The organism is Pseudomonas sp. AP42 (assembly GCF_001728935.1).
In the GTDB taxonomy this organism is placed as follows: domain Bacteria; phylum Pseudomonadota; class Gammaproteobacteria; order Pseudomonadales; family Pseudomonadaceae; genus Aquipseudomonas; species Aquipseudomonas lactis.
In genome coordinates, this window is record NZ_LYSO01000033.1 from 1 (window position 1) to 54,327 (window position 54,327).

54 protein-coding genes and 1 pseudogene are annotated in these 54,327 nt (G+C 60.8%); 20 read left to right on the forward strand and 35 right to left on the reverse strand.

All coding sequences use genetic code 11. The features are described from left to right. Positions 1 to 170: 170 nt before the first annotated feature. The 6 genes from A7K61_RS14180 to A7K61_RS14205 all read right to left on the reverse strand — a co-directional run bounded on the left by A7K61_RS14180 (position 171) and on the right by A7K61_RS14205 (position 7,444). Positions 171 to 1,139 (reverse strand): CDP-6-deoxy-delta-3,4-glucoseen reductase, encoded by a 969-nt coding sequence (locus A7K61_RS14180; protein ID WP_047712043.1) that lies wholly within the window; start codon positions 1,137 to 1,139, stop codon positions 171 to 173. Continuing rightward, positions 1,139 to 2,605, reverse strand: a complete 1,467-nt coding sequence (gene ubiD, locus A7K61_RS14185) for a 4-hydroxy-3-polyprenylbenzoate decarboxylase (RefSeq protein ID WP_003195329.1) — start codon at positions 2,603 to 2,605, stop codon at positions 1,139 to 1,141. The genes A7K61_RS14180 and ubiD overlap by 1 nt, the downstream gene beginning before the upstream one ends. Before the next feature lie 59 nt (positions 2,606 to 2,664). Then, positions 2,665 to 4,647, reverse strand: coding sequence for an acyltransferase family protein (locus A7K61_RS14190; protein WP_069557805.1), 1,983 nt, complete (start codon positions 4,645 to 4,647; stop codon positions 2,665 to 2,667). A gap of 157 nt (positions 4,648 to 4,804) precedes the next feature. Then, positions 4,805 to 6,064, reverse strand: a complete 1,260-nt coding sequence (gene rho / locus A7K61_RS14195) for a transcription termination factor Rho (protein WP_003176825.1) — start codon at positions 6,062 to 6,064, stop codon at positions 4,805 to 4,807. A 234-nt stretch (positions 6,065 to 6,298) separates the two neighbouring features. Further along, on the reverse strand, positions 6,299 to 6,628 hold the full coding sequence (gene trxA, locus A7K61_RS14200; protein WP_044269751.1) for a thioredoxin TrxA: 330 nt from the start codon (positions 6,626 to 6,628) through the stop codon (positions 6,299 to 6,301). A 120-nt stretch (positions 6,629 to 6,748) separates the two neighbouring features. Further along, positions 6,749 to 7,444, reverse strand: coding sequence for a FadR/GntR family transcriptional regulator (locus tag A7K61_RS14205; RefSeq protein WP_047712045.1), 696 nt, complete (start codon positions 7,442 to 7,444; stop codon positions 6,749 to 6,751). A 256-nt stretch (positions 7,445 to 7,700) separates the two neighbouring features. Between A7K61_RS14205 and A7K61_RS14210 the strand changes: the two genes are divergently transcribed. Genes A7K61_RS14210 through A7K61_RS14225 form a run of 4 tightly spaced genes read left to right on the forward strand, consistent with a single transcriptional unit; the run spans position 7,701 to position 10,540 of the window. Then, positions 7,701 to 8,486 carry a transporter substrate-binding domain-containing protein gene (locus A7K61_RS14210; protein ID WP_069557806.1) on the forward strand — a complete coding sequence of 262 codons (786 nt, stop codon included), beginning with the start codon at positions 7,701 to 7,703 and terminating at the stop codon, positions 8,484 to 8,486. Between the two features lie 14 nt (positions 8,487 to 8,500). Continuing rightward, positions 8,501 to 9,169, forward strand: a complete 669-nt coding sequence (locus tag A7K61_RS14215) for an amino acid ABC transporter permease (RefSeq protein ID WP_017736949.1) — start codon at positions 8,501 to 8,503, stop codon at positions 9,167 to 9,169. Continuing rightward, positions 9,166 to 9,816 (forward strand): amino acid ABC transporter permease, encoded by a 651-nt coding sequence (locus tag A7K61_RS14220; RefSeq protein WP_032894590.1) that lies wholly within the window; start codon positions 9,166 to 9,168, stop codon positions 9,814 to 9,816. The genes A7K61_RS14215 and A7K61_RS14220 overlap by 4 nt, the downstream gene beginning before the upstream one ends. Continuing rightward, positions 9,803 to 10,540 (forward strand): amino acid ABC transporter ATP-binding protein, encoded by a 738-nt coding sequence (locus tag A7K61_RS14225; protein WP_032894589.1) that lies wholly within the window; start codon positions 9,803 to 9,805, stop codon positions 10,538 to 10,540. Before A7K61_RS14220 ends, A7K61_RS14225 begins: the two co-directional genes overlap by 14 nt. Here A7K61_RS14225 and A7K61_RS14230 read toward each other — a convergent pair. The 4 genes from A7K61_RS14230 to A7K61_RS14245 all read right to left on the reverse strand — a co-directional run bounded on the left by A7K61_RS14230 (position 10,512) and on the right by A7K61_RS14245 (position 15,012). Beyond that, positions 10,512 to 11,021: a hypothetical protein gene (locus A7K61_RS14230; protein WP_069557807.1), complete on the reverse strand. Its 510-nt coding sequence runs from the start codon at positions 11,019 to 11,021 to the stop codon at positions 10,512 to 10,514. The two genes, A7K61_RS14225 and A7K61_RS14230, sit on opposite strands and share 29 nt — an antisense overlap. Before the next feature lie 31 nt (positions 11,022 to 11,052). Then, positions 11,053 to 13,551, reverse strand: coding sequence for a fimbria/pilus outer membrane usher protein (locus A7K61_RS14235; protein WP_256557845.1), 2,499 nt, complete (start codon positions 13,549 to 13,551; stop codon positions 11,053 to 11,055). A gap of 7 nt (positions 13,552 to 13,558) precedes the next feature. Beyond that, complete coding sequence (locus A7K61_RS14240; protein WP_044269865.1) at positions 13,559 to 14,188, reverse strand: fimbria/pilus chaperone family protein; 630 nt, start codon at positions 14,186 to 14,188, stop codon at positions 13,559 to 13,561. A gap of 176 nt (positions 14,189 to 14,364) precedes the next feature. Beyond that, positions 14,365 to 15,012, reverse strand: a complete 648-nt coding sequence (locus A7K61_RS14245) for a DUF1120 domain-containing protein (protein ID WP_069557808.1) — start codon at positions 15,010 to 15,012, stop codon at positions 14,365 to 14,367. A 479-nt stretch (positions 15,013 to 15,491) separates the two neighbouring features. Between A7K61_RS14245 and ppx the strand changes: the two genes are divergently transcribed. After that, positions 15,492 to 16,994, forward strand: coding sequence for an exopolyphosphatase (gene ppx / locus A7K61_RS14250; protein WP_044269760.1), 1,503 nt, complete (start codon positions 15,492 to 15,494; stop codon positions 16,992 to 16,994). A gap of 128 nt (positions 16,995 to 17,122) precedes the next feature. On the opposite strand, the gene ppk1 is transcribed toward ppx, so the two are convergent. After that, positions 17,123 to 19,345, reverse strand: coding sequence for a polyphosphate kinase 1 (ppk1, locus tag A7K61_RS14255; protein WP_032894587.1), 2,223 nt, complete (start codon positions 19,343 to 19,345; stop codon positions 17,123 to 17,125). An 18-nt stretch (positions 19,346 to 19,363) separates the two neighbouring features. Continuing rightward, positions 19,364 to 20,377 carry a porphobilinogen synthase gene (hemB, locus tag A7K61_RS14260; RefSeq protein WP_032894586.1) on the reverse strand — a complete coding sequence of 338 codons (1,014 nt, stop codon included), beginning with the start codon at positions 20,375 to 20,377 and terminating at the stop codon, positions 19,364 to 19,366. Between the two features lie 208 nt (positions 20,378 to 20,585). Here hemB and A7K61_RS14265 point away from each other — a divergent pair, with 208 nt between their 5' ends. Beyond that, complete coding sequence (locus A7K61_RS14265) at positions 20,586 to 21,221, forward strand: DedA family protein (protein ID WP_047712047.1); 636 nt, start codon at positions 20,586 to 20,588, stop codon at positions 21,219 to 21,221. On the opposite strand, the gene A7K61_RS14270 is transcribed toward A7K61_RS14265, so the two are convergent. Continuing rightward, entirely contained in the window at positions 21,202 to 22,437 is a 1,236-nt protein-coding gene (locus tag A7K61_RS14270; protein WP_047712048.1) for a sterol desaturase family protein, read from the reverse strand. The genes A7K61_RS14265 and A7K61_RS14270 overlap by 20 nt on opposite strands. A 115-nt stretch (positions 22,438 to 22,552) precedes the next feature. Between A7K61_RS14270 and elbB the strand changes: the two genes are divergently transcribed. After that, positions 22,553 to 23,218 carry an isoprenoid biosynthesis glyoxalase ElbB gene (elbB, locus tag A7K61_RS14275; protein ID WP_044269766.1) on the forward strand — a complete coding sequence of 222 codons (666 nt, stop codon included), beginning with the start codon at positions 22,553 to 22,555 and terminating at the stop codon, positions 23,216 to 23,218. A gap of 11 nt (positions 23,219 to 23,229) precedes the next feature. On the opposite strand, the pseudogene A7K61_RS33735 reads toward elbB, so the two are convergent. The 6 genes and pseudogenes from A7K61_RS33735 to abc-f all read right to left on the reverse strand — a co-directional run. After that, positions 23,230 to 23,316 (reverse strand): annotated as a pseudogene (locus A7K61_RS33735) (outer membrane lipoprotein carrier protein LolA); the annotation flags it as partial. An 8-nt stretch (positions 23,317 to 23,324) separates the two neighbouring features. Continuing rightward, complete coding sequence (locus A7K61_RS14280) at positions 23,325 to 23,780, reverse strand: YaiI/YqxD family protein (protein ID WP_032894581.1); 456 nt, start codon at positions 23,778 to 23,780, stop codon at positions 23,325 to 23,327. A 1-nt stretch (position 23,781) separates the two neighbouring features. After that, complete coding sequence (locus A7K61_RS14285) at positions 23,782 to 25,677, reverse strand: FTR1 family protein (RefSeq protein ID WP_069557809.1); 1,896 nt, start codon at positions 25,675 to 25,677, stop codon at positions 23,782 to 23,784. Between the two features lie 201 nt (positions 25,678 to 25,878). Then, positions 25,879 to 26,511, reverse strand: a complete 633-nt coding sequence (locus tag A7K61_RS14290; protein ID WP_003195369.1) for a LysE family transporter — start codon at positions 26,509 to 26,511, stop codon at positions 25,879 to 25,881. 169 nt (positions 26,512 to 26,680) lie between these two features. After that, positions 26,681 to 27,247: a mechanosensitive ion channel family protein gene (locus A7K61_RS14295; protein WP_003195372.1), complete on the reverse strand. Its 567-nt coding sequence runs from the start codon at positions 27,245 to 27,247 to the stop codon at positions 26,681 to 26,683. Continuing rightward, complete coding sequence (gene abc-f, locus A7K61_RS14300; RefSeq protein WP_047712050.1) at positions 27,247 to 29,157, reverse strand: ribosomal protection-like ABC-F family protein; 1,911 nt, start codon at positions 29,155 to 29,157, stop codon at positions 27,247 to 27,249. The genes A7K61_RS14295 and abc-f overlap by 1 nt, the downstream gene beginning before the upstream one ends. Positions 29,158 to 29,207: 50 nt before the next feature. On the opposite strand from abc-f, the gene A7K61_RS14305 reads away from it, so the two are divergent. Then, positions 29,208 to 29,672, forward strand: a complete 465-nt coding sequence (locus tag A7K61_RS14305; protein WP_047712051.1) for a TIGR02444 family protein — start codon at positions 29,208 to 29,210, stop codon at positions 29,670 to 29,672. On the opposite strand, the gene A7K61_RS31375 is transcribed toward A7K61_RS14305, so the two are convergent. After that, on the reverse strand, positions 29,669 to 30,874 hold the full coding sequence (locus tag A7K61_RS31375) for an AlgP family protein (protein WP_083263096.1): 1,206 nt from the start codon (positions 30,872 to 30,874) through the stop codon (positions 29,669 to 29,671). The two genes, A7K61_RS14305 and A7K61_RS31375, sit on opposite strands and share 4 nt — an antisense overlap. A gap of 192 nt (positions 30,875 to 31,066) precedes the next feature. Between A7K61_RS31375 and A7K61_RS14320 the strand changes: the two genes are divergently transcribed. Next, on the forward strand, positions 31,067 to 31,744 hold the full coding sequence (locus A7K61_RS14320; RefSeq protein WP_069557811.1) for an FKBP-type peptidyl-prolyl cis-trans isomerase: 678 nt from the start codon (positions 31,067 to 31,069) through the stop codon (positions 31,742 to 31,744). Between the two features lie 52 nt (positions 31,745 to 31,796). On the opposite strand, the gene A7K61_RS14325 is transcribed toward A7K61_RS14320, so the two are convergent. The 7 genes from A7K61_RS14325 to A7K61_RS14355 form a co-directional block, all read right to left on the reverse strand. After that, the gene (locus A7K61_RS14325) at positions 31,797 to 32,255 is read right to left on the reverse strand and encodes an Rsd/AlgQ family anti-sigma factor (protein WP_044269777.1); all 459 of its coding nucleotides are present in this window, start codon (positions 32,253 to 32,255) and stop codon (positions 31,797 to 31,799) included. A 209-nt stretch (positions 32,256 to 32,464) separates the two neighbouring features. Continuing rightward, entirely contained in the window at positions 32,465 to 32,986 is a 522-nt protein-coding gene (locus A7K61_RS14330) for a disulfide bond formation protein B (RefSeq protein ID WP_044269779.1), read from the reverse strand. 236 nt (positions 32,987 to 33,222) lie between these two features. Further along, positions 33,223 to 34,464, reverse strand: coding sequence for a heme biosynthesis protein HemY (locus A7K61_RS14335; RefSeq protein ID WP_069557812.1), 1,242 nt, complete (start codon positions 34,462 to 34,464; stop codon positions 33,223 to 33,225). Positions 34,465 to 34,469: 5 nt separating this feature from the next. After that, a complete protein-coding gene (locus tag A7K61_RS33740) occupies positions 34,470 to 35,585 on the reverse strand; it encodes a uroporphyrinogen-III C-methyltransferase (protein WP_034134043.1) in 1,116 nt (371 codons plus the stop codon). 18 nt (positions 35,586 to 35,603) lie between these two features. Continuing rightward, entirely contained in the window at positions 35,604 to 36,362 is a 759-nt protein-coding gene (locus tag A7K61_RS33745; RefSeq protein ID WP_069557813.1) for a uroporphyrinogen-III synthase, read from the reverse strand. Continuing rightward, the gene (gene hemC / locus A7K61_RS14350) at positions 36,359 to 37,300 is read right to left on the reverse strand and encodes a hydroxymethylbilane synthase (protein WP_044269783.1); all 942 of its coding nucleotides are present in this window, start codon (positions 37,298 to 37,300) and stop codon (positions 36,359 to 36,361) included. The genes A7K61_RS33745 and hemC overlap by 4 nt, the downstream gene beginning before the upstream one ends. A gap of 139 nt (positions 37,301 to 37,439) precedes the next feature. Continuing rightward, on the reverse strand, positions 37,440 to 38,186 hold the full coding sequence (locus A7K61_RS14355) for a LytTR family DNA-binding domain-containing protein (protein WP_047712056.1): 747 nt from the start codon (positions 38,184 to 38,186) through the stop codon (positions 37,440 to 37,442). A 501-nt stretch (positions 38,187 to 38,687) separates the two neighbouring features. Here A7K61_RS14355 and argH point away from each other — a divergent pair. Beyond that, the gene (gene argH / locus A7K61_RS14360) at positions 38,688 to 40,082 is read left to right on the forward strand and encodes an argininosuccinate lyase (protein WP_020302866.1); all 1,395 of its coding nucleotides are present in this window, start codon (positions 38,688 to 38,690) and stop codon (positions 40,080 to 40,082) included. A gap of 100 nt (positions 40,083 to 40,182) precedes the next feature. Here the strand turns inward: argH and A7K61_RS14365 are convergent, their stop codons facing one another. Then, positions 40,183 to 40,842: a glutathione S-transferase family protein gene (locus A7K61_RS14365; protein ID WP_069557814.1), complete on the reverse strand. Its 660-nt coding sequence runs from the start codon at positions 40,840 to 40,842 to the stop codon at positions 40,183 to 40,185. 125 nt (positions 40,843 to 40,967) lie between these two features. Here A7K61_RS14365 and A7K61_RS14370 point away from each other — a divergent pair, with 125 nt between their 5' ends. The 3 genes from A7K61_RS14370 to A7K61_RS14380 all read left to right on the forward strand — a co-directional run bounded on the left by A7K61_RS14370 (position 40,968) and on the right by A7K61_RS14380 (position 44,612). Next, a complete protein-coding gene (locus tag A7K61_RS14370; protein ID WP_034134047.1) occupies positions 40,968 to 41,252 on the forward strand; it encodes a hypothetical protein in 285 nt (94 codons plus the stop codon). Between the two features lie 95 nt (positions 41,253 to 41,347). After that, complete coding sequence (locus tag A7K61_RS14375; protein ID WP_003195403.1) at positions 41,348 to 41,602, forward strand: TIGR02647 family protein; 255 nt, start codon at positions 41,348 to 41,350, stop codon at positions 41,600 to 41,602. 169 nt (positions 41,603 to 41,771) lie between these two features. After that, positions 41,772 to 44,612 carry a class I adenylate cyclase gene (locus A7K61_RS14380; RefSeq protein ID WP_069557815.1) on the forward strand — a complete coding sequence of 947 codons (2,841 nt, stop codon included), beginning with the start codon at positions 41,772 to 41,774 and terminating at the stop codon, positions 44,610 to 44,612. Here the strand turns inward: A7K61_RS14380 and rnk are convergent. The 3 genes from rnk to cyaY form a co-directional block, all read right to left on the reverse strand. Continuing rightward, positions 44,609 to 45,022 (reverse strand): nucleoside diphosphate kinase regulator, encoded by a 414-nt coding sequence (gene rnk / locus A7K61_RS14385; protein ID WP_047712059.1) that lies wholly within the window; start codon positions 45,020 to 45,022, stop codon positions 44,609 to 44,611. The genes A7K61_RS14380 and rnk overlap by 4 nt on opposite strands. Positions 45,023 to 45,153: 131 nt before the next feature. Further along, positions 45,154 to 45,372 carry a DUF1289 domain-containing protein gene (locus A7K61_RS14390; protein WP_044269871.1) on the reverse strand — a complete coding sequence of 73 codons (219 nt, stop codon included), beginning with the start codon at positions 45,370 to 45,372 and terminating at the stop codon, positions 45,154 to 45,156. Between the two features lie 2 nt (positions 45,373 to 45,374). Then, entirely contained in the window at positions 45,375 to 45,707 is a 333-nt protein-coding gene (gene cyaY / locus A7K61_RS14395; RefSeq protein ID WP_032894564.1) for an iron donor protein CyaY, read from the reverse strand. Positions 45,708 to 45,945: 238 nt separating this feature from the next. On the opposite strand from cyaY, the gene A7K61_RS31390 reads away from it, so the two are divergent. The 6 genes from A7K61_RS31390 to A7K61_RS14420 are packed head-to-tail and all read left to right on the forward strand — an operon-like array spanning position 45,946 to position 50,533. Beyond that, positions 45,946 to 46,113 (forward strand): lipoprotein, encoded by a 168-nt coding sequence (locus A7K61_RS31390; protein ID WP_003195417.1) that lies wholly within the window; start codon positions 45,946 to 45,948, stop codon positions 46,111 to 46,113. 14 nt (positions 46,114 to 46,127) lie between these two features. Next, entirely contained in the window at positions 46,128 to 47,375 is a 1,248-nt protein-coding gene (gene lysA / locus A7K61_RS14400) for a diaminopimelate decarboxylase (protein ID WP_044269794.1), read from the forward strand. Positions 47,376 to 47,378: 3 nt separating this feature from the next. Further along, positions 47,379 to 48,209, forward strand: a complete 831-nt coding sequence (gene dapF / locus A7K61_RS14405; protein ID WP_003195419.1) for a diaminopimelate epimerase — start codon at positions 47,379 to 47,381, stop codon at positions 48,207 to 48,209. 13 nt (positions 48,210 to 48,222) lie between these two features. After that, complete coding sequence (locus A7K61_RS14410) at positions 48,223 to 48,939, forward strand: DUF484 family protein (RefSeq protein WP_069557816.1); 717 nt, start codon at positions 48,223 to 48,225, stop codon at positions 48,937 to 48,939. A gap of 2 nt (positions 48,940 to 48,941) precedes the next feature. After that, the gene (xerC, locus tag A7K61_RS14415; protein WP_069557817.1) at positions 48,942 to 49,841 is read left to right on the forward strand and encodes a tyrosine recombinase XerC; all 900 of its coding nucleotides are present in this window, start codon (positions 48,942 to 48,944) and stop codon (positions 49,839 to 49,841) included. Next, positions 49,838 to 50,533 carry an HAD family hydrolase gene (locus A7K61_RS14420; protein WP_069557818.1) on the forward strand — a complete coding sequence of 232 codons (696 nt, stop codon included), beginning with the start codon at positions 49,838 to 49,840 and terminating at the stop codon, positions 50,531 to 50,533. The genes xerC and A7K61_RS14420 overlap by 4 nt, the downstream gene beginning before the upstream one ends. A gap of 196 nt (positions 50,534 to 50,729) precedes the next feature. On the opposite strand, the gene sutA is transcribed toward A7K61_RS14420, so the two are convergent. The 4 genes from sutA to glnK form a co-directional block, all read right to left on the reverse strand. Then, a complete protein-coding gene (sutA, locus tag A7K61_RS14425; RefSeq protein ID WP_047712064.1) occupies positions 50,730 to 51,065 on the reverse strand; it encodes a transcriptional regulator SutA in 336 nt (111 codons plus the stop codon). A gap of 102 nt (positions 51,066 to 51,167) precedes the next feature. Continuing rightward, on the reverse strand, positions 51,168 to 51,593 hold the full coding sequence (locus A7K61_RS14430; protein WP_032894557.1) for a secondary thiamine-phosphate synthase enzyme YjbQ: 426 nt from the start codon (positions 51,591 to 51,593) through the stop codon (positions 51,168 to 51,170). A 209-nt stretch (positions 51,594 to 51,802) separates the two neighbouring features. Continuing rightward, entirely contained in the window at positions 51,803 to 53,140 is a 1,338-nt protein-coding gene (locus A7K61_RS14435; RefSeq protein WP_020302863.1) for an ammonium transporter, read from the reverse strand. A 34-nt stretch (positions 53,141 to 53,174) separates the two neighbouring features. Beyond that, entirely contained in the window at positions 53,175 to 53,513 is a 339-nt protein-coding gene (gene glnK / locus A7K61_RS14440) for a P-II family nitrogen regulator (RefSeq protein ID WP_002555808.1), read from the reverse strand. A gap of 423 nt (positions 53,514 to 53,936) precedes the next feature. Between glnK and A7K61_RS14445 the strand changes: the two genes are divergently transcribed. Further along, a complete protein-coding gene (locus A7K61_RS14445; RefSeq protein ID WP_003195432.1) occupies positions 53,937 to 54,200 on the forward strand; it encodes an accessory factor UbiK family protein in 264 nt (87 codons plus the stop codon). Positions 54,201 to 54,327 lie beyond the last annotated feature (127 nt).

The following is a 54,327-nucleotide window of genomic DNA, read 5'->3' on the forward strand; positions in this document are numbered from 1 at the left end:
GGCGGAACCCTAAGCGGCCGTTACCGCAGCAATAGATATGCACACAATCCAACCCTGTTGACTGCCAGGCCGCCTTCGCGAGCAAGCCCGCTCCCACAGTTGGATCGAGGGGTGTCAGGTAGATAGGCTTCGGCTAGCAAGCCGCCATCGCAGGCAAGCCAGCTCCCACATTAGGGCCTTGGGGCGTAGGCGAAGACGTCGGCGCGCATCCGGTGCGCATCCATGCCGGCGTTGACCAGTGCGTCCAGGGTGCCGTAGATCATCGCCGGCGAACCGCTGGCGTAGACGTGCACGCTATTGAGGTCGGCAATGTCTTCGCACACCGCCTCATGCAGCAAACCACAGCGCCCTTCCCAACCACACAGGTCGCTGACCACTTTGTGCAGGAACAGGTTGGGTAAATGCAGCCATTGATCCCAGTGCTCGATTTCGTAGAAATCTTCCGGCAGGCGCACGCCCCAGTACAGATGCACCGGGTGCTTGAAGCCTGAAGCGCGGCAATGCTCGATCAGGCTGTGCATCTGCGCCATGCCGGTGCCGGCGGCCATCAGTACCAGGGGACCGTCTGGCAGTTCAGCCAGGTGAGTGTCACCAAACGGCAGCTCGACGCGGGCCATCTGGTTACGCTGCAACTGCTCGATGAGACTGCGCGCACTGGCTTCCCGTGCCAGTACATGCAACTCCAACTCACGCCCGGCATGGGGCGCCGAGGCCAGGGAGAACGCCGATTTCTCGCCGCTGTCCCGCTCGATCATCAGGTATTGCCCGGCGTGGTAACGCACCGCCTTGCCTGCCGGGGCGCGCAGCCGCACACGCCACACATCGCCACCCACTTGCACACACTCGGTCAATTGGCACGACAATTTGCGCAACGGCAACTCTCCCGGCGCCAGAACGCCATCCCACAACACCACGCAGTCCTCCAGCGGCTCGGCGATACAGGTGTAGAACTCACCATGATCGCGCACCTCCCCGGCTTGCTGTACGCGGCCCTCCACCAGCAACGCCGCGCAGACATGGCACACGCCATTGCGACAGGCTTGGGGGCACTCATAGCCCAGGCGGCGTGCGCCCTCGAGGATTCGCTCGCCAGGGGCCAGTTCCAGCACAGCACCGGAAGGTTGCAGGGTTACACGCATCAATCTATTCCCAATTCTTTCCAGATCGCATCGACCCGCGCCGTGACGGCTTCATCCTTGACGATCACCCGGCCCCACTCACGCGTGGTTTCGCCCGGCCATTTATGCGTGGCATCCAGGCCCATCTTTGAGCCCAGGCCCGATACCGGCGACGCGAAGTCGAGGTAGTCGATGGGCGTGTTGTCGATCATCACCGTGTCGCGCTTGGGGTCCATGCGCGTGGTGATAGCCCAGATCACGTCGTTCCAGTCCCGGGCATTGATGTCGTCGTCGGTGACAATAACGAACTTGGTGTACATGAACTGTCGCAAAAACGACCACACACCGAGCATTACCCGCTTGGCATGCCCCGGATACGACTTCTTCATGGTCACGATGGCCATGCGGTACGAACAGCCCTCGGGCGGCAGGTAGAAGTCGGTGATCTCCGGGAATTGCTTTTGCAGGATCGGCACGAACACTTCGTTGAGCGCCACGCCGAGGATGGCCGGCTCATCGGGCGGACGGCCCGTGTAGGTACTGTGATAGATCGGCTTGACCCGATGGGTGATGCGCTCGACGGTGAACACCGGGAAGCTGTCGACTTCGTTGTAGTACCCGGTGTGGTCGCCATACGGGCCTTCATCGGCCATTTCACCTGGGTGAATCACGCCTTCAAGAATGATCTCGGCGGTGGCCGGCACTTGCAGGTCATTACCGCGGCACTTCACCAGCTCCGTGCGATTACCGCGCAACAAGCCGGCGAAGGCGTACTCGGAGAGGCTGTCAGGTACGGGTGTCACTGCGCCGAGGATGGTCGCAGGGTCAGCACCCAGGGCTACGGAAACCGGGAACGGCTTGCCGGGATGCTTCTCGCACCACTCGCGGAAGTCGAGGGCGCCGCCGCGGTGGCTCAGCCAGCGCATGATCACTTTGTTACGGCCAATGACTTGCTGACGGTAGATACCGAGGTTCTGGCGGTCCTTGTTCGGGCCCTTGGTGACGGTCAGGCCCCAGGTGATCAGCGGGCCGACGTCGCCGGGCCAGCAGGTTTGCACCGGGAGCATGGCCAGGTCGACATCATCGCCTTCAATGACCACTTCCTGGCACACCGCGTCCTTGACCACCTTGGGGGCCATGGCGATGATTTTGCGGAAGATCGGCAGCTTGGACCAAGCGTCCTTCAAGCCCTTGGGCGGCTCGGGCTCCTTGAGAAAGGCCAGCAGCTTGCCGATCTCGCGCAGTTCGCTGACGGACTCGGCGCCCATGCCAAAGGCCACGCGCTCGGGAGTGCCGAACAGGTTGCCCAGCACCGGGATATCAAAGCCGGTCGGGTTTTCGAACAACAGCGCCGGGCCCTTGTTGCGCAAGGTACGGTCGCAAATCTCAGTCATTTCCAGCACCGGAGAAATCGGCATCTGGATACGTTTCAACTCTCCGCGCTGCTCAAGTTGCTGCACGAAATCCCGAAGATCCTTGAATTTCATTAACCATGCCACCCGTAAAATAGGCGTACATCCTACCTGCTCTGAGGGCGGCTGGCAGCTTAATTGGCCGTCAAACCGCGTGATTGCAAAGAACTGAACAACGGCTCCAGGAAGGCTTCGATGTGTCGCGCGCCGACGTCTGAAAGGTGATTATCGTCGGTATACAGCGCGCGGCCATTGAGTTCGACCCGGCACAACCCATCGGCGCCGCACAGCAATGGCGCGGGGTCCAGCACCGCGACACCCCTGTCAGCAGCCGCCAACTCATCAAACAATTGCGTGATAAAGGCCTGGCGTTTCACATGCTCAGCCAATGCGAGCCCTTCACCGTCCACGGGGCGGTTCATCATGGCCAGACGGCTGAGACGGTAAGGCACGATGATTTCCTGCAGCGGCACTTCCTTGACCAGCCAGACCTTGTGCCCGGCAGCGCGCAGGCCCTGGATGCGCTCGCGCAAGCCCTGGGCAAAGCGTTGTTCGGCGACGGCACGCACATACTGGCCGGTGCCAGGGTCTTTGAGCGCATGCTCCTTGTCACCGGACATTTGCCCATACACATACAGGCTCCAGCGGGCGGCCAACACCACATCGCTGAATGCCTGCTCGGCCATGGCCTTCTCGACGCGACGGTTGAAATGCGCGCAGCGGGCAATATTTTCCAGGCCATCGAGGGGAATACAGCCGGCAAAACTGGCTTCGACCAGGCTGATATCGTGGCGATCAGCGCCCTCTTTGAGTGCCGGTATCAGCGCGGTGGCGTGGCTGTCACCCCATACCAACGCTGAAACCGACTGGCCTTTGGGGCCGAAATGGCAGAACAAGCGTTCATCGGGCGTATCTTTGTCGGCCATGCACGCCAACAGGTCCGGGCTCCACTTCTTGGCCTGGGCAAAGCGCAACGCCTGTTCGGACAAGCGCGAAGGCACGCCGTCGAATTCACGGATCGCCAGGCCAGTGAAACCCAGCCCCAGAATGCCGACCATCGCCGAAGCCAGAATCGCCTTACGCGAGACCAGCAAACGTTTTTCCCGGAACGGTGTTTCCACGAACCGCCAGGACAGGTAGCCCAGCACCAGCGAAAGCAGCATCAGCCCCGCCAGTTCCAGCGCGCTCAAGCCATCCACGGCGGCATAGTTGGCGTACACGAATACCGGCCAGTGCCACAGGTACCATGAATAAGAGATCAGCCCGATGCCCACCATGATCCGCGTGCCCAACAGGCGAGCGACCCAGGTCGGTTGCTGGCCGTTGGCCCAGATCAACCCGACCACCCCCAGCACAGGCAACAACGCGGTCGCACCTGGGAACGGGGTTTTCGCGTCGTAACCTAATACGGCGATGAGGATCAATGCCAGGGAAGCCAGGCTGACGCCTTGGGCCAAGGCCGGCGAGGCGCGCCATTCACGCTTGGGCTGCACCGCCAGCATCGCACCGGCCAGTAGCTCCCAGGCCCGCAGATGCAACAGGAAGAAAGCTTTCTGCGGCTCATGCTGAACCGCCCAGACGCTCATGCCAAACGACACCAGCAGCACCGCGAACAATGCCAGGCGCCAGTGCTTCAAACGGCTGGAAAGCAAAGCCAGCAGCAACGGGAAGAAAATATAGAACTGCTCTTCTACCGCCAATGACCAGGTATGCAGCAACGGCTTGATGTCCGATGAGGCATCAAAGTATCCGTGCTGACGCGAGAACAACAGGTTCGAGGTAAAAGTCACCTGATAGTGCGCAGACCGCCCCAACTCTTCATAGTCCTTGGGCGCCAACAGAAACCAACCCACTGCCAGTGTCGCCGCAATCATCACAAACAGTGCCGGCAAGATACGCCGGGCGCGGCGAGCCCAGAAGTCGATGAAGCTGAAGCGTCCAGCTTGACGCTCACGCCAGATAATTGACGTGATTAGAAAGCCGGAAATGACGAAAAACACATCAACGCCAACAAAACCGCCAGTAATGCCTGGAACGCCAAAGTGAAACAACACGACTGCGAGGACAGCGATGGCACGCAGGCCGTCGATGTCTCTGCGGTAAGCAAGAGTGGTCATATGAATGTGGTCAGTCTGTGACGAAAGGAATGAGCGTAGTCACGCGTCAATTTTTGTTACTTAACTGATACTTATGCCATAAAAACCACACAAACTCGACGCAAAAAAAATGGCGCCCCCTGGGGGGCGCCATTTTTTTGGACCAGAAACGCAGTATTTACTTACGTTTCATCGACAGGAAGAACTCGTCGTTGGTCTTGGTGGTTTTCAGCTTGTCGATCAGAAACTCGATGGCAGCGACTTCGTCCATCGGGTGCAGCAGCTTGCGCAGGATCCACATACGCTGCAGTTCGTCGTCTGCGGTCAGCAACTCTTCGCGGCGGGTGCCGGAACGGTTGATGTTGATCGCAGGGAACACACGCTTTTCAGCGATGCGACGATCCAAAGGCAGTTCCATGTTGCCGGTACCCTTGAACTCTTCGTAGATCACTTCGTCCATCTTCGAGCCGGTTTCAACCAGCGCGGTGGCGATAATGGTCAGCGAGCCGCCTTCTTCGATGTTGCGCGCAGCGCCGAAGAAACGCTTCGGTTTCTCCAGGGCATGAGCATCGACACCACCGGTCAGCACCTTGCCGGAGCTCGGGATCACGGTGTTGTAGGCACGGGCCAGACGGGTGATGGAGTCGAGCAGGATCACCACGTCTTTCTTGTGCTCGACCAGGCGCTTGGCCTTTTCGATCACCATTTCGGCAACCTGCACGTGACGGGTTGGCGGCTCATCGAACGTCGAGGCAACCACTTCGCCGCGCACGGTGCGCTGCATTTCGGTCACTTCTTCCGGACGCTCATCGATCAACAGCACGATCAGATGAACTTCAGGGTTGTTACGCGCAATGTTCGCGGCGATGTTCTGCAGCATGATGGTCTTGCCGGCTTTGGGCGGTGCGACGATCAGGCCACGCTGGCCTTTGCCGATTGGAGCGCAGAGGTCGATCACACGGCCGGTCAAGTCTTCGGTGGAGCCGTTACCGGCTTCCATCTTCATGCGCACGGTCGGGAACAGCGGAGTCAGGTTCTCGAAGAGAATCTTGTTTTTCGCGTTCTCGGGGCGATCGAAGTTGATCGTGTCGACCTTGAGCAGGGCGAAGTAACGCTCGCCTTCCTTCGGAGGACGGATCTTGCCAACGATGGTGTCACCGGTGCGCAAGTTGAAGCGACGGATCTGGCTCGGCGAGACGTAGATATCGTCTGGGCCGGCGAGATAGGACGCGTCTGCAGAGCGGAGGAAGCCGAAGCCGTCCTGGAGAATCTCCAGCACGCCATCACCGGAGATTTCCTCGCCGCTTTTCGCGTGCTTCTTGAGCAGGGAGAAAATCACGTCCTGCTTGCGCGAACGGGCCATATTTTCTATGCCCATTTCTTCGGCCAGTTGGAGCAGGTCGGTAATCGGCTTTTGCTTGAGTTCAGTCAGATTCATATAGGAATGACGTAATCATTTATGGAGGGGGGAAATTAAGCTTTTGGCTTAATGAGGCCGCGCCGCAGAGAAGGCGACAGGATCGCGTACTAATCGAAAAGGAATGCGTCGGCGACGGCTTGCAGGGGGCAGTGGAGAAACCACTGCGGGGCCGAATGTACCACCTGGATTTCGGAGCGTCTAGCCCTGTTTTACGAAAAAGCCCCGCAATTTGCGGGGCTTTTTTGACGACGCTTAGAGGCTTGCGTCGAGGAAAGCTTGCAGTTGGGACTTCGACAGCGCGCCCACTTTGGTCGCTTCGACATTGCCATTCTTGAACAGCATCAGAGTCGGGATACCACGCACGCCATGCTTGGCCGGGGTTTCCTGGTTCTCGTCGATGTTCAGCTTGGCAATGGTCAGTTTGCCTGCGTAAGTGGTTGCAATGTCGTCCAGGACCGGAGCGATCATTTTGCAAGGGCCGCACCATTCAGCCCAGTAGTCAACCAGCACCGGGCCGTCAGCCTTGAGGACTTCGGCTTCAAAGGACGCGTCGGTGACGTGCTTGATAAGATCGCTGCTCATGGATGTCTCCGGATTGTAAGCAAAAAAAACGTTGCCCATCATAGCTGCCCTTCCCCTGTTCAGGAAGCCGCGTCTGATTGAGTCTTGCTATGAACTTGAATGAGTGTGGGTATGACCCCGTCACGGCGTAGCGGGCGTCACGAACGCAATGCCCGTGCGCAACGCTGCATTACGTATATGTTCCTGCATGGTTTTCTGCGCCGCCGTACTGCTGCGGCGGGCCAGGGCGCGCAGGATTCTGCGATGTTCCTGCCAGGTCTCCATGGCCCGCTCCGGCCGGATGAACGGTAGCTTCTGACTTTCCAGAAACACCTCGGCACTGGCGCTGAGGATGCTCACCATGGCCTGGTTACCGCTGGCCAGCAGAATGCGCTGGTGAAACTCGAAGTCCAGGCGGGCAGCCGCTTCGAAGTCGCCCGCCTTGAGCACTTTGCGCATGGCTTGAACATTGTCTTGCAGGCTGTCCAGTGCATCGAGGGTTAGTGTCACCGCTGCCAAGCCCGCCGCAAACCCCTCCAAGGCGTAGCGCAACTGGAAGATATCCGGCGGCGTGGCCTGCGCCGCAAAGGGCCAGGCGAACCCCGGCGCCTCTTGCATGTCCTGCACGAACACGCCCTTGCCCGGCTGCACGCTGACCACGCCCAAGGCGCTGAGGGACGACAGCGCCTCGCGCAACGACGCCCGGCTCACCCCCAATTGCAGCGCCAGGTCGCGCTGGGACGGCAACGCGTCGCCCGGCCCGAAGCCTTGCTCCTTGATCAGTTTGCGGATGGCCTGCAAGGCCGCTTCCGGTACGGCTTGGGCAATGGAATTCATAAAAAAGCTCTGGGTTCCAGATAGCGGTGTGACCCGTTGTAAAACTATTCAGGGCCGGCTGCAAGCCACGCCCCAAAGGGGCTCGCCGCTTTTTGTCGACGCTCGAAAAGGGTGCGAAAAACCTGACCACTGTTCAGACCAGTAAGACCTGTGCACCTCAACAAACATCAGCCTTGCAGACGATCCGAACGGTGCTGGCATGGGCTGTGCACTGGGCAAACTCAGAAAATTCCTTCGCCATTTTCGGAGAGTTGCCATGACCAAGCGCTACAGCGCCCTGCTCACTGCCCTGTTTGCCAGCCTGATGCTGAGCCAGGCACCCGCCCAGGCGAATGGTCTGGATGACATCGTCGCCCGTGGCACCCTGAAGGTTGCCGTGCCCCAGGACTTCCCACCCTTTGGTTCGGTGGGCCCGGACATGAAGCCACGCGGTCTGGACATCGACACCGCCAAGCTGCTGGCCGACCAACTCAAGGTCAAGCTGGAACTGACGCCGGTAAACAGTACCAACCGCATCCCGTTCCTCACCACTGGCAAGGTCGACCTGGTGATTTCCAGCCTGGGCAAGAACCCCGAGCGCGCCAAGGTCATCGACTTCTCCAACGCCTACGCACCGTTCTACCTTGCCGTGTTTGGGCCGCCTGATGCTGCCATCGTCAGCCTCGACGACCTCAAGGGCAAGACCATCAGCGTAACCCGTGGCGCCATCGAGGATATCGAGCTGACCGCGGTGGCCCCTAAGGAAGCCACCATCAAGCGCTTTGAAGACAACAACTCCACCATCGCTGCCTACCTGGCCGGCCAGGTAGACCTGATCGCCAGCGGCAACGTGGTCATGGTGGCCATCAGCGAACGCAACCCCAAACGCGTACCGGCACTGAAGGTGAAACTCAAGGACTCGCCGGTGTACGTGGGCGTGAACAAGAACGAGCCGGCGCTGTTGGAAAAGGTCAACCAGATCCTGGTGGCAGCCAAGGCTGACGGCAGCCTGGGAAAAAACGCGATGCAGTGGCTCAAAGAACCGCTGCCTGCCGACCTCTGACGCGGAGCTCAAAGATGGCCTATCAATTCGACTTTGTGCCGGTGCTGGCCAATACCGACCTGCTCCTGCGCGGCGCGCTGTTCACCCTTGAACTGACGGCCATTGGCGCCATCCTCGGCGTGGCCCTGGGCACTGTCGGCGCGGTAGTACGGGCGTGGAAGATCCAGCCGTTTGCATGGTTCTTTGGAGTGTATGTCGAGTTGATCCGCAACACGCCGTTCCTGGTGCAACTGTTTTTTATCTTCTTCGGCCTGCCGTCCCTGGGGTTGAAAATCACCGAGTGGCAAGCCGCCGTGCTGGCGATGGTGATCAACCTGGGGGCGTACTCCACCGAGATCATCCGTGCGGGCATCCAGGCCATCCCACGCGGGCAACTGGAGGCGGCCGCGGCGCTGGCAATGACGCGCTTCGAGGCGTTCCGCCATGTGGTGCTGCTACCGGCCCTGGGCAAGGTGTGGCCGGCCCTGAGCAGCCAGATCATCATCGTGATGCTCGGTTCGGCGGTGTGTTCGCAGATCGCCACTGAAGAGCTGAGCTTTGCCGCCAACTTTATCCAGTCGCGTAATTTCCGCGCCTTTGAAACCTATGCCCTGACCACCCTGGTGTACCTGTGCATGGCGCTGATGATTCGCCAATTGCTCAACTGGATCGGCCGACGGTTTGTCATGAGGAACAGCCGATGAGTGATTTTTCGTTCTGGGACATCGTGCGCAACCTGCTGACCGGCCTGCAATGGACGCTGCTGCTGTCATTGGTGGCGTTTGTGGGCGGCGGCCTGATCGGCTTACTGGTGATGACCCTGCGCATCAGCCGCAAAGCGTTCCCACGCAATATGGCCCGCACCTATATCGAACTGTTCCAGGGCACGCCGCTGCTGATGCAGCTGTTCCTGGTGTTTTTCGGCGTTGCGCTGCTTGGCGTGGACATATCGCCTTGGCTGGCAGCGGCGATTGCCTTGACCCTGTTTACCAGCGCCTACCTGGCTGAAATATGGCGCGGCTGCGTCGACTCCATTGCCCACGGCCAATGGGAAGCCTCGGCCAGCCTGGCCCTCAACCCGCTTGAACAACTGCGCTATGTGATCCTGCCACAGGCATTGCGTATTGCTGTCGCGCCGACGGTGGGCTTTTCGGTGCAGGTGGTCAAAGGCACCGCCGTGACCTCGATCATCGGCTTCACCGAACTGACCAAGACAGGCGGCATGCTCGCCAACGCCACCTTTGAGCCCTTCATGGTCTATGGCCTGGTGGCCCTCGGTTACTTTTTGCTCTGTTATCCCTTGTCCCTCAGTGCGCGCTACCTGGAAAGGAGACTGCATGCCTCTGCTTAGAATTTCTGCCCTGCATAAGTATTACGGCGATCACCACGTACTCAAGGGCATCGACCTGACGGTGGACGAAGGCCAGGTGGTGGCGATCATCGGCCGCAGCGGCTCGGGCAAGTCCACCTTGCTGCGCACCCTCAATGGCCTGGAGTCGATCAACGACGGCGTCATCGAAGTCGATGGCGAATACCTCGACGCCGCCCGCGCCGACCTGCGCAGCCTGCGGCAAAAGGTCGGCATGGTCTTCCAGCAATTCAACCTGTTCCCGCACCTGACCGTGGGCGAGAACGTGATGCTGGCGCCGCAAGTGGTGCAAAAAGTGCCCAAGGCCAAGGCCGCCGTATTGGCCAGGCAGATGCTGGACCGGGTCGGGCTGGGCGAGAAGTTCGACGCCTTTCCCGATCGCCTGTCCGGCGGCCAGCAACAGCGCGTCGCCATTGCCCGCGCCCTGGCCATGTCGCCCAAGGTGTTGCTGTGCGATGAGATCACCTCGGCCCTGGACCCCGAACTGGTCAATGAAGTGCTGAGCGTGGTGCGCCAACTGGCCCAGGACGGCATGACCCTGATCATGGTGACTCACGAAATGCGTTTTGCCCGTGAGGTCGGCGACAAGCTGGTGTTCATGCACCAGGGCAAGGTGCATGAAACCGGTGACCCGAAGGTGTTGTTCGCCAACCCGCAAACAGTCGAGCTCGCCAACTTCATTGGCTCGGTGGAACAGCCTGGCTGATCAGTTCGAAACTGCCCTGCCCTTCAAGGCGCGCCTCCCCGCGCACCATCAACGCATCGAAGGGCAGTTCGGTGTCGATATCGACCTGGGCGGTGAGTCGCCGCCCTGTCACCGGCACACCTGCGGCGCGCGCAATCAAGGCCTGGCCGGGTAACAACTGGCCTTTGGCCGACTCATCAGGTGCTTGAGCAGACACCCAGCCGACAGCTCGCCCGTCGACCTGGGCATGCTTGAGACGCAAGCGAAAACGCCCCTCACGCCCAAACCGAAACCCTTGCCCATCGGCAGGCGCTGCGACAAAACGCAGGGCCATTGCCGCCGGCTCAACGCAGAGCACAGTCAGGTTGAACGTGCGAGTGGCCAGCACCACAGCGGCGTTTTCGACCACTGCATCGCGGCGTATTGCGCCATAGTCGACGTGCGACTGGCTCAGCGATAGCCGACAGTTTTCAGCTTGCGCATCGAGCGTTGCCAGCAGCATGCAAGAGAGCGCCAAGGGCAGGCTGGTACGCTTAACCACCCTGGCATACCGCCGATGCAGCTTCATAGAATTTGTCATTGTCGGGCTTGACCTCGGGGTCGATGTGCAACAGGCAAGTGGAAGAGTCGGGCAATGAAACCCTCAGGTTTTGCGACTCGGAGACGTCGTTGAGAAAAATCATGCCCTCGCCCACCACGCTGGTGACAAAGCGATTGTCCTTGCCGAACACCGAGGCGCCCTGAGGCAATGGCCGGCCGTGCTGATCATTGGCGGTCACCAGCATCCGGCGTACTTTCACCACGTCAAAATCCACGTGATTGAATGAGCCTCGGCCCGCCGAAATGACCTGGGTGCCGTTTTTCAGGTCTACCTGCTTGGGCAACGAAGGGGTCTGCACCTGGACGCGGCTGTTGGTGTAGGCCGGCAAGCCGGCGATCACCGCCTGGCCGCTGAAGTCGGTCCATACCGGGCCTTGTGGCGTCTCGACTTTCGCCGAGCCGATATCGCCGACCGAGACGATGCCAAACGTGTCCTGCACGCTGTACGGCGAAAAGGTCAGCCCGCCGTCGTGAGCCACCACGCCCCCCTGCAACTGGCCTGTGTAGCTGCTACCCAACGGGTCGCGGCTGACGCCCAGGCCCACTCGTGCATAGCGTGGCAACACGTCCACTTGCCCACGCAACGATTGCTCTCGGGCTCGCATGTCACGCTCCACAGCCACTTCGTAGTTCACATACTCGTTGACCCGTTCGCTCAGTGCAGTGCCGGCGGTAAATTGCTCCCCCCGGCGGCTGGTGTAGCTGCTCACACGGCGATCGCCGCCCAGGGGCACACTGACCTGCAAGCGCAGGGACACGTCGTTATCTACCGCACGATCACGCCGGCTACCGGCATAGTTGGCGTCACGGCGAGCCCGTGAGCCGCCCACTTGGGAGTCAGCGATCAGTGCCACATCGGCCCGGCCAAACGACTTGTTCCATGAGGCAAACACATGCTCGCTGGTTTGCCCGCCAAATTGCGCGCTGCGGGTGTAATTCAAAGAAAATACGCCCAGCGTGGGTTCGGCCCAGCTCACGCCCGCGGTGTACTGGTTTTTGAAGTGCGAATTGAGATCATCGGCCCTGAGCGACTGGCCCACCTCCGTGACTTCGCGATAACCACGCGTCTGCGTGGTGGCGCTGAGGTTGACGTCGATATTGGCCCCGACCGGGCTGCTCAGTGACAGGCTGCTGCGTGAGCCGGACACGGCCTTATGGCTGTCTCGGGACAGGTTATGGCGTGCGTTGACAGAAACCCGCTGGAAAAACACGCTGCTCAGGGTGCCCCCTGCCGCCCAATAGTCATCGGTACTCAACAAGCCAAAACCCGCGGACGAGTGGCTCCCCAGCCCCCAGGTGCCACTGGCCATGGCGATCACCGGGGATGGCCCTTCCTCACCCGCCGCTCTGCGCAGTTCGCCCACCGATAAATAGTAACCAGGCGCCGCCGGGGCAGCCCCCGCGAATGATGCCGCCGGTACCACGAAACTGCGCTTGGCGCCCCGCACATCAATCACGCTGACCTCAAGGTCGCTGGTGGCGTTGAGCAGGGGCAAGCCCGCCAGCCGGAACGGTCCTTCAGGCACCAACGTACTGTGGACCAACACACCGGACTGGCGTATTTCGACCCGCGATTGGCTTTGGGCCAACCCCTCGACCACGGCGAGATTGCCGCCTGCGGGTGTTCTGGACTGCCCATCGGGGGAGAACTGCACGCCCGATAGTTGGATCCCGCCAAACAGCGGGTTATTACTGGAGAGCTGGCCTGCCTGGAACGTCGAACGCAACGCGGCGATATCCCGCTGGGCATAAGCGTGCAAGTGTTCGGTACGGGTCTGGCCGTTGTCCGACACGTAGAACTGGCGGCTGCGGACAATCCAATCGTCGAGGTTGAAACCCGCTTCAGTGTGGGCCGACACGAACCGGCTGGGTCCGCTGCGCGAATGGCTGTCGTAACCCAGCACGTCATAGTTGAACAACGCTGCCGCGCCACCCTGGGAAAAATCCCCGCTATCCCACTCGGGTTCGCGCAAGGCCTGGGTCGGCACCACCAGCACCACTTCGTCGGTACCGGGACGCAGGCGCACCATCGTCGCTGGAAATGCGCCGAGAAAATCATGACAGGCCTGGTCTGGCCGGGCGCCTGGCTGCAGGATTGCGCCGGGTTTCACCAGCCCGGCCTTCTCCAGTAACCCAGGGGTGAAACATAACTCCCCCTGTGGACCAAACCGAGCATCCACCCGCCCAAGCGGGTTGCCATTGACCCGCAACCCCACCACCTGGACACCTTCGCGAAAGCGCGCCGCACTGCGAAAGTAATCGGCAATCTTGGGGTCTATGCCGTGGGTGGTGAGGGCCGCCAGGTCAAACCCTTCACCGAGTTCCAGTGCGGTCGCGATACCAGGCAAACTCCAGAGCGCCGCGAAGCCGATGGACAACTTGGACCGACCGGGCCAGGCAGTACCAGCGATGCCCCGCCTCGAAGGGATCATGAACCGATCAACCTTCATCGGTGGTGACCGGCGCTCGGTAGTTATCTACCGAAAAACCGTAGACCGTGGCGGGCTGGATCTCTACGTGAGCCACATTGCCCAACGGACCTTCGCCCTTCGCCACCAACGCCTCACCTGGCAAAATGTAAGTGCGCGGCAATGTCGCCAGTGTGCCTTGTGGCAGCAGTTGCACATCCGGCGCCAGGCGCACTACATAGGCGCTGTCGTTGTGGACGCTGAGCCGGTCCCCGACGCGCTTCCACGTCAACAACTCCCAGGGCGTGTGGTGCCGTGGCAGGCCTTGCGGGTGCAGGATCAGCGGCAAATTCTGTCGCAGGGTGATGCCGATGGTCGCACCACCGGCAGCACGCGCCTGGGGTATGCCCTCGAACGACACGCGCTTGAGCCGCTGGGTCTTGAGCGGCTGTTTCAGGGTGCTGATAAAACGCACCAGCTGGGTGTCGCCTGCCTCCACACGGGTAACCGGCGGTGTGACAATCAGTAGCGGCTCCAGGTCTTCAGGCACATTCTCAACAACGGAATGCAGCAGCGCCGGCCCCGCATCGGTGTTCTTGATACTAAGAGTAGCTTCGCCGTCCTCTTCATAAAGCACCACCACTGTCGTTTCCGGCAACATACCGTCAGCGGCGGCAACAGTACTGAAAAACAGATGCCACAACAGCGCACAACTTATTAAAAACCCACGCACTCAATATTCCCCTCACTCATGCCATTGACGATTGGTAATTACGCGCCCATAGAAAAACAGCCAATAAGAAAGGGTCAGTTTCTTGATCGGCTGTTTTGGGTTATTTAGATGTAGCTCAATACAAGCGTGGCGCGCCCATCAATGGAAATGTCGCGGCTTAAATCCAGATCCTGAGCCTTATTGATCACCGCTTTCACCGCAAGCGTGCCGGTCAATTGGCTGATAGCGGCAGGGGTAATCGCCGCTCCATTACGCCAGGAGTACTGGCTGGGCGACTGGGCCACCTTGCCATCGCTGTTGTACCAGGCCCCAAGGCCGGTGCGCATGATCGGAAACAGCGTCGTGCCGGACGACCTGAGGTCCCTGAGAGTGACCGAATAGCCACCGGTACGCCGGGCGCCCACCATACCCAAACCATAGTTCTGTGCTTCGGTGAAGCCCGCGCCGAGGATGCCCGTCACCTTGCTGCCCGCTTGCAAATCGCTAAACGTGAGCCCGAACCTGGCAGGCGTGGTGCCGCAATTGATCACCAGCGAAGTGGTCCTCTCTTCGCGCGGGTTGAATGCCGTGCGGGACAACTCACCCGAGCGAATCGTGCCGTAGTCGATGATGCCACTGCCTGCCAGGCTGAGGTTGCAGGCAGCCGGTGTAATCGTGCCCCTGACGACCAACTGCGCACTGGTGGTTGCCTGGGCATTGAGGGCCGCAGCCAGGCACGCCATACCGACGGTTAATCCAATAATCTTTTTCATGTTCGTCCTGTCATTTGGAATTAACAGGCGTTCTTTATTTCGGTTCTGGCGACTCCATCGCCCAACACCTTATTTTCCGTAATACAAAACTATAAATAAATAACACCCAGGCAAAATTGCCGACTGACAGTCTGGTGCCTGGGTGCTTGGTAAAAAAATCAGACAACACGGTATTTACTGTGGCCTCTATTAAGTCTGGAAGCGACTTTATTCCACCAGCAAAGTAGTCCTCTACCTGCAACCAAATCATCTACTACCCCGATTACTTGTAGGCAGTGTCGTACGCAACTTACGACGACATACAGTTAAAACGTCTTACAGTATCGGATTACCTATTCGCTTAAAGTGCGCGAAGCCGCCCTACACTTCCCAGATATTTCCCCGCGGGCAACATCGGGCCAATTACCGAAGCACAACGCGTTGGCGTCAGCGGTCGATCGTGGCACGATGGCAAGGTTATCGACCGAGATCCCCAAACCATGCCGCAATCCCAAGCCAAGAATCTGTCCTTGATCGCCGCCATCGACCTGGGCTCCAACAGCTTTCATATGGTCGTGGCCAAGGCCCAGAACGGCGAGATCCGCATCCTTGAGCGGCTCGGCGAGAAAGTGCAACTGGCCGCCGGGATCGACGACGAGCGCAAGCTCAATGAAGAATCCATGCAGCGCGGGCTCGATTGCCTCAAGCGTTTCGCCCAGTTGATCAACGGCATGCCCCCTGGCGCGGTGCGTATCGTAGGCACCAACGCCTTGCGCGAAGCGCGCAACCGCAACGAGTTCATCCATCGCGCCGAGGAAATCCTCGGGCATCCGGTGGAAGTCATCTCGGGCCGTGAAGAGGCGCGCCTGATCTACCTCGGCGTGTCCCACACCCTGGCCGATACCCCCGGCAAACGCCTGGTGGCCGACATTGGCGGCGGTAGCACCGAGTTCATCATCGGCCAGCGTTTCGAACCACTGCTGCGTGAAAGCCTGCAGATGGGGTGCGTGAGTTTCACCCAGCGTTATTTCAAGGATGGCAAGATCACCCCGGCGCGCTACGCCCAGGCTTACACCGCAGCGCGCCTGGAAATCATGAGCATCGAACATGCCCTGCACCGCCTGACCTGGGATGAAGCCATCGGCTCGTCCGGCACCATCCGTGCCATTGGCCTGGCCTTGAAAGCCGGCGGCCATGGCACCGGCGAGGTGAACGCCGAAGGCCTGGCGTGGCTCAAGCGCAAGCTGTTCAAGCTGGGGGATGCAGAGAAAATCGACTTCGACGGCATCAAGCCCGACCGTCGCGCCATTTTCCCTGCGGGCCTGGCGATTCTCGAAGCGATCTTCGACGCTCTCGAACTGCAACGCATGGACCACTGTGACGGCGCCCTGCGCGAAGGTGTGCTCTACGACCTGCTGGGCCGTCATCACCATGAAGACGTGCGCGAGCGCACCCTCAGCTCGCTGATGGAGCGTTACCACGTCGACCTGGAACAAGCCGCCCGTGTGGAGCGCAAAGCCTTGCACGCCTTTGACCAGGTGGCCGAGGACTGGGACCTGGAAGACGGCGTCTGGCGCGAGCTATTGGGCTGGGCAGCCAAGGTGCACGAAGTGGGCCTGGACATCGCCCACTACCATTACCACAAGCACGGCGCCTACCTGATCGAACACTCGGACCTGGCCGGTTTCTCACGGGAAGACCAGCAAATGCTCGCGCTGTTGGTGCGCGGTCATCGTCGCAATATTCCCAAGGACAAGTTTGCCGAGTTCGGTAAAGACGGCATCAAGCTGATCCGCCTGTGTGCGCTGCTGCGCTTTGCAATCCTGTTCCACCACATCCGTGGCACCCAAGAAATGCCTCAGGTCAAACTGCGCGCCGATGGCGACAGCCTGGAAGTGATGTTCCCCAAAGGCTGGCTGGATGAAAACCAGCTGACCCAGGCGGACTTCGCCCAGGAAGCGGAATGGCTGACGCGCGTAGGGTTCAGCCTGAACCTGCGCTAAAGCACACTGCAAAACAAATGTGGGAGCGGGCTTGCTCGCGAAGGCGCTGGATCAGTCACCAGATGCATTGACTGACCCACCGCCTTCGCGAGCAAGCCCGCTCCCACATGAAATTGCTTATACCTGAGCTAGTTCACCGCAAGAATCGGGCTACCCAACTTCTCCAACAACGTCGCCTGCGCGCTGCGCGGGTTCTGGTTGCCGGTCGGGGTATTACGCACGTAGCGCCCATCCGACTGCAAGCTCCAGCTGTGGGTGTTGTCGGTCAGGTAGCTTTCCAGCTCCTTCTTGACCCGCATGATCAACTTCTTGCCTTCCACCGGGAAGCAGGTCTCCACGCGCTTGTCGAGGTTGCGCTCCATCCAGTCGGCGCTGGAGAGGAACATCTGCTCTTCGCCACCATTGAGGAAGTAGAACACGCGGGTGTGCTCCAGGAAGCGGCCAATGATCGAGCGCACGTGGATGTTATGCGACACGCCCACAATGCCGGGGCGCAGGCAGCACATGCCACGCACCACCAGGTCGATGCGCACACCGGACTGGCTGGCCTTGTACAACGCGCGGATGATCTTCGGGTCGGTCAGCGAGTTGAACTTGGCGATGATGTGCGCAGGTTTGCCATCAAGGGCGAACTGGGTCTCACGGGCAATCATGTCGAGCATGCCCTTCTTGAGCGTGAACGGCGCGTGCAGCAGTTTCTTCATGCGCAAGGTCTTGCCCATGCCGATCAACTGGCTGAACAATTTGCCAACGTCTTCGCACAGCGCGTCGTCGGACGTCAGCAAACTGTAGTCGGTGTAGAGCTTGGCGTTGCCGGCGTGATAGTTGCCGGTACCCAAGTGGGCGTAGCGCACGATCTCACCGGCTTCACGGCGCAGGATCAGCATCATCTTGGCGTGGGTCTTGAAGCCGACCACGCCGTAGATCACCACCGCACCGGCCGCTTGCAAGCGGCTGGCCAGTTGCAGGTTGGACTCTTCGTCGAAACGTGCACGCAGCTCGATCACCGCGGTGACTTCCTTGCCGTTACGCGCCGCATCCACCAGCGCATCAACGATTTCCGAGTTGGCGCCGCTGCGGTACAGGGTCTGGCGCACGGCCAGCACATGCGGGTCTTTGGCGGCCTGGCGCAACAGGTCGACCACCGGGGTGAACGACTCGAAGGGGTGCAGCAGCAGGATGTCCTGCTTGCTCACCACGCTGAAGATGTTCTCGCTGTTTTGCAAAAGTTTCGGGATCTGCGGGGTGAACGGCTTGTATTGCAGCTCCGGGTGGCTGTCCAAGCCGGTGATGCTGAACAGGCGCGTCAGGTTCACGGGGCCGTTGACCTGGTACAGCTCCGACTCTGCCAGGTTGAACTGCTTGAGCAGGTAGTCCGACAGGTGTTTGGGGCAGGTGTCCGCCACTTCCAGGCGCACCGCGTCGCCGTAGCGCCGTGAGAACAGCTCGCCACGCAGGGCACGGGCCAAGTCTTCGACGTCTTCGGAGTCCAGCGCCAGGTCGGCGTTACGGGTCAGGCGGAACTGATAGCAGCCCTTGACCTTCATGCCCTGGAACAGGTCATCGGCGTGCGCGTGGATCATCGACGACAGGAATACATAGTTGTCGCCAGCGCCACCCACCTCTTCCGGTACCTTGATGATGCGTGGCAACAGACGCGGCGCCGGGATGATCGCCAGGCCCGAGTCGCGGCCAAAGGCGTCGATACCTTCAAGCTCGACGATGAAGTTGAGGCTCTTGTTCACCAGCAAGGGGAACGGGTGCGTCGGGTCGAGGCCGATAGGCGTGATGATCGGCGAAATCTCGTCCCGGAAGTAACGGCGTACCCAGGTCTTGATCTTGGCGGTCCAGTGACGACGACGAATGAAGCGGACCTGATGCTTTTCCAGTTCCGGCAGCAGGATATCGTTGAGGATCGCGTACTGGCGGTCCACATGGCCGTGCACCAGTTCACTGATGCGCGCCAGGGCCTGGTGCGGTTGCAGGCCGTCGGCACCGGCTTGTTCACGGGCGAAGGTGATCTGCTTCTTGAGGCCGGCAACACGGATCTCGAAGAACTCGTCCAGGTTGCTGGAGAAGATCAGCAGGAATTTCAGCCGCTCCAGCAAGGGGTAGGACTCATCCAGCGCCTGCTCGAGCACACGGATGTTGAATTGCAGTTGTGACAACTCGCGGTGGATGTACAGGCTGCTGTCATCCAGGTTGGTGACCACGGGCACCGGCGCCGGCGCCGGCGCTTCAGCCACCACCGCAGGCGGTGCGGGCTCCAGCTCCGGCGGGGTCTGGGCGACTTGTTCAACCACCGGGTGAGCGTCTTTTACGGCAACTTCTGAGAGTCCTTCGGTATTCATCGAGTGTTCCTGTGAGGGCTATTGTTGCTCTCTAAGCAATTGGGCGGCGCGGGCGGCGAAGTAGGTCAGAATGCCATCAGCGCCGGCACGTTTAAAGGCAGTCAGGGATTCGAGGATCACCCCTTCACTCAACCAACCATTCTGGATTGCCGCCATGTGCATGGCGTATTCACCGCTGACCTGATAGACAAAGGTCGGCACTTTGAATTCCTCTTTGACCCGGTAAAGAATGTCCAGGTAGGGCATCCCCGGCTTGACCATCACCATATCGGCGCCTTCGGCCAGGTCGGCTGCCACTTCGTGCAGGGCCTCTTGGCTGTTGGCCGGGTCCATCTGGTACGAGGCCTTGTTGGCCTTGCCCAGGTTCAGCGCCGAGCCTACCGCATCGCGGAATGGGCCGTAGTAGGCGCTGGCGTATTTGGCCGAGTAGGCCATGATCCGTACATTGACGTGGCCAGCCAGCTCAAGGGCTTCGCGGATCGCCTGGATGCGTCCGTCCATCATGTCAGACGGTGCAACCACCTGGGCGCCTGCCGCGGCGTGGGACAACGCCTGCTTGACCAGTGCATCGACGGTGATGTCGTTCTGAACATAACCGTCTTCGTCAAGAATGCCATCCTGGCCGTGAGTGGTGAACGGGTCCAGCGCCACGTCGGTGATCACCCCCAGTTCCGGGAAGCGCTCGCGCAGGGCACGGGTGGCACGCTGGGCAATCCCTTCGGGGTTCCAGGCTTCAGCGGCGTCCAGGGACTTGAGTTCCGCCGGAGTCACCGGAAACAGCGCCAGCGCCGGAATGCCCAACTCGACCCAATTCGCCGCTTCTTCAAGCAACAAATCAATGGTCAGACGCTCCACACCCGGCATCGACGCCACCGCTTCCCGACGATTTTCACCGTCAAGCACGAAAACCGGCAGGATCAGATCATTCGTGGTCAGTACATTTTCACGTACCAGGCGACGAGAAAAATCATCACGACGATTGCGACGCAGACGGGTGGCGGGGAACAGGCGATTGGCAGGGGTAAAGCTCACGACAGACTCCTGAGCCCGTGTTTACGGGCGAGCGTTGCAGTTATAAGCGGCCATTATGACGAATGAATGACAGTTGTGCTTATCGACGCGACCTGTAGTCCCATTCGTCATTTGCGTAGGAATTGTTCACTTCGTGACACATCTCGATACTTTCATGAATCTTCGTGAAGGCGTAGGCTGCGCGTTCATTTCGCCAGCACCCTAGACCATGCTTCAACAATTTCTGCATGACTTCGGCTACTTTGCCCTTTTTCTCGGCACGTTCTTCGAAGGCGAGACCATCCTTGTACTCGCAGGCTTCCTGGCGTTCCGTGGCTACATGGATATCAACCTGGTGGTGGTCGTTGCCTTTTTTGGCAGCTACGCCGGCGACCAGCTCTGGTACTACATGGGGCGCAAGCACGGCCGCAAGTTGCTGGCGCGCAAGCCGCGCTGGCAATTGATGGGCGACAAGGCACTGGAACATATCCGCAAGCATCCGGATATCTGGGTATTGAGTTTCCGCTTCGTCTACGGCTTGCGCACGGTGATGCCCGTGGCGATTGGCTTGTCTGGCTATCCACCGTTGCGCTACCTGGTCCTCAACGGTATTGGCGCGGCGATCTGGGCCGCGGCACTGGGGGCGGCGGCCTATCACTTCGGCGCGGTGCTGGAAGGCATGCTCGGCAGCGTCAAGAAATACGAGCTGTGGGTGCTGGGCGCCTTGCTGGTGCTGGGCTTTGGCCTGTGGCTGCGCCGTCGCTTCAAGAATGCCCGCATCGCCCGCCAAGCCTGTGTCGAGGCCAAGGCTCGGCTGGCCAACGAGCCAGCCCCGGTCGAAACGCCTAAGACGCCAACCGAGTAAGCCGGCTTCTGCAACAGTAGAGGCCGATGATACTGAGCAGGCTGTAGCTCGCCAGGCCCAGCCAGCCCAGGTTGCTGGCGGGCCACAACCCCACCAGCGGCGCCAGCCATACCAAGGGCACATTCAGCGCCAGGCGCGCCAGCTCGGCCTTCAGTGCCCATGGCCGATTCTCCAGCGCCACCCCCAGAGTAAACAGCCCCAGCGCCATCGTGCCCCAGCCGAGGACCAGCGCCGAGGTGGGCAAGCCCTCACCGAAATTCATCAGATAGCTGCCAAACCCCACATAAGCCGCAAACTGCAAGGCGATGTAGACCTGTTGGCGCACGTCCAGCGGCACCTCGAATTTGCGGAACTGGCTCAGGTCCGGCTTGGCCATCGGGTACTGGGCCTTGACGTCCGCCGGCCGCCAACCGGTGCGCATGAACCAGATGCGCAGCTTGTCCCACCAACGCTCAGTGCGCCGGGCGTCACTCCAGAGCTGCGCATAAAACTGCAGGTTAGCCCACAGCGGGTTCCAGCTGGCCAGGGGTGTGGTCACGCCGAAAATCACCGGTTCGTTGTCGTCTTCCTCCTGGAAGGTGCCGAACAGCCGGTCCCAAATAATGAACACCCCGCCGTAGTTGCGATCCATGTAGAGAGCGTTCTGTGCATGGTGGGCCCGATGATTGGACGGCGTGACGAAAAACCATTCGACCCAGCCGAGCTTGGGAACATGGCGTGTATGGACCCAGAATTGATACAGCAGGTTGAGCGACGCCACGCTGATAAACACCACCAGCGGCACGCCGGCCACCGCCAGCGGCAGGTAGAAGATCCAGCTCAGCAGGAAACCGGTGCTGGTCTGGCGCAAGGCAGTGCTGAGGTTGTAGTCCTCGCTCTGGTGATGCACCGAATGCGCGGCCCACAGGATGTTGCGCTCATGGCCCATACGGTGCAGCCAGTAGTAGCAGAAGTCATAGAACACGAAGGCGAATACCCAGGTCCAGGCACTCTGGGCCGGCAAGTCAAAAAGCGCCAAGTGCTTGAGGGCGAACGCGTAGGTCAGCAGGCCCACGCCCTTGGTGAGCAAGCCGGTGGTGGTGGACAGCACACCGGTGCTGAGGCTGTTGATGGCATCCGCCACCCGGTAGTTACGCACGCCGCGCCAACGGTCGGCCAACAACTCCACCACGATCAGGGCAATAAAAAACGGTACTGCGTAAGGCACAAAGTCCATGGGCTAGTCCGGTCTATTTTTGTTACATCAAGATTAGGTGCAGCGACGTGAGATCCCATTGGCAACAGGTTACAAATTAGTAGACATTTAACGCCATGAATCAGGAGAAATGCCCATGAGCAAAAAGATTGCAGTGATCCTTTCCGGCTGTGGCGTGTACGACGGCGCAGAGATCCATGAAAGCGTGATCACCCTGCTGCGCCTGGACCAGCGCGGCGCTCAAGTGGAATGCTTTGCACCCGACGTTGCGCAGTTGCACGTGATCAACCACCTCACGGGCGAAGAAATGCCCGAGTCGCGCAATGTGCTGGTGGAATCGGCGCGCATCGCCCGCGGCGCCGTGAAGGATATTGGCCAAGCCAATGCCGCAGACTTTGACGCGCTGATCGTGCCGGGCGGTTTTGGCGCGGCCAAGAACCTGTCGAACTTTGCCGTGGAAGGCGCCGGCTGCAGCATCAACCCGCAGGTGCTGGCGCTGGCTGAAGCCTTTGCCGAAGCGGGCAAGCCGGTGGGGTTGATCTGCATCTCGCCGGCCCTGGCCGCCAAAATCTACGGCCCTGGCGTGACTTGCACCATCGGTAACGACGCCGACACTGCCGCAGCCCTGGACAAGATGGGCGCCACCCACGTCGAATGCACGGTGGAGGACATCGTCGAGGACCCGGCGCGCAAGCTGGTAAGTACGCCGGCCTACATGCTGGGCAAGAACATCAGCGAGGTGGCGTCCGGCATCAACAAGCTGGTGGACCGGGTATTGGAATTGACCCACGAGAACGACTGACGCCCTCTTTCTGTAGGAGCGAGCTTGCTCGCGAAGAACCTGAGAGCGCCGCGTTCATCCAGAGTGCCCGCGTTATCGTTGACGTTTTTCGCGAGCAAGCTCGCTCCTACAGAGGCTTCATCAAGCGGGTGAGGATACGGTCCAGTGCATTGGCAAACGCCTGCTTGTCCTTTTCGCCGTGGGGCGGTGGGCCGCCGCCCATCTGGCCTTGCTCGCGCAGGTCGGTAAACAGGTTACGCACCGCCAACCGCTCGCTCATGTTCGCCGGGCTGAATTCCTTGCCACGCGGGTCAAGGGCCGTGACCCCCTTCTTTACCAGGCGGTCGGCCAAGGGCACGTCGCTGCAAATCACCAGTTCGCCGGGCACGGCATGCTCCACCAGGTAATCATCGGCGGCATCCGGCCCGCTGGGCACCACAATCAACTTCACACAGGCAAAGCTCGGTTTGATCTGGCTTTGCCCTGCCACCAGCACCACCTCAAACTGGCGCTTGAGGGCGAACTTCACCACCTGGTCCTTGGCCGCCCGAGGGCAGGCGTCGGCGTCGATCCACACCCGCATGCTACGCCGCCACCCGGCGCTTTTCGCTCAGGCGACTACGGCCATACAGCACCACAATCGCCAGGATCGCCACAGCCTGCGCGCCCAGCGAATACGCATCGGCGTGAATGCCCAGCCAATCGAAGTCAAAGAACGCCACCGGCCGCGTGCCGAAGATGCCTGCTTCCTGCAAGGCTTTCACACCGTGCCCGGCGAACACCACCGACAGCGCACACAGCAACGCGGCGTTGATGCCGAAGAACAGCGCCAGCGGCAGCTTCGCCGAACCGCGCAGGATCACCCAGGCCAGGCCCACCAACAGCACCAGCGCCGTGGCACCACCGGCCAGCACCGCGTTGTGCCCGGCAGGGCCGGCCTGCAGCCACAGGGTTTCGTAGAACAGAATCACTTCGAACAGTTCGCGATACACCGAGAAGAACGCCAGCACGGCAAAACCGAAACGCCCACCGCCGCCCACCAGGCTGCTCTTGATGTAGTCCTGCCAGGCCGCCGCGTGACGCCGGTCGTGCATCCACACGCCGAGCCACAGCACCATCACACTGGCGAACAGCGCCGTGCAGCCTTCGAGCAATTCTCGCTGGGCACCGCTGACGTCGATGACATAGGCCGCCAAGGCCCAGGTGGCCAAGCCTGCCAACAGCGCCAGGCCCCAGCCGAGGTTGACACTGCGCACCGCCGATTGCTGGCCGGTGTTACGCAGGAAGGCGAGGATCGCTGCCAGCACCAGAATCGCTTCCAGGCCTTCACGCAGCAGGATCAGCAGGCCGGAGATATAGCTCAACGACCAGCTCAGGCCATCGCCGCCGAGCAAGCCAGCGGATTCAGTGAGTTTGCCCTTGGCCACATCCAGGCGCTGCTGCACCTGCTCGATAGGCAAACCGTCCTGCAACGATTGCCGATAGGCCATCAGCGCCTTCTCGGTGTCTTTGCGCACATTGGCATCGACGTTATCCAGGGAGCTTTCCACCAGCTCGAAGCCTTCCAGGTAAGCCGCGACGGACAGATCGTAAGCCTGCTCGTGGTCGCCGTTGCGGAAGGCCGCGAGGCTCTTGTCCAGGGTGCCGGCGGTGTAGTCGAGCAACTGCGCGGGGCCACGCTGAACCTGCGGCGGCTGCGCACGCTGGGCGCGGAATGTCGCCGCAGCGCCAGGGCCATCAGCGGCGAGCACTTCATTGGGGGTCTGGCGGGCCAGGTCGGCCAGGTTGAACGTCTGCTCGCCTTTGGCGGCGGCCGGGTCGGCCGTGAAGCCGGCGATATAGGTTGCCAGGTCCCAGCGCTGGCGGTCGTCCAGTTGGTCAGCGAACGACGGCATGTCAGTGCCTTCGACGCCCAGGCCGAGGGTGTTGTAGATCGCGTAGAGGCTCAGGCGATCCAGGCGCGTGGCATCGCGCAGGTTAGCGGGTGGTGGGGTCATGCCCATGCCTGCGGGGCCATCGCCGGCACCTGCTGCGCCGTGGCACACGGAACAATGCTGGGCATAGAGCGGCGCGCCGCGCGTCGGGTCCGGCGTGATGGCCGGGGCTTGGCTGACTTCATACGCCACGGCCAGCTTGGCGCCCAATTGACGGGCCTGGCGGGCAACGCTTGCACCGTCCTGATGGGCAGTGACCGCGGCCAGCAGTTCATCGACGCCCTTTATCAGCTCGGCACGCTCGGGCTTGTCTGGCAAATCCGCCACCAGCCCCTGCAATACCCCGAGAAACTCCACTTGTTCGCGGTATTCCGAGTCATCCACCACCTTGCCCGCCTCCACCGTCGGTGGGTAGTCGGCGCCAATGTAGTCCAGCAAATGCAGGGCTTGCGGCGCGCCCTCGGCGGTCGCGGCCAACAGATTGAAGCTGCACGACAGCAACGCCGGCAACAGCAGCCAGGCGAGAAAGCGGAAAGGGGCGGTCATGAATGAATCTCAAGTGGAAATACGAAGTAACACTATTGTTGAGCTTTAATGGATTCGACTCAAGGTGTTATTTCATATCGCCATAAAACCAATGTGGGAGCGGGCTTGCTCGCGAATGCGGTGGTTCAGTGATGAATGTATCAACTGACACTCCGCATTCGCGGGCAAGCCCGCTCCCACATTTTTGCTCCAGTCGCTTGGTCAGGCCGTGGCGCGATGCAGGCTGGCGAGGAAACCGGCAGCGCCGACAAACAACCCAGCAAAGGTGCGGTTTACGCGCTTCTGTTGTTTGGGTGTACGCAATAGGCGCAAGACTTTCGACGCCAACCCCGTATAACCCGCCATCACGATCATATCGACGCTGATCATGGTTGCGCCGAGGATCAGGTACTGGACCAACAACGGCGCCTGCGGGTTCACGAACTGCGGCAGCACCGCCAGCATGAATACCAGCGCCTTCGGGTTGCTGGCGTTGACCAGAAAGCCGCGGAACATCATCGCCATCGGCTTGCCGATGGGGCGCACGGCGGCGTCATCGGTCATGTCCATGGGCAAGGCGCGCCATTGCTTGATGGCCAGGTACACGAGGTAGGCCACGCCAAACCATTTGATCGCATAGAACGCGGTAGACGAGGCCGCCAGAATGGCCCCCAAACCGCCGGCCACAACGGCAATCTGCATCGCCAGGCCCAACTGCAAGCCGATGGCGTTCCAGTAGCCACGTACAAAACCGTACTGCAGGCCGCTGGACATCGAGGCGATGGCACCGGCGCCAGGGGAAAGGGAGATGATCCAACTGGCCAGGAAAAAGGCCAGCCATGTATCGAGAGCCATTGCACACCTCGTAAGGGAGTTAGCGGTTGTGCCTTAAGCTAACTCCAGCGACCAAAGGCTGGCTATAGATTTCTGTAGGAGCGAGCTTGCTCGCGAAAAATGCACAGGCGATGCAGGCTGACTGCTAGCGCTGCGTTATCGTTGACGGTCTTCGCGAGCAAGCTCGCGCCTACAGGATGTTGGTGCCAGAGCCGGGCCAACGGCGTACCGAGCGCTGGAAGAACAGGCTATTGGGCACCTGCACCATCGCGCTGTTGGTCCCGGCTTCCTCGACTTCGATCAGCGTGGTGTAGAGCAAGTTGATCGCCACGACCCGGCCCTTCACGCCCGGCTTGTCGACGGTGTCCACCAACTCGACGATATCACCCAGGCGAAACGGCCCGACGGTAAAGATCAGGATCGCGCACAGCAGGTTGGACAGCACCGACCACATGGCGAAGAACGCCACGGCCGCCACCGCGACAAACCCCGACAGGGCCGTCCACAACACCGTGGCAGACACACCCAGGCGGCCCAACACAAAGATCAACGCACTGCCCATGATCAGCCAGCGCAAGCCGCCGCGCAGGGGCATCAGCAATTGCGGCGGGAACGGGTAGCGCTCACCCAGGCGCGTAAGGCCCTTGGCGACAAAGCGCTGGGCCAGGTAGCCGGCCAGCAGGATCAGCAGGATTTGCACGCCGATCCAGATGGGCTCGATCCATTGCACCGGTACCGGTAATTGCAACGCCTCCATCAGGACAGCGCCTCCAGCTGCGCTTGCAGGGTTTCGAGCAACTCGAGGGCCTCCATCCAGGTTTCCTCCAATTGCCCCTCGCGCACCTTGAGCTTGGCCTGTTCGGCCAGCAAGTCACGCAGCTCGTCCTTGCGCGCCGCCTCGTACACAGCGCTGTCGCCCAGGCTGGCTTCGATCTTGGCCAGGCGCTCATGCACCTTGCCCAGTTCGGCTTCCAGCTTGTCGGCTTCGCGCTTGTGCGGTGCCAACTGCTGGCGCAGCGCGGCGGCGGCCTGGCGCTGGGCTTTCTTGTCGGTTTTGTCCGGGTTGACCGGCGTGTTGCTGGCCGGCGCGTTGCGCAGGCGGTATTCGGTCAGCCAGCGCGCGTAGTCGTCCAGGTCGCCGTCGAACTCTTCGACCTTGCCGTCGGCCACCAGCAGGAAGTTGTCGGTAGTGCTCTTGAGCAGATGACGGTCGTGAGACACCACCAATACCGCACCGCTGAATTCCTGCAGGGCCATGGTCAGCGCCAGGCGCATCTCCAGGTCCAGGTGGTTGGTCGGTTCGTCGAGCAACAGCAGGTTGGGACGGTCCCACGCGATCAGGGCCAGGGCCAGGCGGGCTTTTTCGCCACCGGAGAAGTTCAGCACGGGCTCGTCGATGCGCGCGCCACGGAAGTCGAAACCGCCGAGGAAGTCGCGCAGGGTCTGCTCGCGCTCGGTCGGCGCCAGGCGTTGCAGGTGCAACAGCGGGCTGGCCTTGGCGTCCAGCGAGTCCAGTTGGTGCTGGGCGAAGTAACCCACCACCGTGTTCTCCCCCCGGGTGAGGCGGCCGGCCAGCGGCTCAAGCTCACCCGAGAGGTTCTTGATCAGTGTCGACTTGCCGGCGCCGTTCGGGCCGAGCAAACCGATGCGGGCGCCCGGCGTGAGCTGTAGCTTGACCTTCTCCAGGATGGTTTTGTCGCCGTAGCCCAGGCGAGCATCCGAGAGGTCCAACAGCGGGCTGGAGATCTTCACCGACTCACGGAAGACAAAGTCGAACGGCGAATCGACATGAGCCGCCGACAGCTCTTCCATGCGTTCCAGGGCCTTGATCCGGCTCTGCGCCTGGCGGGCCTTGGTGGCCTGGGCCTTGAACCTGGCGATGTAGCTTTCCATGTGCGCACGTTGCGCCTGTTGTTTTTCGTAGGCCTGTTGCTGCTGGGCCAGGCGCTCGGCGCGGGCGCGTTCGAACGCGGTATAGCCGCCACGGTAAAGGGTGATTTTCTTCTGTTCGACATGGGCGATGTTATCGACCACGGCGTCGAGGAAATCCCGGTCGTGGGAGATCAACAGCAAGGTGCCCTGGTAACTTTTGAGGAAGTCTTCCAGCCACAGGATCGCATCGAGGTCCAAGTGGTTGGTCGGCTCGTCGAGCAGCAACAGGTCCGACGGACACATCAGCGCTTGGGCCAGGTTCAGGCGCATGCGCCAGCCGCCGGAGAAATCGGCGACCGGACGGTCCATCTGTTCGTTGGTAAACCCAAGGCCAGCGAGCATCTTGCGAGCGCGGGCGTCGGCGGTGTAGCCGTCGGCGCTGTCCAGCTCCGAGTGCAGGCGCGCCTGGGCGGCACCGTCCTGGGCTTTTTCGGCTTCGGCAAGGTCGTGTTGCACCTGACGCAGGCGCAGGTCGCCATCGAGCACGTAGTCGATGGCGATGCGGTCCAGGGTGTCGATCTCCTGGCGCATATGGGCGATGCGCCAGTCGGCCGGCAGCAGGCAGTCCCCGGAATCCGGGGTCAGCTCACCCAGCAACAGGGCGAACAACGTGGATTTTCCGGCGCCGTTGGCACCGATCAGGCCGGCTTTGTGACCGGCGTGCAGGGTCAGCTCGGCGTCTTCAAGAAGACGTTGCGGGCCACGCTGTAATGTTAGGCTTTGAAGTCGGATCATAATGGCGGCGGAGTCTACCAGCTTCGTTGGCCGCTGGCTTGGGTGTGAATATGTGCGCTGACCTGTGGAGCTTTGCCCTTTCGACCTATGCCCGCCCGGGCGTGGAGGCCGCGTGCCTGCGCTTGCAGGAGCAAGGGGCAGACGTGTGCCTGTTGTTGTGTGGTGCTTGGCTGGAGCAACGAGGTGTGGCGTACAAGCCCGAACGCATTCAGGCATTGCAACAGATCGCTCATCCGTGGCGGGTGCAGGTTGTCGAACCGTTGCGACAAATGCGCGTGCAATGGCGCGCCTTGGCCCAGCAGGATACGCAATTGGCATCGCTACGCGAGCAGGTCAAGACACTGGAGCTGGAGGCCGAAAGAACGCTGCTGGCGCGCTTGGAAGCGCTGGTGCAGGCATGGCCGATCAATGAGGTGCTGGGTCAGCAAGAATGGCTTGAAGGCCTGGCGACCGAAGCCGCCAACCTTGACCACGACGCGCTGCTGCAATTGCGCGTCATGGCCACCAACACTTAGGAAGCGCTGGTTGGGGTGGTGCTTGGCGCTACCGGTGCAGGGGTGCTGCTGGCCGATGCTGTTGGAGCGGTGGCTGCTGCCGGGGTGGCAGTGGGGGCTGCTGGAGTGGCTGGCTTTGCGGGCGCTGGCTTGGCAGCTGGCTTCGCGGCCGGTTTTGCGGCAGCAGGTTTAGCGGCTGGCTTGGCGGCTGGTTTGGCAGCAGCAGGTTTAGCGGCTGGCTTCGCGGCTGGTTTGGCAGCAGCAGGTTTAGCGGCTGGCTTCGCGGCTGGTTTGGCAGCAGCGGTTTTAGCGACTGGCTTGGCAGCTGGTTTGGTGGCAGCGGTTTTAGCGACTGGCTTGGCAGCTGGTTTGGCGGCAGCAGTTTTAGCAGCTGGTTTGGCAGCTGGTTTGGCAGCAGCAGGTTTAGCGGCTGGCTTGGCAGCTGGTTTGGCGGCAGCAGTTTTAGCGGCTGGCTTGGCAGCTGGTTTGGCGGCAGCAGTTTTAGCGGCTGGCTTGGCAGCAGCAGTTTTAGCAGCTGGCTTCGCGGCTGGTTTGGCAGCAGCAGTTTTAGCGGCTGGCTTCGCGGCTGGTTTGGCAGCTGCGGTTTTAGCGACTGGCTTGGCAGCTGGTTTGGCAGCTGCGGTTTTAGCAGCTGGCTTAGCGGCTGGTTTGGCAGCAGCAGTTTTAGCAACTGGCTTCGCGGCTGGTTTGGCAGCAGTGGCTTTAGCAGCTGGTTTGGCGGCAGCGGTTCTAGCAGCTGGTTTGGCGGTTGGTTTGGAAGCAGCGGTTTTAGCGACTGGCTTAGCGGCTACTTTTGCAGGCGTACGAGCACCCAGTGCTTTAGCTACGGCTTCCTTCACACGGCCAACGCCCTGAGCCAGTTTCAGGCTTTCTTGAGCGTCTTTTTTGAGTTGGGAAATGTAGCTGCGGGTTTCGGCTTGGCGATCCTTGAGAGCATCCAGCAGCTCTTCAAGTTCTTTGACCGCGCCTTTGGCTTTGGCTTGGGCCTTGGACTTGCCGGCAGTGGCAGCGTCTTGCAGTTTGGTACGGGACTTGTGCAGTTTTTCTTGCGCTTTACCGCGTTGCTTTTCCAGTTTGGCGAGCAGTTTTTCTGCATCAGCCAAGGCTTGGGAGCACGCGCTTTCCAGATGTTCGAGCAGGCTGCCCGAAAGTTGTTGGAGCAAGTGCAACGGGGTATTTACAGGCTTCTGTTTGGCCGACATGGTTTACCTCCTGGCTGACGTGGGTGCGGCTCATACTAGCCCTCTGCTCTTACCGCCGCTAGGGCATGTTGACAGTATCCTTTGCCTTGCGTTGCACCGTGCGAAAATTCTTATCGATATAACGGAAAACCGCGCCACTTTTTACGCACTCGCACTGGCATAATCCGTCGCACTTTCGCCGGGAGAATGCCCATGTCGCGTTACCTTTTTCTAGTGTTCGGCTTGGCGATCTGCGTGGCCGATGCAAGCGAGCAGCCCTCGTCAAACACCACCGCCGTAGCCCCGCACGACCTTGCCTATAGCCTGGGCGCAAGCCTTGGCGAACGGTTGCGCCAGGAAGTCCCCGACCTGCAGATACAGGCCCTGCTCGATGGACTCAAACAAGCCTACCAAGGCAAACCACTGGCGCTGGATAACGCGCGCATTGAACATATCCTCGCCCAACATGAAGCGCAGAATGCCGCCGACGCCCAACTGCCGCAAAGCGAAAAAGCACTCGCTGCCGAGCAGCAATTTCTCACTCGGGAAAAAGCCGCCGCCGGCGTTCGTCAGCTAGCCGACGGCATCCTGCTCACCGAGCTGGCAAAGGGCACGGGCAACAAGCCGTCGGCCAGCGATGAAGTACAGGTGAAATACGTGGGCCGACTACCTGACGGGACGGTCTTCGACAAAAGTACGCAACCGCAATGGTTTCGCCTGGACAGTGTGATCAGCGGCTGGAGCAGTGCATTGCAACAGATGCCGGTGGGTGCGAAATGGCGCCTGGTGATTCCTTCGGCACAGGCCTATGGCGCAGACGGCGCAGGTGAGTTGATCCCACCCTATACGCCGCTGGTATTCGAGATCGAACTGCTCGGCACTCGCCACTGACCCATAAAAAAACGGTGCGACATTCGCACCGTTTTTTATCTCGCCATCAGGTTCAAGCCTGGGTGGCGGGTTCTTCTTTGTGAGCGTTGTGCAGCACTTCGATCAAGCAATCTTCCAGCTCGAAACGCTCATGCAACAGCGCGCCCAATTCTTTGAATTTTTCCGCAACACATTTCCCGGCATCACACAGGTCGGTGAACGCCAGCAGCTTTTCAGTAATCACATCGATGCGCGGATAAATCGTCTCGGCCAACTCCAGTCCACGCTGATCATCGAAGGCTTCGGCCTCCTTGGTCAGTTGCTCGTAGACGCCGAAATGGCCGGCAGACACGTAGTCCACCAGCACACCGCAAAAATCTTGCAATGTTTCGCGATTCTCACCCAACGCTTCGGGCTTGGCGCCGAGAGCATCAAAGGCTCCAACCAGTTCGTGACGTGCCTGCAACCAGCTGTCTATCAGCTTGTGCACACCACCCCAGCGTTCCTGAGCATTCTGACAACGTTCCAACATGATGATCTCTCTTCCCTATTGGGGCGCCGCAGCTCTGTACCTGCGCAACACTTCAAGGATGAAGCAGCAGACGGACAAGGCCGCGTCTGACAAGCGGTTTGGATAACGCGTGCGGGCCAGATTATGCCCGCATGACTATGGCTTCAAGGTACGCAGGAGAGAATGTTCATACAAGTGTTTAATCCGCTCCTACAACCTGGGTCCCGTATTCAAGGCGTTGCGAGGCGAAAATGCCTGCCGAACAACAACCGTGACACCTGCATGAGCCCCAGGATCAGCATCGCCACGAAGAACAACAGGCTCCACTCAGGCAGGCTCAGGTCAAATAGCGTCCAGTTGATTTCGACACAATCGACCGTGCCATTGAACACCGAGCGCATTGCCTGCCAGACAGACAGGTTTTCAAGCATGTGCTGCAGACTGGGCCAGCAATCCCCCACCTGACTTGCCGGCCTGTTCTGCAACAGCACTTGCCGGCCTGCGGTGATGGCGCCCAGCAACGCACAGCCCATACTCGCCAGCCCGTAAAGGCAAAGGCCGGAACGCCCAGGCTTGTGAAGCACGGCAATCAGGTTGATCAATGCAAAAGACGCGAGGAACAGGCGCTGTACCTGGCATAGAAAACACGGTCGTAGCAGCGCGCCGTATTGAAGGTAGAAAGACGCGCCCAACGTCAGCGCACCCGCCATGAACGCCAGGAAAAACAAAGAGCGTAAAGGGGCCAAAGACATTGTTTATCCGCACTGCAAGAGATAGGTCGCTACGGTAGAGGAAAGGCCCGACCCCTTTCAATACGCCCTAGAGCAGACATTTCCTCGAAAACATAAGGACATCCCGCCACGAGCCCGAGGAAATTCAGTTACAACAAGTAGGAATTAGCAACAAGGCCAGTTAAACCGAGTGTTTGCAGGGCTTGAAGGATCGGGGAGAGGATCGGTCCGAGCCAATCCACTCACCCTTTCCTACTTCAAACTCGTGCAGGCACCGGCAGTGGCGAGGACAGCAGACGATTGTCGAGCAAGCCCAAGCCCTCCTGAAACAGCTGGTTGCTGCGCTCGGTGTCGCCCAACTGGGCCAGCAGGCGAGCCAGTTCGGCGCAGGCTTCGGGATTGCGCTGTACTTGCAGGCTGCTTTCCAGATAATCGCGCGCCTTGCCCCAGAGACTGTTTTGCAGGCACAGACGGCCCAACGTCAACAGCAGGCTGGCATCGCCTGGATGGTCCTTGAGCCAGCCTTCGGCAAACTTCAATTGACGCGCAGGGTCACTGCCGCGCAGCAGGCCATACAGCCGGATCAAGTGACTGTCGTAACCGCGCTTGAGCGCACCACGCAGCACTTCTTCGGCCTTGGCATCGGCGCCCAATCGACGCAGTTGGTCGGCATACGCCAATACCAGTTGTGGCTGTTGGCGCTGGGCAGCGGTCAGTTGCTCCCATGCGCGCTCCAAGGACTGCAACCCCGCCACGCCTTGCTCTTCACGCTGGGCCGCCAGGCTCAGGTTCTCGCCCCACGCGCGTCGCTCCAGCTCGGCCAGCTCATTGGCGGGCAAGACTTTGTCCTTGCGCAGTTCCGGCAGCAGGCGAATCACCGACGACCAATCGCCACGCTGCTGATGCAGGCGTTGCAACTGTCGCAGCACTTGCGCGTTATGCGGATGACGCTCATGCATCGCCTGAAGGGTGACCAGAGCGCCTTCCGTATCGCCTCGATCCATCTGCAATTGCGCATGGCTCAGTGCAATGGCCAGTTCGGCCTGGGGCTGGCGCTCCAGCGCGCGCTCCAGCAAACCGTCGGATTCCTCATAACGACCCTGCTCATTCGCCGCACGGGCCGCGCCGATGTAATACAGCAAAGGTTGACGCTCTGCTTCGGCGGCGCGGTGCAGGTGGCGTTCGGCGCTGGCCCAGCGGCCCTCGGCGAGGTCCATCTGGCCTTGCTCGATAGCAATCTGCACACGACGGCTGCGGTTGCGTCGTGACCAAGGGTTGACCACGCCACCGGATGTGGTGACCAGGCTCCACAACACACGAATCAGGTAAATCGCCAGGCCAATGGCGAACAGCGCCACCAATGTCGCCCACAGGCTTGATTCGTAATGCAGCAAGTGAGGATAGGTAATCAACACGTAGCCGGTGTGCTTCGAAATGCCCACGCCCAGGGCCAGGGCGAGCGCAATTGCGAGCACCAGGATCACATAGAAACGCTTCATCAGCTCTACTCCTGGGTCGCCGGTTTGCCAGCCGAGGCCTTGGCTTCGTCGGCAGACAGATGACGACGCTCAAGGTACGCCTGCACAGCAGCCAGGCTCGCGGCCAGGTCAGGCGTGACCACCGACACGGCCTTGGGCTCGAGCTCGGCAATACGCGCCAGCATCGCCTTGCTCTGCGGGTTGTCCTGGTTGAAGTTGTCCTGCAACACGCTGCGCGCTTCTCCCAGCGAGCGGCTGTATACCGCCGCCTCGCCGTTAAGCGCAGCCCACTGGGCTTGCTCCAGCGCCAGGCTCAAGGCCAGCCGCACTTGGTTCAAACCTTGGCCTGCCAACAATGGGCGGATGTTGTCATCCGGGTTGAAGTCGATGCGGAAGTAACGGGAAATCTGCTCCCACCATTGGCTCAACTGGTTCTGCGTATCGCTGGTGGGACGCCCCTGGGAAGCGGGCTCGGTGAGCTGATACTCCGGGGCAATCGCCGCAAGCTGCACCACTTGGTCACGCAAGGCGGCCAGTTGCAGGTACAGGCCGGTACGGTCCGGTTGCTCGGTACTGCGCAGCGCAGCCAGGCTCTTGGCCAGTTGCTCGCGTGCGGCGAAAGACCCTGGGTCGCTCTGCTCGCGAAGAATCTCGTCGGCACCCTGGACCAGCGACTGAGCACTGTTGATATCTTGCAAGGCGGACAAACGCAAGCTGGCCAGACGGATCAGATGCTCGGCCTCGGCCAGGCGCCAATCTTTGCGGCTGGCACCCAACACGGTTTCCAGACGCTGGTTGAGGCGCTGTTGATCACCCTGTAACTGAGTGACCAGACGGCGACGTTCTTCCAGCTCATCCGCACCCGGCAACTGCGCCAGGCGGGCGGCCAACTGTTGCTGGCCTTGCTTGAGGCTCTGGGACTGGTCATCCAGGGTCTGCACCTGGCCCAGCTGGTGCTGGCTGCTGGCTTGCAGGGCACGGACCTGCCAGATCCCCCAACCGCCGGCGGCTACGCCCGCAGCGCCCAACAGCAAGGCGACGATGGCCAGGCCATTGCCACGGCGTGGCGCGCTGACCGGTGTCTCGACCGGCGCATCAAGCGCGGGCTGAGCTTCATCTTTAGGCAAGGCTGTTTCGCTCACGTATCCGTCCTTTGCGTATCAGAGAGTGGGAACGGGATAGCTCCCTAACGCCACTAACAAAGCCGCGGCACTCGCGCCGCGACAATCCACAACTTTTTCTGCACCCGCGGCCCGCGCCATTTCATATACACGCGGGCTGGGCACGAACAACGGCAGCTGTGCCACCTCTGGCCAATCGGGACCGGCCAACGCGTGCAAGTGTAAAAAACCCTGCCCACTGCTGACCACCAGGCCGTTCAAGCGTTCCAACTGGATGCGTTGCATCAGCGCGCCCTTCTCATACACCGGAAGAAAACGCCGATACAATTCCAGGTAGTCGACACTAGCACCTTGCTCGCGTAAACGCTCTGCCAGCAACTCGCGCCCGCCCTCGCCACGCAGAATCAACACCCGGGCGCCCGGCACTGCAATAGCCTCGCGCAAGGCAGGCAGTTCAAGCAAGGCCTCGCTGTCATCGCCCGTGGCGGGACAGTGAACCTGGAGGCCATGATCGGCCAGTATCTGGGCCGTGGCCGCGCCGACACTGAACCAGGGCATGGGTGGCACACTGCTCCCCAACTGCTGCAACGCCAGGCGCGCGGCCGGCTTGCTCACCACGATGACGGCGCAATAGCGCTGCAGCGCGCCAAATACCGCGTGGTGTTCAGCGGTCACCGGCAACGCTTCGGTCTCCAGCAAAGGCAGGCAACTGCTGTAAATACCCGACTCGGCCAATACTGCCGCCAGGGCCGTCGACTCCTCGGCAGGCCGCGTCAGCAGCACTCGCCAGTCGGTCACTGCGGGCCGGCCTCGCCATAGACTTTCTGCAAAATGGCACCCGCGCCTTTTTCCAGCAGTTCCTCGGCAACCTGAATCCCCAAGGCCGTGGCATCACGTTGCGGCCCACGCACCTCGGCGGTCAGCAGGTTACCGCCGTCCGGATCACCGACCAGGCCACGCAGCCACAGGTTCTCACCTTCGAGTACGGCATAGCAGGCGATGGGCACTTGGCAGCCACCGTTGAGGTGTTTGTTCAAGGCACGCTCGGCGGTGACGCGCACTTCGGTGTCCGCGTGATCGAGAGGTTTTAGCAGTGCATGAATTTCGCTGTCGGCGGTGCGGCATTCGATACCGACTGCGCCCTGCCCGCCAGCCGGCAGGCTGTCGTCGACGCTGATGGCCGAGGTGATGCGGTCTTCAAAGCCCAGGCGGATCAGGCCGGCAGCGGCGAGGATGATCGCGTCATATTCGCCGGCATCCAGCTTGGCCAGGCGTGTGTTGACGTTGCCACGCAAAAAGCGGATCTGCAGGTCAGGACGCCGCGTCAGCAACTGCGCCTGGCGACGCAGGCTGGAGGTGCCGACGATACTGCCCAGCGGCAATTCGTCCAGGGACGCGAAGGTGTTGGAAACAAAGGCGTCGCGCGGGTCTTCGCGCTCGCAGATGCAAAAAAGGCCCAGGCCTTCAGGGAAGTCCATGGGCACATCTTTCATCGAATGCACGGCGATGTCGGCTTCGTTGTCCAGCAGCGCGGTTTCCAGCTCCTTGACGAACAGGCCCTTGCCGCCGATTTTCGACAGTGGCGAGTCCAGCAGCTTGTCGCCGCGACTGACCATGGGCACCAGGGATACCTTGAGGCCGGGATGGGCCTGTTCAAGGCGTGCTTTGACGTATTCGGCCTGCCACAAGGCCAAGGCGCTTTTACGGGTGGCGATGCGGATTTCGCGAGAGGACATGGATCAATCCGTACTGAATAGATACGGCGGATAATAACAGCTCAGGCAAATACGCTTTGATTTGAATCAGGCAAGTGCGGGGCCTCCCTGGCCACATCGCACCGGGATAAGGAACGCAGACCGCGCCGCAGCCCTCGGGCTAAAGCTGCTGCATCATCTTGCGCACGCCAGCGACATGGCGTCGGCTGACGATCAACGCATCGCCATTGAGCCCCTTCAGGAATAGCTGAAAGTGCCCCAGAGGCGTGCGCTGCAGGCGCTCGATGCGTTCACGGGCGACCAGCGCGTTGCGATGAATGCGCACGAAACGTTCGCCAAACTCGTCTTCAAGGGCCTTGAGCGGTTCATCGAGCAACACTTCACCGGTCTCGTGGCGCAGGGTCACGTATTTGTGATCGGCAATAAAGTAGACCACCTGGCCGAGTGGGATCAGCTCGATGCCCTTGCGGGTACGCGCGCTGATATGGCTGCGCGGCCCGTTACCACTTTGCGCAGCCGGCTGCGTCAAGGCAGCCAGTTGGGCACGGCTGGGGCGCTCGGCTTTTTTCAGGGCCTTGAGCAAGGCTTCGGCCGTGGCCGGCTTGATGAGAAAACTGACACCGCTGTCTTCCAGCGTCTGTGCAGAAAACTCATCCTGCGCCGCACACAACACCACGGCGGGCGGCGATTCGCGTTCACTCAAGCGGGCGGCGACTTGCAGGCCGTCGAAACCGGGCATGCGGATATCGAGCAGCACTACATCCGGCTTGTGGCTGTCGATCAGCGTCAACGCCTCTTCGCCGCTGGTGGCAATCGGTTCAAGGACTGTATAACCCTCGAGTTCACTGACCAGACGGCTCAGTCGCTCGCGGGCTTGGGGTTCGTCATCAACGATCAGGACATTCATATTGCGCTGGATTCCTGCGTGAGTCTCGCACAAGGATAGCGTAGACAGGTGCGGTGACTGACGTCACAGCGATCCACGCTAAGACTAGCGCGAGCGGCAAAAAGTGCCCTGAGAATGGCACCCAAATTTACCCGGACCTGTTCAATAGCGCCCAAGACCCGCTGCCTCCGGGCATCGTCGTAGGGTTCACTGATAAACAATCCGAATACCCCCCTGTTTAATGGATAGTCTGGTTATGACCGCATCACCCGACTTTGGTGCATTCACACACTATCAGTCCAACTGTAGACGCTCACCGAGGCGACATTGCTCAATCGTCAAATATCGTTTCAATAAGTACCTGCCCCCAGTCTCGTCCCGGATGCGGTCGGCGGCAAGGCACTTAGCCATCTCTTACACAAATAAAATTGCCGGCCACCCGCAGCACCGCGTCCACGGGCAACCCTGTTATGATCGCCAGCACACCTTCATGCCTCTTTTAAGCAGATCACGAGCGAATCCATGAGCACCGACAAGACCAACCAGTCCTGGGGCGGCCGCTTCAGTGAACCCGTCGACGCCTTCGTCGCGCGCTTCACCGCCTCCGTCACCTTCGATCAACGCCTGTACCGCCACGACATCATGGGCTCCATCGCCCACGCCACGATGCTGGCCAAGGTCGGCGTGCTGACCGATGCCGAGCGTGACAGCATCATCGACGGCCTGACCACCATCCGCGGTGAGATCGAGGCAGGGACGTTCGACTGGCGCGTCGACCTCGAAGACGTGCACATGAACATCGAGGCACGCCTCACCGATCGCATCGGCGTGACCGGCAAAAAATTGCACACTGGCCGTAGCCGTAACGATCAGGTCGCCACCGATATCCGCCTGTGGCTGCGCGATGAGATTGACCTGATCCTGGGCGAAATCACCCGCCTGCAAAAAGGGTTGCTGGAGCAGGCCGAGCGCGAATCGGACACCATCATGCCCGGTTTCACTCACCTGCAGACCGCACAGCCTGTGACCTTCGGCCACCACCTGCTGGCCTGGTTCGAAATGCTCAGCCGCGACTACGAGCGCCTGGTCGATTGCCGCAAGCGCGCCAACCGTATGCCGCTGGGCAGCGCTGCACTGGCCGGCACCACCTACCCGATCGACCGTGAGTACACCGCACAACTGCTGGGTTTTGACGCCGTGGGCGGCAACTCACTGGACGGCGTGTCGGACCGGGACTTCGCCATCGAATTCTGCGCCGCGGCCAGCATCGCGATGATGCACCTGTCGCGCTTCTCCGAAGAGCTGGTGCTCTGGACCAGCGCGCAATTCCAGTTCATCGACCTGCCGGACCGCTTCTGCACCGGCAGCTCGATCATGCCGCAAAAGAAAAACCCCGACGTGCCAGAGCTGGTGCGTGGCAAGAGTGGCCGTGTATTCGGCGCACTGATGGGCCTGCTGACCCTGATGAAAGGCCAACCACTGGCCTACAACAAGGACAACCAGGAAGACAAAGAGCCGTTGTTCGACGCCGCCGACACCCTGCGCGACTCGCTGCGCGCCTTTGCCGACATGATCCCGGCGATCAAGCCCAAGCACGCGATCATGCGTGAGGCGGCCCTGCGTGGGTTCTCCACCGCGACCGACCTGGCGGATTACCTGGTGCGCCGTGGCCTGCCGTTCCGTGACTGCCACGAAATCGTTGGCCACGCCGTGAAGTACGGTGTGGACACCGGCAAAGACCTGGCGGAAATGAGCCTGGAAGAACTGCGCCAGTTCAGCGACCAGATCGAGCAGGATGTATTTGCCGTGCTGACCCTGGAAGGCTCGGTGAATGCCCGTAACCATGTGGGCGGCACTGCGCCAGCACAGGTCAAGGCAGCGGTCGTGCGCGGCCAGCAATTGCTCGCCAGCCGCTAAAAGCATCGCAGGCAAGCCAGCTCCCACACTTGATTGGGTTCACACATCAAAACGTGGGAGCGGGCTTGCCCGCGATGGCGCTCTTACAGCTGCCAAAGATTTATTTTTTGGCTGCAATCATCGCCATGAACGCTGGCATCGCCGCCTGCCTGTCCGCCTCTACCTTTTGCGCGTTGGGCATCTCATTCAGGCGCGCCAACAACGCCTTCGCTTTCGGCAACTGCGCCAGCAGGTCCAGCCCAAACAGCTTCTCGCCCACACCGCAGGCCAGGTTCAAGCTGTACATGAAATACAGGTCCGCGAGGGTGAAGCTCTCCCCTGCCACATAAGGCGCGAACTTAGCGTGCCGGCCTAACGTACCGATCCCAAGCAACAGCTCGGCCCTGGATTTTTCCTTGATCGCCTCCGGCACCGACATGCCGAAAAAAGCCTCGGCGAAACACGCCCGTGCAGGCAGTTCGATGTACAGCTCGATCTCACGGCACAGCGCCAGCACCTGTGCCCGCGCAAACGGGTCGGCGGGCAGCAGCGCAGGGCCTTCCTGGCTCTGCTCCAGGTATTCGAGGATGACGCTGGTTTCGTTGATGAACCCCTGCTTCACACCCAGCACCGGCACTTTGCCGCGGGGGCTGACCGCCAAGGCTTCGGGGGTTTGCCCGGCGTAAAAAGGCACTTCTTCGAAGGGCAGTCCTTTCTCCAACAGCGCCAGCTTGACCATGTTGTAGTAGTTGCTGACCGAAAATCCGTAAAGCTTGAGCATCGCAAAGCCTCCAGGCCGGGTGCGGGGTTGGCTGCAAGAGTTATAGATCCTCGAGGTCTCCCTGACCAGCAGCATCACCCACCTGAATGGGGGTAGACTGACGCCCTTTCCTTGAGGAGCCTGCCATGAGCGAGCCGACCGATATCGACAACGACGAAGAAGAATTCACCGAAACCACGCTGATCGAAGCCATCGAGAACCAGATCGAGAGCGATAACCCGCCAGCGGCGAAGGCTACGTTCAATAAACTGACCCTGGTGGGTTACGAGCGCGAAGAGATCCTGAATCTGATGGCTCACGTTCTGGCCTTCGAGATCGACGCCATGCTGGACGAGGACCGCGCCTTCAATACCGAGTGGTATGAAACAGCACTGCGGGCACTGCCCGAGCTGCCGCCGGAAAAGCAATAACCCCGGCACGCAGCAACACGCTGGACAGTTCGGCAAAGTGCGTTCACCTTATGGCCTGCTAGCCTCTAATAAATTTTAGAAAGTCTGGAGTCCTTATGTCGTATACCCCTGAGTTGGTTGCCGAACTGGAAATCCTTGTACTCTTCCCCTTGGACAGCACCAAGGAAGGCTTGAAAGTCCATCAGACTGCCGCCCCTACTGCCATCGCCGCTGCCAAGCGCCTCCATGCCAAAGGGCTGATCGACCAACCGGACGGGGGCTATCTGACGAGCCTTGGCCGGGACGCTGCCGAGCAAGCCCAAACCCTGCTGACCATCCTCACCACTGCCAGCACCAAAGAAGCCGCCTGATACCTGATACCGCCCATGGAGTCCGCCGCCTGCGGATTCCGCGGGCATTGCTGCGCGGCCTACAAAATTCTGACGCCAAAAAGCCACTTCCCTCTAAAACTCCTACGCTACTGTCTGTAAACTCCTGCATGGCCGCCCGCGTCGGGCCCTGCGAGCCAACGAGTTCGACATGACCCGCACCCATGAAATCCGCCCCGATCTGGACGAAGGCATCGACCGCAAGGTGCTGACCCAACTGCGCGCGCGTTTCATGACCCTCAACCAAGGCCGCATGGCCCGGGCCGTCGAGGGGCTGACGCCACGCCAGCAAAGCGTGCTGGCTTTGTTGCCGCTGTTTTTCCACGTCAATCACCCGCTGTTGCCAGGCTACGTCTCCAGCAGCACGCCGGCCGGGTTGTCGAATTTTGAACCGGACGCCCAGGCCCTGGCCGATGCCCAGCGCCTGACCCGCTCGTTTTCCTATAAACCGCGCCACGGTAACCCGCCTACGCCGATACACGGTTTGTTCCTGATGGGCAGCCTGGGCACGCTGGCCCAGGCCGATCAAAGCGATATGGATGTGTGGGTGTGCCACGCCCCCGACCTGAGCGAGACCGAGCTGGCCGAGCTGCGCAAAAAGTGCCAACTGCTGGAAACCTGGGCCTTGGGCATGGGCGCCGAGGCGCATTTCTTCCTGATCGACCCGACGCGCTTTGTGTTGGGTGATCGCGATACACAATTGAGCTCCGACGACTGCGGCACCACCCAGCACTACCTGCTGTTGGATGAGTTCTATCGCACCGCGATCTGGCTGGCCGGACGCACGCCCATCTGGTGGTTGGTGCCGGTCTACGAAGAAAACCGCTACGCCGAGTTTACTCACGCACTGATTTCCAAGCGCTTTATCCGCGCTGATGAAACCCTCGACCTCGGCCATTTGGCTCATATTCCTCCGGGGGAATTTATTGGCGCCGGGCTGTGGCAACTGTTCAAGGGCATCGAGTCGCCCTATAAATCGGTGCTCAAGCTGCTGCTGACCGAGGTCTACGCCAGCGAACACCCGAAGGTGCAGTGCCTGAGCCTGCGCTTCAAACAGGCGGTGTTCAGCCATCAGGTAGACCTGGATGAGCTGGACCCGTACATCATGGTCTACCGCCGTATCGAGGAATACCTCAAGGCCCGCAACGAGCTGGAGCGCTTGGAACTGGTGCGCCGCAGCCTGTACCTGAAGGTCAACCGCAAACTCAGCGCCGGCCAGCGCACTGCTGGCTGGCAACGGCAGCTACTGGAACGCCTGGCGCATGAATGGGGGTGGGACACACGCCAACTGGCCCTGCTGGACAGCCGCAGCCAATGGAAAGTGCGCCAGGTCGCTTCCGAGCGCCGCGCCCTGGTCAATGAGTTGAACTACAGCTACCGCTTCCTCACTCAGTTCACCCGCAGCGAACAGTCCGCCAGCCCGATCAATAAACGCGACCTCAATGTACTGGGCCGCCGTTTGTACGCGGCGTTCGAGCGCAAGGCCGGCAAGGTCGAGTTTATCAACCCCGGCATCGCCCCCGACCTGGCCGAAGACACCCTGACCCTGGTGCAGTCGCCCAACCGCAAAGAGCCGGGCCAACACCATTGGGGCCTGTATAACGGCAACCTTACCGCCCTGGAATGGGAACACTTCGCGCCGATCAAACGCAGCCGCGACCTGCTGGAAATGCTCACCTGGTGCCATCGCAACGGCGTGATCGACAGCAGCACCCGCCTGGCGCTGCACCCCGGCACCAGCGACATGACCGAGTTCGAGCTGTTCAACCTGCTGGGCAGCCTGCAACAGACCATCGCCTTGCCCCTGGCCAGTGTCGATGAGAGCCGTTTGCTGCGCCCGGCAGTGCCAGAAGAAGTGCTGCTGCTGATCAACGTTGGGGTTGACCCGCTCAAGCATCATCGCGACCTGAATATCCTGATGACCACAGAGCGCACCGACTCCCTGAGCTACGCCGGCGTGCGCGACAACCTGGTGCTGACCCTGGACCAGGTCACGCTCAACAGCTGGAACGAAGTGATGGTCAGCCGCTATGACGGCCCGCACGCCCTGCTCGACTGCCTGCGCGACTACCTCAACCAACTGCCATCGAACCATCTGCCACGCCTGCGGGTGCGCTGCTTCTGCCACAACCGGGCGCAGTTCATTGCCCAGCGGGTGGAAGAGGTATTCGACACCGCGCAGCATCTGCTGCTCGGCCAGGGCAACCATCGCTACCTGCTCCAGGTGCAGCAGCATTATCACGTCATGGAACTGGTGCCGGGCCAAGCCACCCATGTGTCGCTGCCGACCCAGGACGCGCTGATCGCTTACCTCAACGAGGAGTTGGCCAGCTACAGCCCGTGGCACCTGGACGCCATGGCCCTGGAAGACCACGACCTGGCGCTGCTGCTGCCCATGGGCCAGGCCGAGTGTGTGCAGGTGTTCTACCGGGTCAATGAAGGCTTCGCCGACCTGTACGTGCTCGACGAATTCAACGCGCTCTGGCAACAGCGCTTGCCGTTTCATGATGAGCAAAGCCTGCTAGCGCCGCTGCAGCGTTTTTTGCAATCGATCCTGTACCGCCGCGAAGCGCTATCGTCCCTGGACGCTCAGCAACCCGCGGGCGAAGTACAGATCCTGTACTACCAACTGTTGCCATCGGGCAACGGCCGTGCGCGAGGCGTGGAGCCACGGCCGGCCCCGCAAGACCCTGCCAACAAAGCGTTTTATGACGTGCAGGCGATTATCGGCAAAGGCGCGCCGGGCCAGGTAGGGATCACCCTTTACTGCAATCAGCGGGAGTTTTCCGAACTGGAATTTGGCGACCAGCTGTTTACGGTGGTCGCCCGGGAGATCGTCGGGCAACGTCGGGAAACCGAGCGTTACCGCTGCTATATCACTGACCTGGATCTGTCGGGGCTGCTCGGCGATGTGCAAAGCCCAAGCAATCTGTACCTGCGCTATAAAGCCGAACTGGAACAGTCACTCAATGCGGCCTTGAGTCAGGTTTAGAGCAAAAAGGCGCCGCCATCTTTGGGCTGGCCTTCGACGCTGAGCAATTCCAGCTTAAGGGTCTTGCCGCCTGGCGCCGGCCAGTCGATGTGCTGGCCCACTTGCAGGCCAAGCAATGCGCTGCCCACGGGCGCCAGGATCGAGATCTTGCCTTTGTCGGCGTTCGCGTCCTTGGGGTAGACCAGCGTCAGGTGATAGTCCATGCCGCTGCCTTGCTCACGGCAATGCACGCTGGAGTTCATGGTCACGACACCCGCAGGCACTTCATCGTGACCAACCACGTCTTCGGCGCGGTCGAGTTCGGCTTGCAACGCTTCGACGCCGGGAAACTCGTCGCCCAAACGGTCGATCAGTTGCTCCAGACGCTGCACGTCAAGACGGGTAAGAATGATGGACGGTGCGGTGGTCATGATTCAGGCAGACTCCTTTTTTCTGCACAAAAAAGCAAAACCCCGCCAGGAAAAGGCGGGGTTCTCACGGACCTCGATGAATGGAGGTGTATCCGGACACTACCACAGCGACACAAATAAACAAGACGCCGTCAGGTGCTCGCCTTGCGCTGCTCGGCCTCGGCGCAGATCACCCGGCGCCGCGCATCGTCGGCAGAGCGCCATTCCCGGATGTCTTCCACATGGCGGAAGCAGCCCAGGCAGACTTTCTGCTCGTCCAGGCGACACAAACTGATACAAGGTGACGGCACCGCCGGGCTGACATTGCTGAACAGCGGCTTGGGCGGGCGTACGGGTGCAGGCTCACTCACCATCAGATCTCGTCGAAATCCAGTTCGTCGCCGGTGTATTCCTGGACCAGGCGGGCGAGCATCTCACCCAGCAACTCTTCACTCTTGTCGCACTGCCATTTGCCGCTTTCTTCGTCGTAATCGAAGTGAACGCCACCGGAGCGCGCCGCCAGCCACAGCTGACGCAGCGGCTCCTGGCGGCTGAAGATCAGTTGCTGGCCGCTCTCGAACTTGACGGTCAGCACCCCGGCCGAGTTTTCCAGGTCCACGTCCAGGCCGCTGTCGTCGAAAATATCTTCCAGCCCCTGCTGGGTGGCATCCACCAGGTCGTGAAAACGGGCTTCGGTCAAACTCATTGTGGCAACCTCAAAAGTGTCTGGTTTTGCTCAAGCGCCGCACGATACGGGCGAGCTTCGCCGATTGCAAAGGATACTGATTTGATCACGGATGACGGTACGAAATATCCCCAGGCATCGTAGCCTGCTTCCCTACTGTCTCAGCAAACCCCCGCCGGACGGGTGTTGCGGCGCATAGGCAAGCTGGCGGGTGGTCGGTATACTCGGGCGCAATTAATGCATATTCAAGGATTTCGCCATGAAGCGCCTGATCTCTTCCCTTGCTGCGCTCGTCGCGGTCGCTTGCCTCGTTAGTGCCTGTGGCCAGAAAGGCCCGTTGTACCTGCCGGATGACAGCAAAGATCCAAACGAACAGGCGCAATCGTCGCAAAAGCCGTCAAAAGCCCATAAGCACGACACCTACTAAGCCAAGGGAAACTTATGGACGCTTTTAACTACCGGGACGGCGAGCTGTTCGCGGAAGGCGTGGCCTTGTCCGCGATTGCCCAGCGCTTCGGCACCCCGACCTATGTGTACTCGCGTGCGCATATCGAAGCCCAATACCGCTCGTTCACCGACGCCCTCGACGGCGTGCCGCACTTGGTGTGCTACGCAGTCAAGGCCAACTCCAACCTGGGTGTACTCAATGTCCTGGCGCGTCTTGGCGCTGGTTTTGACATCGTCTCCCGTGGCGAGCTGGAACGCGTACTGGCCGCCGGCGGCCAGGCGGACAAAATCGTCTTCTCCGGCGTCGGCAAGAGCCGCGAAGACATGCGTCGCGCCCTGGAAGTCGGCGTGCATTGCTTCAACGTCGAATCCACCGACGAGCTGGAGCGCCTGCAAGTGGTCGCCGCCGAGATGGGCGTGCGTGCGCCGATCTCCCTGCGCGTCAACCCGGACGTCGACGCCGGCACCCACCCGTACATCTCCACCGGTCTCAAAGAGAACAAGTTCGGCATTGCCATCGCCGACGCCGAAGACGTGTACATCCGCGCCGCCCAACTGCCGAATCTGGAAGTGCTGGGTGTCGACTGCCATATCGGTTCGCAACTGACCACATTGCCACCGTTCCTGGATGCCCTCGACCGCCTGCTGGCGTTGATCGATCGTCTGGGCGAGTGCGGCATCTACCTGCACCACATCGACCTCGGTGGTGGCGTGGGTGTGCGTTATCGCGATGAAGAGCCGCCGCTGATTGCCGACTATATCCAGGCCGTGCGCGAGCGCATCGAAGGCCGCGACCTCACGCTGATGTTCGAGCCGGGCCGCTACATCGTCGCCAACGCTGGCGTGCTGCTGACCCAGGTCGAGTACCTCAAGCACACCGAACACAAGGATTTCGCCATCGTCGATGCGGCGATGAACGACCTGATCCGCCCGGCGCTGTACCAGGCCTGGATGGATGTCACCGCCGTGACGCCGCGCGCAAGCGACGCCCGCGCCTATGACATCGTCGGGCCGATCTGCGAGACCGGCGACTTCCTGGCCAAGGATCGTGAGTTGGCGCTTGAGGAAGGTGATCTGCTGGCCGTGCATTCGGCCGGTGCCTACGGGTTTGTCATGAGTTCCAACTACAACACCCGCGGGCGTACCGCCGAGGTGCTGGTGGACGGTGATCAAGCATTTGAAGTGCGTCGCCGCGAGACGGTAGCCGAGTTGTATGCTGGCGAAAGCCTGCTGCCGGAGTAAGCCATGCTGCTGCGTTTTACCAAGATGCACGGGCTGGGTAATGATTTCATGGTCCTCGACCTGGTCAGCCAGCACGCGCACATCCTGCCCAAGCACGCCAAACAGTGGGGCGATCGCCACACCGGGATCGGTTTCGACCAGTTGCTGCTGGTCGAGGCGCCGAGCAACCCGGAGGTGGATTTCCGTTACCGGATCTTCAACTCCGACGGTTCCGAAGTGGAACAGTGCGGCAACGGCGCGCGCTGCTTTGCGCGCTTTGTGCTCGACAAACGCCTGACTGCCAAACGCCAGATTCGCGTCGAAACCAAAGGTGGCGTGATCGAACTGGACATCCGCAACGATGGCCAGATCAGCGTCAACATGGGCGCGCCGCGCCTGGTGCCGGCGGATATTCCGTTCCAGGCCACCGAGCAGGCCCTCAGTTACGCGTTGGACGTGGATGGCAAAACCGTAGAGATCGCCGCCGTGTCCATGGGCAACCCCCATGCAGTGCTGCGGGTCACCGACATCAATAACGCCCCCGTGCACGAACTGGGGCCGAAGATCGAACATCACCCGCGCTTTCCGGCACGGGCCAATGTGGGCTTTTTGCAGGTAATCGACCGTAACCGTGCGCAATTGCGCGTATGGGAACGCGGCGTCGGCGAAACCCAGGCTTGCGGCACCGGTGCTTGCGCCGCTGCCGTGGCCGCGATCAGCCAGGGGTGGATGGATTCGCCGCTGTTGATCGACCTGCCCGGTGGACGTTTGTCCATCGAATGGGCAGGCCCTGGCCACCCGGTGATGATGACCGGGCCGGCCACGCGTGTATACGAAGGACAGGTCCGTCTATGAGTGAGCCAAGCTAATGACCGATAAGCCTCAAGTACCCGCACACGCAACCCCGAGTGAAAGCCTGGAGGCCGCTGCTGTCGCGGCGTACCTTGAGGCTAACCCGGACTTCTTCGTCGAACACGAAGAGTTGCTGCCGGCCCTGCGCATCCCTCACCAGCGCGGCGATACCGTATCGCTGGTGGAGCGGCAGATGAAGATCCTGCGCGAGCGCAATATTGAAATGCGCCACCGCCTCTCTCATCTGATGGACGTGGCCCGCGACAACGACCGCTTGTTCGACAAGACGCGCCGCCTGATTCTGACCCTGATGGATGCCACCAGCCTGGAAGAAACGGTGATCGCCGTGGAAGACAGCCTGCGTGAGGATTTCCAGGTGCCCTTCGTCAGCCTGATCCTGTTCAGCGACAACCCGATGCCGGTGGGCCGCTGGGTCACAGGTGGCGAGGCGCAGACGGCCATCGGCGGCCTGTTGTCCGAAGGCAAGACCGTCAGCGGCACCTTGCGCGAGCATGAACTGGACTTCCTGTTTGGCGCCGAACAGCGCAAGCAGATCGGCTCTACGGCCGTCATCGCCCTCAGCCATCAAGGCTTGCACGGGGTACTGGCCATCGCCAGCCGCGATCCGGCGCACTACAAAAGCTCGTTGGGCACGTTGTTCCTGACCTATATCGCCGAAGTGCTGGGCCGCGTCCTGCCACGCCACACCACCACCCTGCGCGCGGTGCGCTGATCATGGAGCGGCAACTGGACGCTTACTGCGCTCACCTGCGCAATGAGCGCCAGGTGTCGCCCCATACGCTGGAAGCCTATCGGCGGGACTTGAACAAGGTCCTGGCCTATTGCGAAAAACAGCACGTCAGCAGTTGGACGGCCCTGGATATCCAGGCCCTGCGCAGCCTGATCGCCCGGTTGCACCAACAAGGCCAGTCCTCACGCAGCTTGTCTCGCCTGCTGTCGGCGGTGCGCGGCCTCTATCACTACCTCAATCGCGAAGGCCTGTGCGACCACGACCCGGCCAATGGCCTGTCGCCGCCCAAAGGCGAGCGGCGCCTGCCCAAGACCCTGGACACCGACCGCGCCCTGCAACTGCTCGACGGTGCCGTGGAGGTTGACTTCCTGGCCCATCGTGACCAGGCAATCCTTGAGCTGTTCTATTCCTCGGGCCTGCGCCTGTCCGAGCTGACGAGCCTGAACCTTGATCAACTGGACCTCGCCGATGGCTTGGTGCAAGTGCTCGGCAAAGGCAGCAAGACCCGCGTACTGCCCGTGGGCAGGAAAGCCCGTGAAGCCTTGCAGCTATGGCTGCCGCTACGCCTGCTGACCAACCCGGCAGACGATGCCGTATTTGTCAGCCAGCAAGGCCGGCGCCTGGGGCCACGGGCGATCCAGCTGCGGGTCAAGGCCGCCGGCGAGCGGGAGCTGGGGCAGAATCTGCACCCGCACATGTTGCGTCATTCCTTTGCCAGCCACCTGCTCGAATCCTCCCAAGACTTGCGCGCCGTGCAGGAACTGCTCGGGCACTCGGATATCAAGACCACGCAGATCTACACCCACCTCGACTTCCAGCACCTGGCAACGGTGTACGACAGCGCCCATCCACGGGCCAAACGCATCAAGGGCGGCGACTCATGAGTATCAAGCTGATCACCTTCGACCTGGACGACACCCTCTGGGACAACGTACCCGTCATCATCAGCGCCGAAGCGTCGATGCGCGAATGGCTGGCGACCCACGCGTCCAAGGTCGGCGACCTGCCCCTTGAGCATTTTGCCAGCCTGCGCCAACAGGTGCTGCAGCGTCATCCCGAACTCAAGCACCGCATCAGCCTGCTGCGCCATCGCGTGCTAATGCATGCGTTCGAGGAGGCCGGTTATCCCCAGCCTGAGGCCACAGAGATGGCGGACGTCTGCTTCGAAGCGTTCATCCACGCACGTCACCAACTCACCGTGTTCCCGGAAGCCGAGCCGATGCTCAAGGCGCTGCGCCAGCACTTCCTGCTGGGGGTGATCACCAATGGCAATGCCGATGTGCAGCGCGTGGGCCTGGCGGACTATTTTCACTTTGCCCTGCGCGCTGAAGATATCGGCATCGCCAAGCCGGATGCACGGCTGTTTCAGGAGGCGCTGCAACGTGGCGGTGTGGACGCCAGCGCGGCTGTGCATGTGGGCGATCATCCTGGGGATGATATTGCCGGCGCGCAGCAGGCGGGGCTGCGGGCGGTGTGGTTCAACCCCACGGGCAAGGCCTGGGAGGGAGACAAGCACCCGGATGCGCAGATTCGCAGCCTGACGGAGTTGCCGCCACTGCTGCAAAGCTGGCAGTAACACCGCAGATCAAAAAATGTGGGAGCGGGCTTGCTCGCGAATGCGGTGGGTCAGTGATGAAGGTATCAACTGACACTGCGCATTCGCGAGCAAGCCCGCTCCCACATTTGATTTATGGTGACCTGAGAGATTTAATTCCAGACATGAAAAAGCCCGCAGCGACGGCGGGCTTTTTCTTACAAGCAGGAGGCAGACCTCAGATAGGTCGGCTGCCGTACTTGTTATCCGGCTTCTTCGGTGGATCAGCCACCACGTTGGCCTCGACTTCCTGCACTTTGCCACCTTTAGCGAGGAACTCTTCCATCGCACGGGCCAGGGCATCGCGCTCTTTGTTCTTGGCTTCAACACTCGGCAACTCGTCTACCGAAACAGCCGCCTTGGCTTTGCCTTTGGCTTTGGGAGCCGCGTCATCGCCAACACTGTTATCGTCATCTTCCGCAACGTCGTCAGCCGCTACTGCTTCAAGACCGTCTTCGGTGTCGTCTTCATCACCTACTTCGAGGTCGTCTTGTTCCAGATCATCGTCGCTCATGTTCTACCTCATGACTTGCGAAAAGCAGATTAGTTATAGCCCAGCTTCACCCTCTGTCGAGGCCGCTGGAAAAAAATCAACATCCACAGGATTCCCTATGGCTTATGCCCCTTCACCGTGCAAGGTGGCGAGGACTTTACGAGCACCGCCATGATCACGGTGCTCGCCCAGATAAACACCTTGCCAGGTCCCTATCGCCAAGCGGCCGGCCTTGACCGGCAAACTCAGCTGGCAGCCCAGCAGACTGGCCTTGAAGTGCGCCGGCAGATCATCCGGACCTTCGTCGTTATGTTCAAACCCTGCGCGACCTTGTGGCACCAGCAGGTTGAAAAAACGCTCGAAGTCACGGCGAACCGCCGGGTCGGCATTCTCGTTGATGGTCAACGAGGCCGAGGTGTGCTGCAGCCACAGATGCAACAGGCCCACACGGCAGGCCTTCAATTCAGGCAAGCCGGCAAGCAACTCGTCCGTTACCAAGTGAAAGCCCCGGGGCTTGGCCCGCAGGGTAATCAGGGTCTGTTGCCACATACAGTTCTCCGCCCATCGGCGCGCATTCTAGCGCGCTCTGAGAAAAAACAAAGGGCCGAATACGCCTTCATGCCTGTAAGACATTTGCACCCTTAAAAGTACTGTGTGGATCCCATCACAAACTCGATAAAAAACCCATGCACCTTTAGCCACAGACAAACGCCAGGCAAAAAAATGCCCGGCAAGCCGGGCATGTTTTTTTCACGTAGTTACAAGTTGTAGCCGCGCTCGTTGTGCTGCGCCAGGTCGAGGCCAACCGCCTCTTCTTCTTCGGTGACACGCAGGCCCATGACCATGTCGAGCACCTTGAGGATGACGTAGGTCACGATCGCCGTGTAGATCACGGTGAAGCCCACCCCTTTGCACTGGATCCACACTTGGGCTGCGATGTCGGTCACGGTGCCGAAGCCGCCCAGAGCAGGAGCTGCGAACACACCGGTGAGGATCGCGCCGACGATACCGCCGATACCGTGCACGCCGAAAGCGTCCAGGGAGTCGTCATAACCCAGCTTGCGCTTGAGGCTGGTCGCGCAGAAGAAGCACACCACACCAGCGACCAGGCCAATCACCAGGGCGCCCATCGGGCCCACGGTGCCAGCCGCTGGTGTCACGGCGACCAGGCCGGCGACCACGCCCGAGGCGATACCCAGGGCGCTTGGCTTGCCGTGGGTGATCCACTCGGCAAACATCCAGCCCAAGGCCGCGGCGGCGGTGGCGATCTGGGTCACCAGCATCGCCATGCCCGCGGTGCCGTTGGCCGCCGCAGCGGAACCGGCGTTGAAGCCAAACCAGCCGATCCACAGCATGGCCGCGCCCACCAGGGTATAGCCCAGGTTATGCGGGGCCATCGGAGTGGTCGGGAAGCCTTTACGCTTGCCGAGCACGATGCACGCCACCAGGCCAGCCACACCCGCGTTGATATGCACGACGGTGCCGCCCGCGAAGTCCAGCACGCCCCAGTCCCACATCAGGCCACCGTTGCCGCTCCAGACCATGTGCGCAATTGGCGCATAGACCAGGGTGAACCAGATAGCCATGAAGATCAGCATCGCGGAGAACTTCATGCGCTCAGCGAAAGCACCGACGATCAGCGCCGGGGTAATGATGGCAAAGGTCATCTGGAAGGTGATGAACACGGCTTCCGGAAACAGCGCCGCCGGCCCAGTGATGCTGGCCGGGGTGACACCCGCCAGGAACGCCTTGCCCATGCCGCCGAAAAAGGAATTGAAATTGACCACGCCCTGTTCCATACCGGTGGTATCGAACGCGATGCTGTAGCCGTAGACGACCCAGAGGATGCTGATCAGGCCAGTGATGGCAAAGCACTGCATCATCACCGACAGAATGTTCTTGGAGCGGACCATGCCGCCATAGAACAGCGCCAGGCCAGGGATGGTCATGAACAGCACCAGCGCGGTGGCAGTGAGCATCCAGGCGGTGTCGCCGGAATTGAGGACTGGAGCAGCCACTTCATCTGCCGCCATGGCCAGGCTTGGCATTACGATGGACAGCAGGGCTCCGAGCCCTGCGAATTTACGCAGAGTCATATTGTTTTCTCCTGGGGCGTTGGGGTTTGGCGGCTTAGATTGCGTCGGTATCGGTTTCGCCGGTACGGATGCGAATAGCCTGTTCCAGATTGACCACGAAGATCTTGCCGTCACCGATCTTGCCGGTGTTGGCCGCCTTGGTTATCGCCTCGATAACCCGGTCAAGATCCTTGTCGTCAATGGCGACATCGATCTTCACCTTCGGCAGGAAATCGACCACGTATTCCGCGCCGCGATACAGCTCGGTATGACCCTTCTGCCGACCGAAGCCCTTGACCTCAGTAACGGTAATGCCCTGCACGCCGATCTCGGACAGTGACTCGCGAACATCGTCCAACTTGAACGGCTTGATGATGGCAGTGACTAGCTTCATGAAAACTCTCTCCCGAATTTGGTGGACTTGCCCCAGGAAAACAAACCCGTCTCAAGTCTAAGCGCAGTGCCTGGCTTTGTAACGCATCGTCGCCTCGGCATTTGCCGTCGCGACGCCAGCGAACCACTGGTGACGAGCCCTGTACCCCGGATCCGTCGGCGCACTGCATTCGTCACAGCGACTGCATCAGTGCATGGGTCATGATCGTCTAAGCAGAAACCTTGCCAGCTCCGTAAAAACCACCGAAATCAATCCTTTGCCCGCTTGTGCTCACCTACGGGGCGCCTGCGCGGCCGCAATGCGCATCAAAACAGTGCGTGCCCGCCCGCCCCAATGCGCGAAAACCGTGCGCAGCAGGGCGTGAAAATGACTATAGACGCTGCGTGATACACTGCCGGCCAACTGTTTTCCGGAATATGTCCAATGCTCGCGCCCAAAGACTTCCTCGACGCCCTGAGCGGCCACGCCTCTCGCCTGTTCAGCGGCGACACCCCGCTGCCCCGCAATGAAATCGAAAGCCAGTTCAAGGCTTTGCTACAGAGTGGTTTCAGCAAGCTCGACCTGGTCAGCCGGGAAGAGTTTGACAGCCAGATGGTGGTGCTGGCCCGCACACGTGCGCGACTGGAGAGCCTGGAGGCGAAGGTGGCTGAACTTGAAGCACGGTTGACGCCACCCTCTGCTGAATAAACACGGTGAGTGTGGGAGCTGGCTTGCCTGCGATAGCGCCCTGACAGTCAACACAGCTGGATTGTGTGTAGATCCATTGCTGCGGTAACGGCCACTTGGGGTTCCGCCCTGACGGCGGCTCACTTTT

What these genes read in the sequence shown, in the direction of transcription:
- A7K61_RS14420 (WP_069557818.1), top strand. Translation starts at nt 49,838, where the DNA reads ATGAGTATCAAGCTGATCACCTTCGACCTGGACGACACCCTCTGGGAC.
- rho (WP_003176825.1), bottom strand. Translation starts at nt 6,064, where the DNA reads ATGAATCTGACTGAACTCAAGCAAAAGCCGATTACCGACCTGCTCCAA.
- A7K61_RS14290 (WP_003195369.1), bottom strand. Translation starts at nt 26,511, where the DNA reads ATGGCTCTCGATACATGGCTGGCCTTTTTCCTGGCCAGTTGGATCATC.
- A7K61_RS14265 (WP_047712047.1), top strand. Translation starts at nt 20,586, where the DNA reads ATGCTTCAACAATTTCTGCATGACTTCGGCTACTTTGCCCTTTTTCTC.
- ppx (WP_044269760.1), top strand. Translation starts at nt 15,492, where the DNA reads ATGCCGCAATCCCAAGCCAAGAATCTGTCCTTGATCGCCGCCATCGAC.
- A7K61_RS14270 (WP_047712048.1), bottom strand. Translation starts at nt 22,437, where the DNA reads ATGGACTTTGTGCCTTACGCAGTACCGTTTTTTATTGCCCTGATCGTG.
- A7K61_RS14220 (WP_032894590.1), top strand. Translation starts at nt 9,166, where the DNA reads ATGAGTGATTTTTCGTTCTGGGACATCGTGCGCAACCTGCTGACCGGC.
- A7K61_RS14280 (WP_032894581.1), bottom strand. Translation starts at nt 23,780, where the DNA reads ATGCGGGTGTGGATCGACGCCGACGCCTGCCCTCGGGCGGCCAAGGAC.
- A7K61_RS31375 (WP_083263096.1), bottom strand. Translation starts at nt 30,874, where the DNA reads ATGTCGGCCAAACAGAAGCCTGTAAATACCCCGTTGCACTTGCTCCAA.
- sutA (WP_047712064.1), bottom strand. Translation starts at nt 51,065, where the DNA reads ATGAGCGACGATGATCTGGAACAAGACGACCTCGAAGTAGGTGATGAA.
- A7K61_RS14240 (WP_044269865.1), bottom strand. Translation starts at nt 14,188, where the DNA reads ATGTTGCCGGAAACGACAGTGGTGGTGCTTTATGAAGAGGACGGCGAA.
- A7K61_RS14285 (WP_069557809.1), bottom strand. Translation starts at nt 25,677, where the DNA reads ATGACCGCCCCTTTCCGCTTTCTCGCCTGGCTGCTGTTGCCGGCGTTG.
- dapF (WP_003195419.1), top strand. Translation starts at nt 47,379, where the DNA reads ATGCTGCTGCGTTTTACCAAGATGCACGGGCTGGGTAATGATTTCATG.
- A7K61_RS14330 (WP_044269779.1), bottom strand. Translation starts at nt 32,986, where the DNA reads ATGTCTTTGGCCCCTTTACGCTCTTTGTTTTTCCTGGCGTTCATGGCG.
- A7K61_RS14325 (WP_044269777.1), bottom strand. Translation starts at nt 32,255, where the DNA reads ATGTTGGAACGTTGTCAGAATGCTCAGGAACGCTGGGGTGGTGTGCAC.
- abc-f (WP_047712050.1), bottom strand. Translation starts at nt 29,157, where the DNA reads ATGATCCGACTTCAAAGCCTAACATTACAGCGTGGCCCGCAACGTCTT.
- ppk1 (WP_032894587.1), bottom strand. Translation starts at nt 19,345, where the DNA reads ATGAATACCGAAGGACTCTCAGAAGTTGCCGTAAAAGACGCTCACCCG.
- A7K61_RS14445 (WP_003195432.1), top strand. Translation starts at nt 53,937, where the DNA reads ATGCTCGCGCCCAAAGACTTCCTCGACGCCCTGAGCGGCCACGCCTCT.
- elbB (WP_044269766.1), top strand. Translation starts at nt 22,553, where the DNA reads ATGAGCAAAAAGATTGCAGTGATCCTTTCCGGCTGTGGCGTGTACGAC.
- xerC (WP_069557817.1), top strand. Translation starts at nt 48,942, where the DNA reads ATGGAGCGGCAACTGGACGCTTACTGCGCTCACCTGCGCAATGAGCGC.
- A7K61_RS14355 (WP_047712056.1), bottom strand. Translation starts at nt 38,186, where the DNA reads ATGAATGTCCTGATCGTTGATGACGAACCCCAAGCCCGCGAGCGACTG.
- ubiD (WP_003195329.1), bottom strand. Translation starts at nt 2,605, where the DNA reads ATGAAATTCAAGGATCTTCGGGATTTCGTGCAGCAACTTGAGCAGCGC.
- A7K61_RS14205 (WP_047712045.1), bottom strand. Translation starts at nt 7,444, where the DNA reads ATGAATTCCATTGCCCAAGCCGTACCGGAAGCGGCCTTGCAGGCCATC.
- A7K61_RS14410 (WP_069557816.1), top strand. Translation starts at nt 48,223, where the DNA reads ATGACCGATAAGCCTCAAGTACCCGCACACGCAACCCCGAGTGAAAGC.
- A7K61_RS14225 (WP_032894589.1), top strand. Translation starts at nt 9,803, where the DNA reads ATGCCTCTGCTTAGAATTTCTGCCCTGCATAAGTATTACGGCGATCAC.
- A7K61_RS14210 (WP_069557806.1), top strand. Translation starts at nt 7,701, where the DNA reads ATGACCAAGCGCTACAGCGCCCTGCTCACTGCCCTGTTTGCCAGCCTG.
- A7K61_RS14305 (WP_047712051.1), top strand. Translation starts at nt 29,208, where the DNA reads ATGTGCGCTGACCTGTGGAGCTTTGCCCTTTCGACCTATGCCCGCCCG.
- A7K61_RS14335 (WP_069557812.1), bottom strand. Translation starts at nt 34,464, where the DNA reads ATGAAGCGTTTCTATGTGATCCTGGTGCTCGCAATTGCGCTCGCCCTG.
- A7K61_RS14375 (WP_003195403.1), top strand. Translation starts at nt 41,348, where the DNA reads ATGTCGTATACCCCTGAGTTGGTTGCCGAACTGGAAATCCTTGTACTC.
- argH (WP_020302866.1), top strand. Translation starts at nt 38,688, where the DNA reads ATGAGCACCGACAAGACCAACCAGTCCTGGGGCGGCCGCTTCAGTGAA.
- cyaY (WP_032894564.1), bottom strand. Translation starts at nt 45,707, where the DNA reads ATGAGTTTGACCGAAGCCCGTTTTCACGACCTGGTGGATGCCACCCAG.
- A7K61_RS14190 (WP_069557805.1), bottom strand. Translation starts at nt 4,647, where the DNA reads ATGACCACTCTTGCTTACCGCAGAGACATCGACGGCCTGCGTGCCATC.
- A7K61_RS14435 (WP_020302863.1), bottom strand. Translation starts at nt 53,140, where the DNA reads ATGACTCTGCGTAAATTCGCAGGGCTCGGAGCCCTGCTGTCCATCGTA.
- A7K61_RS14320 (WP_069557811.1), top strand. Translation starts at nt 31,067, where the DNA reads ATGTCGCGTTACCTTTTTCTAGTGTTCGGCTTGGCGATCTGCGTGGCC.
- A7K61_RS14245 (WP_069557808.1), bottom strand. Translation starts at nt 15,012, where the DNA reads ATGAAAAAGATTATTGGATTAACCGTCGGTATGGCGTGCCTGGCTGCG.
- A7K61_RS14370 (WP_034134047.1), top strand. Translation starts at nt 40,968, where the DNA reads ATGAGCGAGCCGACCGATATCGACAACGACGAAGAAGAATTCACCGAA.
- rnk (WP_047712059.1), bottom strand. Translation starts at nt 45,022, where the DNA reads ATGACCACCGCACCGTCCATCATTCTTACCCGTCTTGACGTGCAGCGT.
- lysA (WP_044269794.1), top strand. Translation starts at nt 46,128, where the DNA reads ATGGACGCTTTTAACTACCGGGACGGCGAGCTGTTCGCGGAAGGCGTG.
- A7K61_RS14380 (WP_069557815.1), top strand. Translation starts at nt 41,772, where the DNA reads ATGACCCGCACCCATGAAATCCGCCCCGATCTGGACGAAGGCATCGAC.
- glnK (WP_002555808.1), bottom strand. Translation starts at nt 53,513, where the DNA reads ATGAAGCTAGTCACTGCCATCATCAAGCCGTTCAAGTTGGACGATGTT.
- A7K61_RS14215 (WP_017736949.1), top strand. Translation starts at nt 8,501, where the DNA reads ATGGCCTATCAATTCGACTTTGTGCCGGTGCTGGCCAATACCGACCTG.
- A7K61_RS14365 (WP_069557814.1), bottom strand. Translation starts at nt 40,842, where the DNA reads ATGCTCAAGCTTTACGGATTTTCGGTCAGCAACTACTACAACATGGTC.
- A7K61_RS14295 (WP_003195372.1), bottom strand. Translation starts at nt 27,247, where the DNA reads ATGGAGGCGTTGCAATTACCGGTACCGGTGCAATGGATCGAGCCCATC.
- trxA (WP_044269751.1), bottom strand. Translation starts at nt 6,628, where the DNA reads ATGAGCAGCGATCTTATCAAGCACGTCACCGACGCGTCCTTTGAAGCC.
- A7K61_RS14235 (WP_256557845.1), bottom strand. Translation starts at nt 13,551, where the DNA reads ATGATCCCTTCGAGGCGGGGCATCGCTGGTACTGCCTGGCCCGGTCGG.
- hemC (WP_044269783.1), bottom strand. Translation starts at nt 37,300, where the DNA reads ATGTCCTCTCGCGAAATCCGCATCGCCACCCGTAAAAGCGCCTTGGCC.
- A7K61_RS14230 (WP_069557807.1), bottom strand. Translation starts at nt 11,021, where the DNA reads ATGCTGCTGGCAACGCTCGATGCGCAAGCTGAAAACTGTCGGCTATCG.
- A7K61_RS14430 (WP_032894557.1), bottom strand. Translation starts at nt 51,593, where the DNA reads ATGTGGCAACAGACCCTGATTACCCTGCGGGCCAAGCCCCGGGGCTTT.
- A7K61_RS14180 (WP_047712043.1), bottom strand. Translation starts at nt 1,139, where the DNA reads ATGCGTGTAACCCTGCAACCTTCCGGTGCTGTGCTGGAACTGGCCCCT.
- A7K61_RS31390 (WP_003195417.1), top strand. Translation starts at nt 45,946, where the DNA reads ATGAAGCGCCTGATCTCTTCCCTTGCTGCGCTCGTCGCGGTCGCTTGC.